The organism is Flavobacterium luminosum, assembly GCF_023635005.1.
In the GTDB taxonomy this organism is placed as follows: Bacteria; Bacteroidota; Bacteroidia; order Flavobacteriales; family Flavobacteriaceae; genus Flavobacterium; species Flavobacterium luminosum.
Window position 1 is genome coordinate 288,358 of sequence record NZ_JAMLJM010000001.1, and the last position, 57,671, is coordinate 346,028.

The window sequence follows — 57,671 nt, forward strand, 5'->3', positions numbered from 1 at the left end:
TCCTAACTGAATCTTATTAGGTACGGCACTATTTTGTAATGCTTGAGAATCGGTATTACAAACAATAAAATCTACCCCTTTGATTCCTTGTTTAAACATGTGGTTGATCGCGTTGCTTCCGCCGCCACCAACGCCAATAACTTTAATCACATTCGATTGGCTTTTAGGCAAGTCGAATGCTATGTTTCCAAATTCTGAGTTGCTTTCCATACTATTTGGTTTTTTAGTTTTTTTTCAAATCTTAAAAGACGTGAATATTATCTTATTATTGTGTTACTATCGACAATTTAGATTTACTCTGCATTGTCTAAAAAATCTTTAATTTTATCTATATACTTATCAAAAAACGATTTTCGAATGGTCTTTTCAGTCGATTTCGATTCTTCATTTTTGGCTTCTTCAATAGCCTTTTGTGCTTCTTGATCTATTAATTCTTGCTCTTCTACAGATGGCTTTTGAACTAAAACCGGTTCCGGAATGTAATCTTCTTTAGGAATAGCACTAACAGTATTATTTCGAACACTATTCATTACTAATCCAACTGCGGTAGCATATAGCGGACTTGAAATTTCTTCGTTAGAATTTCCTGCCAAATGCTCATTCGGATAACCAATACGAGTATCCATACCCGTAATATATTCTACCAATTGCTTGATATGTTTTAGTTGCGCACCTCCACCTGTCAGCACAATTCCGGCTATGAGTTTCTTACGAGGATCCTCATGTCCGTAAGCTTTAATTTCGGTATAAACTTGTTCGATAATTTCGACCACACGAGCATGAATAATTTTAGATAAATTTTTCAGTGAAATCTCTTTAGGATCTCTACCTCGTAAACCAGGAATAGAAACAATTTCATTGTCTTTATTCTCCCCTGGCCAAGCAGAACCAAACTTAGTTTTAAGTAATTCTGCCTGTTTCTCTATAATAGAACAACCTTCCTTAATATCTTCTGTAATTACATTTCCACCAAAAGGTACTACCGCCGTGTGACGAATAATTCCGTCTTTGAAAATTGCCAAATCTGTTGTACCTCCACCTATATCAATCAAGGCAACCCCAGCTTCTTTTTCTTCTTGACTCAACACGGCATCTGCAGAAGCTAATGGCTCTAAAGTCAATCCTGACAAATCTAAGCCTGCACTTTTTATACATCTTCCTACATTTCGGATGGAAGAAGCTTGTCCCACTACAACATGAAAACTCGCTTCTAATCTAGCACCATACATCCCAATTGGTTCTTTAATTTCGGATTGCCCATCGATTTTGAATTCTTGTGGCAATACGTGAATAATTTCTTCGCCGGGTAACATGGCTAATTTTTGAACCTGATTGATCAGTATATCGATATCTTTTTCGCTAATCACCTCTTCGGGATTAGGTCTTGAAATATAATCGCTATGTTGAATGCTACGGATATGCTGTCCTGCAATTCCCACTACAACATCTTTGATTTTAAAACCAGAATCTTCTTCTGCTAAATTAATTGCTTCCTGAATGGACTGAATAGTTTGTGTGATATTGTTTACCACACCTCGAGCCACGCCAAGACTTTTAGACTTACCCATGCCTAAAATCTCCAGCTTTCCATACTCATTTTTCTTACCGATCATTGCTACGATTTTTGTCGTACCTAGATCAAGCCCCACTGCTATTCTTTCTCTTTCCATACCGTATTATTTTGTACAAATTACTTGTGTCGTAAATTTCAAATTAATGGCTTTATACGAGTTGATTAAAGTATCTTGTACTGCTTTTTGAAAAAACGCCTTATAGTTATTAAACTTTCTTTCCATATGGATTGTTCGTCCAAAAACTATATCATAGCTATAATTTCTATTTTTCATAACAACACTACCATCCTCCAAAAGCTTCATTCCGATGATATTTTTTCTCAAAAAATCATCAGAATAAATCATTTTTAACAGAGCTACAAATTGTTTGTCTTTGACAGTTTCCACTTTACCATAAACTAGCGGTACTCTGGCACTAAAATTATTTGAAAGCGGCATAGCATCTCCTTTATAATCAATATAAAAGGATGTGTTGTTATTGAAAACTCTTGCGATTGGGGTCTTCTGCGTAACTAATGTTTTCAATCTACCATCAATACCCACATATACCTCAGATTTTTCGATGAGGCTATGCTGATTGAGAGTTTGCTCCAATTTCTTCAAATCTAAATTTTCTTTTTTAATGCTCGTAGCTCCCCCTAAATTTTCTATCAACAAGTTATTAACCATCTCATGGGTTACAAAAGGACTTTCAGCATTTACAAATTCGATCTCCGGTTTAGAAATTTTTCTTAGTTCGTTTTTCTTTGCTGTAAACGAATACAAGAAAATCACCAATCCGAAAATGACAAGTAACTGAATATTTTGCAACCAATTTTTACGCATCTAACGCATTTTTAATTTCCGGCACCATTTCCCCTACATCTCCTGCCCCAATGGTTACAATAACCGGAGCATCGGAGGCTGTTAAACAATCTATTAATTCTGCTTTTTGCACTAATTTTTTATTTGGATTCTCTATTTTATCCAACAGCCATTGAGAAGTAACTCCTTCAATAGGCAATTCACGTGCTGGATAAATCTCCATTAACAAAACTTCATCAAATTGCGATAAGCTTTTAGCAAAATCATCTGCAAAATCACGAGTTCTGCTGAACAAGTGCGGTTGAAAAACAGCCAACACTTTTTTTCCGGGATACAACTCACGAACTGCTTGATGTACCGCATTTATTTCTGTTGGATGATGTGCATAATCATCGATATACACAAAATCCGGCTTTCTGATTTGGAATGAAAAACGACGTTTTACTCCTTTAAAAGTTACTAGTGCTTTAGCAATAGCCTCTATGGGAGTCCCGTAAGTTGAGGCCATAGCCAAGGCCAATAACGCATTGGTTAAATTGTGTTTTCCTGGCAATCCAAATTTTAAATCTTTTATTTCTTCGGTTGGCGTCTTCACATCAAACACATACCAACCGTCTATAATTCTTATGTTATGAGCTACAAATTTTGAATCATCATTTACCCCTACCGTAACACCTTCGAGCGGTAAACCATTGATTACAAAAAGGTTGCTTTTATCTTCGACTTTATTAGCAAATTCCTGAAATGAAGCTTTTATTGAAGCATCATCACCGTAAATATCTAAATGATCCGCATCCATTGACGTGATGCAGGCTAAATCGGGGTGCAAATGTAAAAAAGATCTATCAAATTCATCGGCTTCTACGACAGTAATTGTTTTACCATTACCAATTAAATTTGAATTGTAGTTTTCTACAATACCACCTAAAAAGGCTGTTACATCGGCACCACTTTCGTACAAAATATGACCTAAAATACTGGAAGTCGTTGTTTTACCATGAGTCCCTGCTACCGCAAAACAGAATGTATCTTTAGTAATTATCCCTAAAACTTCTGCTCGTTTTTTAACAACAAAATTATTCTCTAAAAAATAATTCCATTCCGAGTGAGACTTAGGAACTGCTGGAGTAACTATTACCAAAGTATTTTCCGTGTTGAAATCGGCTGGAATCTGACGAACATCGTCTTCAAAATGAATTGCAATTCCACTGGCTATTAACTCGGAAGTCAACATAGTTGGTGTTTTGTCGTAACCAATTACATTCTTTCCGATAAATTTAAAATAACGAGCCAAGGCACTCATTCCGATGCCGCCAATTCCTATGAAATAGACATTATGTATTTGGTTTAGATTCATTTTCTTTAATTTCAACGTTTCCAATTTTCAAAAGCCATTTTTAATGGATGACTTTTTAACTTTTGACTAATTTTATTATTTCGTCTACAATTTGTTTCGTGGCATTAGGCAAGGCTAAAGCTTTTATATTTTCGCTTAAACTTTGCTGCTGTTGCTTGTCATTCAATAAATTTTGAAATACCCCTTCAAATTGTTCGTCTAATTCTTTCTCTTTCAAAAGAACAGCTCCTTGTTTATTTACAATAGCTTGCGCATTTTTCGTCTGATGATCTTCTGCCACATTAGGCGAAGGAATAAAAATAACGGGTTTCCCTACAATAGCCAATTCTGACACTGAAGAAGCTCCAGATCTAGATATCACAATATCTGCTGCTGCATAAGCAAAATCCATTCTTTCTACAAAATCCAACACCTGCACTCCCTCTTTGTTGTTGAAATGTTTATATTCCTCAAAATATAATTTCCCACACTGCCAGAGAATTTGGATGTTCTGACCCAGCAACCAGTCAATTTCTTTAGCAATTAACTGATTGATTCGTTTGGCTCCAAGACTCCCTCCTAAAACCAACAAGGTTTGTTTGGAAGTATCCAATTTAAAATAATCTAATGCTTCAGATCTTTTATCATTTACTGAAAGTAAATCCTGACGCACCGGATTTCCGGTTATTATCATATTTTCCTTTGGAAAAAATCGTTCCAAATTTTCGTAAGCCACACAAATTTTATTCGCTTTTTTAGCCAACAACTTATTTGTGATTCCCGGAAATGAATTTTGTTCTTGAATCACTGTCGGAATCCCAAGCATAGAAGCGACTTTTAAAACCGCACCACTAGCAAAACCTCCTGTTCCAATTACCACATCGGGTTTAAAACTTTTAAGAATCCCAAAAGAGGTAAGCAAACTAGAGGCCAACTTTAATGGGAACAATGCATTTTGCAAAGTCAATTTGCGCTGGATTCCTGCAATCCACAAACCCTTAATAGGATAGCCTGCTTGAGGCACTTTTTGCATTTCCATTTTATCACTGGCTCCCACAAAAAGTATCTCCGCTTTAGGAAAACGTGATTTTAGTTCGTTTGCAATAGCAATGGCAGGATAAATATGTCCTCCTGTACCACCACCACTGATTATAAATTTTGGATTCTCTTTCATTTTTACTTCGTTAACTACAAATACTGTTACTTATCCATAACAGCAGTCATCGGATTTACTTTTTCTTCTATCGAATAATCACTATCAATCTCCTCTTCTATTCGATTTTGTTCCTCTAGCTCTCTATCAATAAGACGTTGCAAGGCTTCTTCCCTCTGTTGCTTTTCTATATTCTCCTGAGCAATTTCCTCTTCTTTTTTGGTCACATTTAAAATAATTCCCAAAGCCGCACAAGTCATCCAAATTGAAGTACCTCCACTACTAATTAAAGGTAAGGTTTGCCCTGTAGTGGGTAATAATTCCACAGCAACTCCCATATTAATAAACGCTTGAAATATGATTGGAAAACCGAGTCCGACGACGACTAACTTTCCAAAAATAGTTGGTGCTTTATACGAAGCGATTACAAATCGAATAAACAAAATCAAGTAAATTATCATGATGAAAAATGCTCCTGCAAGCCCTAACTCTTCCACAATAATGGCAAAAATGAAATCGGAAGAGGATTGCGGTAAGAAATTTTTCTGCACACTTTTACCTGGTCCCAGACCATACACGCCTCCTGAGGCAATAGCTGTTTTTGCTTTTTCGATTTGGTAATCATCATCGTCCATTTCTTCCTTATCAGAAGTAAAATTTTCTATACGACTAATCCAAGTATCTACACGATTGGGGAAAGCATCCGGAAAAGCTTTGGCTAACAATACAAAAAATGCGAAAGCAAGCACTCCCATCGCTACAATAACAGCACTGTTTCTAATAGGGTAATTCCCCACAAAAGTGAGCATTAACACCATACTAAAAATTAGTGCGGTAGTTGAAAAGTTTGCAGGTAAAATTAAAGCCAGAGTGATGAACACTGGTATCCAAAGTTCTATGAATGACTTTTGAAACGTCATGTCTTCCACCTCTGTTTTAGATAAATACCGTCCTACAAACAAATACAAAATAATAGCAGCAAAAGCTGATGGCTGAAAAGTAATCCCTACAAAGGGTACTGATATCCATCTGCTAGCATTGGCGCCATCAATTACTGTTCCTTTAAACATGGTATAAGCCAACAATACCCATGCAATAGGCAACATTACTCTTGAAATACTCCTAAAATAATGATAGGGTATTCTTTGCACTTGAAACATAATCCAAATACCAGCCGAAATATGAATCAAATGCTTAATTAAGTACACCAATGTATTTCCCGTTCCGTGTTTCTGGTACGCCAAATTACTGCTTGCACTATACACTGGTATAAAAGAGATTAAGGCCAATAGTGCTACCATTGCCCAGATTACTTTATCTCCTTTTAAATTTTGAACCAGCGATTTCATTTAATCTAAAAAATTAAGCTAATTATAAATTTTGCACCGCTTGCTTAAACTGACGACCTCTGTCTTCGTAACTTTCAAACAAATCGAAACTAGCACAAGCTGGCGATAATAATACTGTATCCCCTTTTTCAGCAATTTTATTCGCTTGTTTTACAGCTTCGGTCATGGAAGACGCTTCAACAAGAAGATCTACTACACCACCAAAAGCATCAATAATTTTTTTATTGTCGACACCCAAACAAATAATTGCTTTTACTTTTTCATTCACTAGAGGCATTAACTCTGCATAATCATTCCCTTTGTCAACCCCACCAACAATCCAAACCGTTGGAGTTGTCATACTATCTAAGGCAAAGAATGTAGCGTTAACATTAGTAGCTTTAGAATCATTGATGTATTGTACATTTTGAATTTTAAGCACTTTTTCTAAGCGATGTTCTACTCCCTGAAAATCGGATAAACTTTCGCGAATAGTATCTTTTCTTATTTTTAATAATTGAGCTACTGTTGCTGCAGCCATGGCGTTTTTAACATTGTGTTTTCCTTCTAATGATAATTGATTTGTTGGCATAACAAAATTTTCGTTTGTGGTATTGATATTAATATTGTTTTCTTCTAAAAAAGCTCCAAAATCTAATGGTTGCGTTATCGAAAACGGAACTAACTTAGCTCTCGTTTGATGGTTTTCTAACCAATTTTTAATGGCTTCATCATCGGCATCATAAATCAAGAAATCTTCTTCTGTTTGATTCATGGTAATTCTAAATTTCGAAGCGATATAATTTTCATATTTATAGTCGTATCGGTCTAAATGATCCGGACTGATGTTCGTAATAATGGCAATGTGTGGTTTGTACGTTTCAATTCCATCCAACTGAAAACTACTCAGTTCCAACACATAAGTATCATATTTTCCTTCAGCTACTTGCCAAGCGTAACTCTTACCGATATTCCCCGCCAAACCCACATTCAACCCACCTTGTTTCAAAAGATGATATGTTAACATCGTAGTCGTGGTTTTACCATTACTACCTGTTATTCCTATGGTAACCGCATCTGTAAATTGATTGGTAAACTCAATCTCAGAAAGTATAGGAATATTTTTCTCTTTTAATTTTTTTACAATCGGAGCCTTATCCGGAATACCGGGACTTTTCATGACTACGTCAGTATTGAGAATCAATTCTTCAGTATGTTTCTCATCTTCAAATTTTATTTTATGAAGCGATAAGACCTCCTTGTAATTGTCTTTGATTTTTCCAAAATCAGAAACAAAAACCTCATATCCTTTTTTCTTTCCAAGAATAGCAGTACCTACACCGCTTTCTCCACCGCCTAAAACTACTAATCGCATATATTATCTTAATTTTAGGGTTACAATTGAAACAATAGCTAAGAGAATACCCACAATCCAGAATCGAGTTACGATTTTACTTTCATGGTATCCTTTTTTCTGATAATGATGATGAAGTGGAGACATTAGGAAAATGCGTCGTCCTTCTCCATATTTTTTCTTTGTATATTTAAAATAGGCTACTTGCAAAACCACCGATAGATTTTCAGCTAGGAAAATTCCACAGATTACTGGAATTAACATCTCCTTACGAACAGCAATAGCCAAAACCGCAATTACTCCTCCGATAGTTAAACTTCCTGTATCACCCATAAAAACTGCTGCTGGATAACTATTGTACCATAAAAATCCGACCAAAGCTCCTACGAAAGCTGCAATAAAGACAGTCATTTCTCCCGAGTTAGGAATAAACATGATGTTCAGATAATTTGAAAATATAATATTCCCCGAAACGAAAGTGAACACTCCCAGAGCAACAACCGAAATAGCGGAAGTCCCAGCGGCCAAGCCATCGATACCATCTGTAAGATTTGCTCCGTTAGAAACGGCTGTGATAATGAAAATGACAATTGGAATAAATACCAACCATGCCCAATTTTCATATCCTTGACCTGTCCAAGCTAGCAGTTCAGCATAATCGAATTCATTGTTCTTAAAAAACGGAATGGTTGTAGCTGTCGATTTTTCTTCTAGAGAAATCGGATTGATCGTGTTCTGAGTAACTCCAACTTCTATTTTAGTAGGTATTTTAGTTTCTTTACGAACAGTTACGTCTGGGTGGAAATACAAAGTAACTCCCACGATTACACCTAAACCTACTTGACCAATAACTTTAAAAATCCCTTTTAAACCTTCTTTGTCTTTTTTGAATACTTTGATATAATCATCTAAAAAACCAATAAGTCCCATCCATAACATGGATACAATTAGGAGTATAATATAAATGTTATTCAATTTTGCCAACAAAAAAACTGGAATCAGCGTAGAAAAAATAATAATGATTCCTCCCATAGTTGGGGTTCCCGCTTTTTGAGTCTGACCTTCTAAACCAAGTTCACGAACCGTTTCTCCAATTTGCTGACGGCGCAAAAAACCAATTACCCTTTTACCATAAATAGTCGACAACAACAAAGACATAATAATAGCCAATGCAGATCGGAACGTAATATATTGGAAAACACCAGTTCCAGGGACATCCAGTGCTTTGTCTAAGTATTCGAAGAAGTAATACAACATAGTTTTTTATTTATTTAGTTGGTCTAAGATTTCTTTTACAATTTTCATATCATCAAAATCATGGCGTACTCCATTGATTTCTTGATACGTCTCATGTCCTTTTCCAGCAATGACAATAATATCATTAGGTTCTGCTAATTGGCAAGCCGTTTTGATTGCTTGTTTTCTGTCCAGAATAGACACGTATTTTTTAAAATTTTCAGGAGAAATTCCCGCTTCCATTTCATTAATAATCACTTGAGGATCTTCTGTTCGTGGATTATCGGAAGTTAAGATAACGTGATCGCTGTTCTCTGTTGCGATTTTAGCCATTATAGGTCTTTTCGTTTTATCGCGGTCACCACCACAGCCTACCACGGTTATGAGTTTTTCGTTTTTGGTTCGAATATCATTAATGGTGTTTAACACGTTTTCCAAAGCATCCGGCGTATGAGCGTAATCTACGACCGCCGTAATTTTATGATTGGAAACAATATATTGAAACCTTCCTGATACACTTTCTAATTCAGATAGTAAGCGAAGTGCTTCTAATTTTTCGATTCCCAACTCTACGGCAACCGCATAAATGGCTAATAAATTATAGGCATTAAAATTACCGATTAAGCGAGTCCAAACCTCTTGTTCGTTTATTTTCAACTGAAGACCAGACAATTGATTTTCGAGAATAATTGCTTTATAATCCGCATAAGATTTTAGGGCATAGGTCAATTTTTTAGCCTGTGTATTTTGAAGCATAACAGTGCCATTCTTATCATCGATGTTCGTGATGGCAAAAGCCGTTTTGGGCAAATGATCAAAAAAAGCTTTCTTAACATCGCGGTATTCTGCGAATGAAGCATGGTAATCCAAGTGATCGTGCGACAAATTCGTGAATACACCTCCTGCAAAATACAAACCTTCAGTTCGTTTTTGATGGATACCGTGTGAACTCACTTCCATAAAACAATACTTGCAGCCTGCTTCGATCATTTGATTCAAGTAATAATTGATGGTCAATGAATCTGGAGTAGTATGAGTGGCTTTGTATTCTGTTTCGTCTACCATGATTTTCACAGTAGAAAGCAATCCTACTTTATGGCCCGCTTTCTTAAACATCTGGTACAACAAAGAAGCAATAGTCGTTTTACCATTCGTTCCGGTAACTCCAACCAATTGTAATTTTTGTGAAGGATTATCATAATAGTTTGCCGCCATGAAAGCCAAAGCTTCGCTAGTATTCTTCACTTTTATATAGGTGATTTGCGATAAAATAGAAGTCGGCAATTCCTCGCACACAATTATGCTTGCTCCCAAAGAAATGGCTTTATCTATGAAGGCATGCCCGTCTGACACGGTACCTTTAATAGCTACAAAGACATCGTTTTCAGCAATTTTACGAGAATCGAAATGAATCGCATTCACAGGTACATCTGTAGATCCGTGAACGGCCTCAATACTAACTTTGTATAATATATCTTTTAACTTTTGCATTATGATAATTCCAATATTATAGTGTTGTTTTTCAGAATTGGTTGTCCTGGTAAAATCGATTGTTTTTTTACTTTACCAATTCCGATTGCTTTTACTTTCATTCCTAAATTTTCCAACAAAGCTACTGCGTCCATACCCGGCATTCCTTTCAGATTCGGTATCACTGCTGGTTTTTTATTCAGTTTTTCATTGTACGTCAAGTAATTACTCTCTTGGTTTTTAAATTTTCTTTTAAGGTCTTTTACCTCATTTGTTGAAGGCACATCAGTAAACACCTTTTGTGCAATACGTTTAAAAACCGGACCTGCTACATCTGCTCCGTAATATCCTGCAGAGGCATTAGGCCTGTGCACCACAACAATGCAAGAATATTTTGGCTTATCCGCAGGAAAATAACCTACGAAAGAAGACGCGTAATACATATTACTATCTCCTTTATGATAATCTACCTGCACAGTTCCTGTTTTTCCTGCCATTGAAAAATCTTTAGAATACAATTTATTTCCTGTACCTCTTTTCACCACATTTTCCAGTACTGCTTTTACCTTTTTGATGGTAGCATCTGAACAAATCTTAGGATTGATGACTTCTTTATCAAACTTTTTAATGGTTTTGTTCCACTCTTTGACTTCCTGAACGAAAACTGGTTTTACCATTTCCCCGTTATTGGCCACCGCATTATATAATGTCAATGTTTGCAATGGTGTCATCGATACTCCATACCCAAACGCCATCCAAGGAAGAGAGATCCCACTCCAGCCATTCTGACCAGGTTGTGGTATTCTGGGAATACCCTCTCCTTTAAATGGTAAACCAAGCGGCTTATTGAGCCCCATATTATTAATACGGTCTACAAACTGCTTTGGGTTGGTTTTATAATGATCGTATACCGCTTGTACTAAAACGGTATTTGAAGACAATTCGAAACCACGGGCAAGTGAAATTTTACCATATCCACCTTTTTTTGAATCACGTACATGTCGGCCACGATAAACAATATCTCCACCTTTGGAATCAAAAACTTCGCTAGTATCAATTTTTTTATCATCTAACAAAGCAATCAGATCTACTAGTTTAAAGGTAGAACCCGGTTCATGCGATTCACCAACAGCGTAATTTACCGTTTCATAATAAGAGCCATCATCATCTCTTCCTAAATTAGAAATTGCTCTTACCGCACCGGTTTTCGTTTCCATAACCACAACACATCCATGATCTGCTTCATAATATTCTAATTGTTTTAACAAAGCATGATGAGCAATATCCTGAACATAAACATCGATGGTAGAAACAATATCATAACCATCTCTAGGTTCTATTTCATTATTGTCATGTATAGGCTTCCATTGTCCTTTGGCTATCTTTTGTTTCAATATTCTTCCGTCAGTTCCGTTCAAATAACGACTAAAAGCGCCTTCAATACCTACTGGCAACAATCTTCCTTTTTCATCAAAACGCTCGTAACCAATAGTTCTCTTAGCGATTTTACCAATTGGATGTTCACGGACTGTTTTTTGTTCTACAATGATTCCCCCTTTATATCCTCCTAGATTGAATAAAGGAAAACCTTTGATAGTCATATACTGTGTGTAGCTTAATTTTTTAGCTACTAAAAAATATCTGTTTTTGTTGGCACGAGCTTTTCGAAAATCATTCAGAATAGCAGAAGAAGATCTTCCTAAAAACTCACCAAGAGAATCCGACAAGGACTTAACATGTTTGTCGAAATTTTCTTTAGAAGGTGCCAGCGCATCGAAACGAATGGTATATTCTGGAATAGATGTCGCTAACAAACTACCATCGGAAGAATATACATTACCTCTGTTGGCGGGAATAACAAAATTTTTTACAGTACGTTCCTTAGCCAATTTGCGATAATACTCCCCTTCGACCCATTGAATATTTGTAAGCTTGATACCAATAGCCAAAACCATCATTAAAATAATGAAGGCCACAATATAAACACGATTCAATATGTTTCTAGTTTCTACTGCCATAGCTTTTCCCAAGCTGTTTTTTCTTTTGCTACTTTTATTTTTTTAGGTGGAACCGAAGAAGGAAAAATTTGTTTTTCTTCCATTTTTTGAGCCACCGTCGATTCCATTTTTATTTTCATGAGCTCCGAACGTCTATCCACAAATTCGGAACGCAACTCTTTCACTTCATTATTCAATTCGGCTATTTGAAATACTTTTTTTTCATAACTATGCGTATTCGCAATCATAACAATAGCTAAGAAGATCAAGAAAATAATAAACCTCCAGTTTTTTACTGCATCTTCGTTAACTAGAAATCTTGCTTTTAATAAATTGAATAACTTCCCTTTCATTACAATTTTTCCGCAATTCTTAATTTAGCACTTCTCGCTCTGTTGTTAATCGCAATTTCCTCATCCGAAGGAACAATTAACTTTCCGATTGACTTAAAAGGCACTTCAAATCGACCAAACATATCGCGTTCCGGCTCTCCTTCAAACATTCCATTTTTAATGAAACGTTTTACCAATCGATCTTCCAACGAATGATACGATATAACACTTAATCTCCCTCCTTTGTCTAAAACTTCTAGTGTTTGTTCCAGAAATTCCTTAAGCACTTCCATCTCCTGATTCACCTCTATACGAATAGCTTGATAAATCTGAGCTAGAATTTTATTTGCTTTATGACCCGGCAAAAAACGACTCAGAACTTGTTTTAAATCTTCTGTGTTAACTATATTCTCTTTTTCGCGAGCTTCAATAATAGTTCTAGCCAAAGCCGCCGCATTCTTTAGTTCACCATATTCTAAAAAAATACGACGTAAATTTTTTTCGTCGTATTCGTTTACCACTTGATAGGCGCTTAGTTCATTTTTTTTACTCATGCGCATATCCAGTCCGGCATCGAATCGCGTTGAAAATCCTCGTTCAGGAACATCGAACTGGTGGGACGAAACTCCGAGATCTCCTAAAATCCCATCCACTTTTTTAATCCCATGAAATCGAAGAAATCTTTTGATATATCTGAAATTTTCTTTTATCAAAGTAAATCGATCGTCAGGAATCTCATTAGCCCAAGCATCTTCATCCTGATCGAAAGCAAACAATTTTCCATTAGGACCCAAACGAGACAAAATTTCTCTCGAGTGTCCACCTCCACCAAAGGTCACATCAACATAAACCCCATCAGGCTTAATATTTAAACCATCAACCGTTTCCTTCAACAATACTGGATTATGATATTCCATTTAAATCATTATTTATATTCCCCATTACCTCTTGTGCCAACTCTGCAAAATCAAATTCAGAATCATCAATTGCTTTTTCATACAATTCTTTATCCCAGATTTCAATTATATTTCCTGCGGATGACAATACTACATTGCCTGTTATAGCAGCAAAAACAGCTAAATCTTTCGGTACTAGTAAACGCCCAGTCGAATCAATTTCAACCCTCCGAACTCCCACCGTAAATCGACGAATAAAATCATTATGTTTTTTATTGAAACGATTCAATCCATTGATTTTTTGCATCATTAAATCCCACTCAGCCATAGTATACAACTCCAAACATTGCTGAAAAACCGATCGTTTTAAAACGAAGCCTTCCTGCAATGATGAAGCCAACTGATTCTTTAAAGCTACAGGTAGCATTAACCTGCCTTTCGAATCCGCCTTACATTCGTATGTTCCTATTATGGCATTCAATGAGTTACACTTTTTGTATGATACTGTACAAATGTAGAAAATTATTTACCACATTTTACCACAAATTACCACTTTGTTGATAAGTTTTAACATTTTAGAGCCAAAAAAAATCGAAACAATTTGATTTTATTAGGCTTCTGAAAGTTCAAGGAAAAAGACTCCACATTACGTTTATCAACATTTAATCGTTAAATATTTAAAAAAAACACTAGTACAAAGCAGTAATTTTTTAATTATCAACACTTTAAAACATCTAAAACCATATAATCCCTTTAGCGCCTACAATTTGTGTCAAAAAATTATATATTTGTGAATTCATAATAAACACTCAAGAAAGTTGTGAAGAACTTGATAAAAGACGGTAAATACGAATATTTTGAAGCAGGAGAAGGTACTCCGATTATTATATTGCATGGATTAATGGGAGGATTGAGCAACTTTGATGGAGTAGCCAATTATTTCCCACAAAAAGGATATAAAGTTGTTATCCCTCAAATGCCCCTTTACACCCAAAACATTTTAAAAACCAACGTGAAATCTTTTGCTGTTTATGTGAAAAATTTCATGAATCATAAAGGTTTTGAAAGGGCTATTTTACTAGGAAATTCTTTAGGAGGACACGTTGCTCTATATTTTACCAAAATGTATCCGGAAAGAGTACGCGGTTTAGTAATAACAGGAAGTTCAGGGCTTTATGAAAGCGCTATGGGAGACAGTTATCCTAAGCGTGGTGATTACGAATACATCAAGAAAAAAGCAGAAGATGTTTTTTATGATCCTGCGATAGCTACTAAAGAAATTATAGACGATGTTTTTGCTACTGTAAACGACAGAATCAAATTAATTAAAACTTTAACCATTGCTAAAAGCGCCATTCGTCATAATATGGCCAAGGATCTTCCGAAAATGCATGTTCCTACAGCCATTATTTGGGGAAAACAAGACAAGGTTACTCCTCCGGATGTTGCAGAAGAATTTCACAAATTATTACCCAATTCAACCTTATATTGGATTGACAAATGTGGTCATGCAGCTATGATGGAGCATCCTGATGAATTCAATAGAATTTTAGAAGAATGGTTAAATACCAAAGCAGAACACAAATAAAAACTTTCACCCCTCTTCGTGAGGGGAATTTATTTTTTAAAAACAATGAAAATTAATACCGCCGAGTTTATTATAAGTAATTCGATTGTTAGCAAGTGCCCTACCGATCGAATCCCTGAATATGCCTTCATTGGTCGATCGAACGTGGGAAAATCTTCCCTGATTAACATGCTGACCAATCATAAGAATTTAGCAAAGACTTCCGGCAAACCAGGGAAAACACAATTAATCAACCATTTTAAAATTAACAATAATTGGTTTTTAGTTGACTTACCCGGTTACGGATATGCTAGGGTTTCCAAAAAAACCAAAGAAACCTTCCAGAAATTTATAACTGATTATTTCGAAAAGCGAGAACAGTTGGTTTGCGCCTTTGTACTGATTGACATTCGCCACGAGGCTCAAAAAATAGATTTAGAATTTATTACCTATTTAGGGGAAACCGATGTTCCTTTCTGTCTTATTTTTACGAAAGCTGATAAAATAAGCAAAGGCAAAGCAGAACAACATGTGGCAGCGTACCGTAAAGCACTATTAGCGAATAACTGGGAAGAAATGCCACAATATTTTATCACATCTTCCTTAGATTCAACCGGTAGAGATGCTGTCTTAGAATATATAGACAGTGTTAATCAGGAAATTTTTAAAAACAGTGAAAACTTCATATAAAAAATGTTCGCCAAGGCGAACATTTTTTTATTTCTTCAATTCTAACTTTTCTGCAAAATACTCACAAAAATCGCGCATGGTAGCACTCATTTTTTCATCAGCGGTGGCACGCTGAAAAGTATCGGCCATTGCTACCAATGTTTGATGAAAAAAAATCTTCATTTCATCAACCGGCATATCTTTTGTCCACAAATCGATACGCATGGTTTCTTTCGCATTGCTATCCCAAATGTTCAACATGAATGCTTTTGCCTCTTCATTTTCTATGCCACCGTCAGCTGCCGTCCATTGTAATTTTTCTGGAACATTATTTTCATCTAAGGCGATTTTAAATTCTATGTTGGATGTTTTAACTATTGCCATTATTTAGTAGGTTTAAATTTAGATTTTTGAAATATTTCTTTAGCGTCCATCAGCATTAATTTCTGAACCGGAACATTATTATTTTCCATAAAAGAACGTACGATTTGCCAACCAAACCACACACCTATTCTAGCCGGAGTATCTTTATCATTATCCATCCCAAACTTAGAGAAAGGTCCTGGTGCAATGAAATTTTGAGTCAATTTTGAACTTGTACTATACAACATATTCTCTTCTACAAAATACTTCCACACTTCTACATCATTGTCATCACACCATTTCAGTTCCTCAGTTGTGTAACAGATTTTATCTTCCTCTGAAGTTTCAGGCAACAACACGTCTTTTAAATACATTTGCTTGCCCGCATACACCATTTGCGACAAAAAATCACGCTCTGAAGGCGGTTTCACAATGTAATGTGAAAAACTTTCTACGATATCCGGTAGCATTTGAGTAGGCTCGAAAGTTTTTTTCTGGTAGTTTGGATATTCATAAAATTTATGGTCTTTACCCAAATAAAGCTCCAAAGAAATAATTAGTACATTCTTATCTCGGGAGTAAATCACTTTATAATCCGGATCCATATCCTGTATCACAGTAATCACTTTAGGTGTTTTAGTTTCAGGATAGTAATACTTAATGTACTTAAATAATTTTTCTATGTCAGTTTTTTGAGCATCGAAATTACTGTATCGCTTTTCAACCTCTTGGTACAATTGACGCCACATCGGATGCACCATCTTTTCGGCCAAATATTTTTCATCTATTCCCGACGGAAAAAAATCAGGATATTTCGCTTTTAGCTTGGGTAAATCCTGAGGTTTCGATTCGAAGAAGGCTTTGTCGTATCGGTCTACTTCTATGGTTAAAGGAATTTCTTCGGCATCCTTCACTATTTTATCATTTTTTTTACATGAAACCACCAACATGGAAACACATAAAAAACACAAGAATTTCTTCATTAAATTACTATTTAACATCTCAAACGAAATGAACTTAAAATTATTATTTTTGCAAATATACATTCGTTTTTAATACTATCCTCGTTATGCAACAAAATAGCACTATCAATACTGAAAAAGTAAATGAACACATCGTTAATTGGTTAAAAACTTATGCCGAAAAAGCACGAGTGAATGGTTTTATTATTGGTATCTCAGGCGGTATTGATTCGGCGCTGACTTCTACTTTGTGTGCACAAACAGGATTACATACTTTATGTGTGGAAATGCCCATTCATCAAGCTGAAAGTCATGTAAGCAGAGCACAAGAACACATTGCGCAATTAAAAAAACGTTTCCCTAATGTTTTTGAAACTCGAGTAGACTTGACTCCCGTTTTTGAAAGTTTAAAAAACGAAATTCCAAGCACTGACGATCAAAAAAAACTAGAACTTTCGCTGGCTAATACTCGTTCACGCTTACGAATGACTACTTTATACTATTTGGCAGGGATTAACGGTTTATTGGTGGCTGGCACCGGAAATAAAGTGGAAGATTTCGGTGTTGGTTTTTTTACTAAATATGGAGATGGTGGTGTGGACGTAAGTCCGATTGCGGATTTACTAAAAACGGATGTCAAAGCCTTAGCTGCTTATTTGAACGTACCGCAATCTATTTTGAATGCGAAACCCACCGATGGTTTATTTGGAGATGACAGAAGCGATGAAGACCAATTAGGCGCTAGTTATCCAGAATTAGAGTGGGCTATGGAACAATTGAACTCGGGTAAAAAGGCCGAAGATTTTGAAGGTCGTCAAAGAGAGGTCTTCGAAATTTACAAACGTTTGAATACTGTTAACCAACACAAAATGAATCCAATACCCGTTTGCTTAATTCCTGAAAATTACAAATAAAAAAAGTAGATTCAACAAATTTCATAAAAATTTTCCGTAACTTTATCGTCCCCAATTTGTTCAATTAAAAATGTTAAAGTTATGGTTAAGATAGGACTTGCCGACAACCACCCCGTTGTTCATTATGGCATAAAATCGTATTTTAAAGAGCATTCAGACATTTCCTTAGTAGGAATTGTTGACAATTTCGAAATGGTCGAAGAGATGCTCAAACGAAAAGAAGTTGATGTCCTAGTAATGGACCTAGAATTAGAAGGACTTTCAAGCATTAATTTAATTAAAGCACTACTAAAAACCCACCCTAAATTAAAGATTGTATTATTTTCTAATTTAAACGAGCAAGTGTATGCTCCAAATGCGATAAAAGCAGGAGTTTCATCGTTTGTTCAAAAATCGGAAAAGCTTGATGTGCTAGCTTCTACGATCATTAAAGTAAATCGTGGTGCTATTATTTTTAGCGAAGCTGTGAAACGCAACATGGCATTGATTTCTAAACAAGCTAAATCCGAGCGTTTGTATAGAAAATTATCGTCTAGAGAAGTTGAAGTTTTACGCTACTTGTCTAAAGGAAAGAAAAACAAAGAAGTCGCTGAAGCTTTGAATTTAAACGAAAAAACCATCAGTACTTATAAATTAAGATTGTTGGCAAAGCTAAATGTTACGAATCTAGTTGATTTGGTTAACAAGGCCAAAACACTTGAAATTGTTTAATACCTAGACATTACCCTACCTAATTTGCTAGAAAAATTACTTATCAATTTAGAATAATCCATCACTAAGGAAAGATTCTCAGAATTATCAGCATCCATTTCTCTTGAAATGGATGTTTTTATTTCTTCGATAATACGATTGACCAAATACCAACGCAATGTCAAAATGGTTTCCGTTACATACTGGCTAATTGTTTGCTCTTTTTGCTTAACAAAAATTTGTTGAGCTTCCCAGTTATGCAACGTTGCTTTTTCGTCGTTCATTAAAATCGTAGTTACTTCCTGCGCTAATTCCGGCGAAAGCATCATAAGGTAATGTTCGACCTCAAATTTCTCTGCCGTATTAAAATGATTGATTATTGTGTTATAAATCTCTCTAAAGACAGGATTAGCTAATTCTACCTCATCTTCTTGTAAGCTTAGATAAATACGCTGATAAACTTTATATCGATTAATCTCTTTTTCTTCTTTTAGCTCACCTTCAGGAGTAGCTTTGAACACATAATCTTCAAAATCTTCTTCTACGTTTCCATACAATAGTAAAATTTCGATGATTTTTCGTTCTAACTCATAGAGTACATCAACCTTGGTTTTTACACCAATCTCTTCTGTTTTGTGTACCTCAAAAGCTTTCTGCTCTTGTTTATTTTTTTTAAGCGCTTCTGAAATATCTTTCTGTAATAGCTGCGCCAAAGTGTTAAAAAGAACCTCTTCAGAAATATCCATAATTCTGGAACATTCCTGAATGTATATCTCACGCTTGATTCGATCTGGAATTTTAGAAATACTCGAAACCATATCTCGAATCAAATCGGCCTTTTTTATAGGATCGTTTTTAGCTTCTTTCATCAATAAAGAAGCTTTAAACTGAATGAAATCCATTGCATTTTCATTCAAGTAACGCAACAATTCGTCATAAGGTGTTTTTCTGGCAAAACTATCGGGATCTTCACCGTCAGGGAAAGTACAAACTTTTACATTCATTCCTTCCTCCAGAATCAAATCTATTCCTCGTATTGAGGCGCGCAATCCGGCAGCATCACCATCAAAAAGAACCGTTATATTTTTGGTTAATCGATTAATTAAACGAATTTGGTCTGTAGTTAAAGCCGTTCCAGAAGAAGAAACTACGCTTTCAATACCGGCCTGATGCATTTGAATCACATCTGTGTAACCTTCACACAAATAACAATTATCTTGCTTGGCAATGGCTTGTTTGGCATGATAAATACCATACAACACTTTACTCTTATGATAAATATCGCTTTCTGGGGAATTAAGATATTTTGCGGCCTTTTTTTCATTAGTTAAAATACGTCCCCCAAAACCTAAAACACGTCCGGACATACTCTGAATGGGAAACATAACACGTCCTTTAAAACGATCTAAATGCCCTCCATCTTCTCGAACAATAGTGAGTCCGACTTTTTCGAGATATTCTAATTTATACCCTTGATCTAGCGCTTCTTTAGTTAAAGCATCCCAAGTTTCCGGAGAGTAGCCTAACCCAAATTTTTTGATGGTTTCTTGGCTAAAACCTCTTTCTTTGAAATAGGACAATCCAATAGCTTTACCTTCGTCAGTGTTAAGTAAAGTGGACTGGAAAAATTTTTGAGCAAACTCAGAAACCAGATACATACTTTCCTTTTCATTGGCTTGTGCGATATCTTCGTTTGTCTGTACGGTTTCTTCAATTTCTATATTGTATTTTTTTGCCAAATAACGAATCGCCTCTGGAAACGAAAAATGTTCGTGTTCCATAACGAAAGTTACTGCGTTCCCTCCTTTTCCAGAACTAAAATCCTTCCAGATTTGTTTCACCGGCGAGACCATAAATGAGGGTGATTTTTCATCAGAGAAAGGACTTAATCCTTTCAAATTACTCCCTGCTCTTTTAAGTTGCACGAAATCACCAATTACCTCCTCAACACGGGCGGTTTCAAAAACAGTATCTATAGTATTCTGGGAAATCATTTGAAAAAACTAAAATAGGATTCAAATATACGACTTAAAGGCATTTGATACTAAAAGAAAAGTGCTTCGTTGGAGAAGCACTTTATTGAAAAACAATTTTATTTCATTCTAAAATCTGGTTTCTTGTTTACGTTATTGCTGTAAAACAAGTTTAAAATACCTTCATTACTAATTCGATTTAACTTATCACTTTGTAAAAACCAGTTAGAAGGAGCTTCAGCTTTAAACAAGGCTTCGTTTGAAATTACAGAAGTACAACTATCGATGATTGAATTATAAATTTTAATTTTTTGATACTCTTTCATATCTAAATACTTATCGTCTAATGCTAGAAAACTTTCAAAACCTACCACTAAACATCTTTCCATTTCTAGATAAGAATCTGATTTTAAGGAAATGGCCTCTTTAACCAATCCCATAGTATTTTCCTCATTGTTTACCATAGTTACATTTTTTAATTTAACTACAGTTCTCTTTTTCGTAGGATCAAAATTTTCTAGTTTATCATAGGAATCAATTTCAAAACAACGCGAGCGAGTATTGTCGGAAATAAATGGATTCCTGATAATCACAGAATTTGAAACCTGACTTTGAGCGCCCATAGAATAATCGATATCATCATCCGCATTTCTGAATGAAATAATATTATTCATATCTATATTTCCGCCTACTACTTCAATAGCGTCGTCTTTTGCAAAACTGATCTGAACATACTCTATTTTGGTTTTTTTACCTACAGCACCTAGAGTCAGTCCATTTAGCATGATATTATCGTTGATTTTTTTTCCGGCAAATTCTATACGAACATATTTTAATATTCCAGCATCGCTATCTTCATTGTTCCCTCCAAAAAGATTGTATTTTGGATTAGAATCATAAATAGATGAAATTACACCTCCTAATCTGTTCAACGGAGCATCACCATATAAAATGACACCTCCCCAATCACCAGCCTTTCTCTCTTCACTTGCTTTACTAGAAGTAAAAACAATTGGATTTGTTTCTGTCCCTTCTGCAATCAATTTAGAACCTCTAGTAACCACTAAAGTTCCATTGGTATTAAAATCACCTCTTAAAACTGCACCAGGCTCTATCGTTAATGTAGCATTATTTGCTACATAAACTGTACCCATAATTAAATAAGTAGTTCTTTTAAGAGTTGTGTTTTCGGAAATTACTCCTGTTAATATCTGGGTTGCTTGATTGTATTCTGCTTGCTTGGGTCTGAAATTAGTCCAACCATTAAACCAATTCGAGTCGCCATATATTCCGTGTGTATTTTGTGCTGTTGCTACAGAAAAAAAAGCCAATAAAAAAAGTAAAAGTTGATTTCTCATGCTGTTTGTTTTTGAGGTTATTTTGTTTTCGATGGAATCGCAAAAATACTAACTTGATTTGTAATACTAAAAATCAGAGAGTTAAATTATGTTAAACATTTAACAAATACTATACCATAATTAATAAATAAAAAAGTGCTCCTGTAATAGAAACACTTTTTAGCATGATAATGTATGAAACTCTTACTATTAGTTTAAATCGAAGCGTACCCCTAGAGAAATGTTATTTTGTTTTTCTTGGTTATCCTCAAATAAAGGGTTCAAATCATATTTCAGGTAAAGACTCGTCTCCTTGTAACCAATATAAGCTCCAAGACCGTAAATGAAATCATTAACATTGAAATCTCCTTTTGTTTTTTGGGTTACACGATCGCCATTAGCGTCGTTATATTTTAAAATTTGCTTTGTTTTTAAATTTGCTCCTGCGAAACCTCCAAATCCAAATCGAAATCCTTCTTGAATTTTATAAACATCCTTATTATTTTTAACTTGTTTAGGCTGTGTATCAAACTCTAGATATAATGGCATAACCAAATTCACATTTCGTAATCTTGAATCTTTTAGATTAATGGCTGAAGTTTCTAAAAGAGTTTGTGGTCCGTGAACCGCGAAATATCGATTGTCTGTTGGTCGCAGATTGTTGTATTGAAGAGACAAACCGTATTTGAAATGCAACAAATTATCATTTTTAAAAATTCGGGTATTGTACGTCCAACCCAATTCGTAAAAATGAGAACCCCAATAACGATAATTAGAATTGGCCACTGATTGATTGGTCACTAGATTATTCACCCCAAGAGCAAAAACAAGTTGTGAGGTTGTACGTTTCTCACGGTACTGAATTGTATCTTTTCCTCCTATTACAACCTTAAGACCTTTACCGTAGGACTTTCCGTATTTCTTTACCGTATCCAAAGAAGCAATTCTTCCTTCAACTTTTTGTTGAACCAATAACGTCAGTTTTTCTTCTTGAGCTTCAACTCTTTTTTCTATATTGTCCGCAGTAGCTTCAGCCAATTTTATTTTTTCTTCATTAGCCTGCTCTCGACTAATGATTCCTTGCTCCATCTTACTGTTTACTTGTTCGACCAATTCTTTCAAATGTGCTTTTTCTTCCTTAGTAATTCTTTCTATCTCCTGAGAAATCACTTTCACTTGTTCTTCAAATGTTTCCTGACTGTACAATTTTGCAATACTTGAGACTATAAACACTGCCAGATAAATAATAAAATTTTTCATAATAATTTTCGTTTTTTGATTAATGATTTGATGATGATTCTTGATTACGCGTAGCAATAGCTACTTTTGTTTCCTGATAATTCTTTTTTATAGTTCGTATAACCTTTTGTCGGAAAGTTAATTCTATCTCTCCGTCTACCTGTGAAAGCAACTCTTTTGGATTGATTTTCACTTTTGCTTTTGGCTCCATTTTTGGTTTTTCTACCTCAGCCAACAGTAATTCCTCTGTTTTGTCTTCTTTTTGCTGTTGTATTTGATGATCCGCGACTACCGGAAGATTGTTTAAATTTTCATTTCCTTGATTAATGGCTATTAAGTTAGAATCTGAATTGCTTTTTTTACTAAAAGAGTTGGACATTTTCACTTTTTTTTGCTCAGAAACTTGATGGCTTACTAGCGCTTCATTTTTTAAAATTTCAATTTCTGTATTAATACCAGAATCTTCTGAATCAATATAATTGTTATTATTTTGTCTATTATTAAAATCTTGTTCAACTACTGAAGGGGTTTCTTGAAGATTAACTTGTTGCTCCTTATCTACTAGCAAAAGAGCAATCGTCATTAACACCAAAAAACTAGCGGCAATTGGTACCCAAAAAAATCTTCTTTTGGTTTTCTTCTCTTCTTGAATCGAAAGCATGGCTTCTAAACGTTCCCATGATTGTGAAGAAGGCGAAATCTCTCTCGCATCCAAAGCTTCTTTTATGTGTTTTTCAAAATTATTCTGTTCCATTACACGTTCTTTTTGATTGGGTGATTTGATTTGCCAATATTCTTCTGGCGTGTGATAATTGAGACTTAGAAGTACCTTCACTTATCTGTAACATTTCGGCTATTTCCTGATGTTTATACCCTTCGATTACATACAAATTGAAAACCATGCGATACCCCTCAGATAAATTATCAATTAGAAATTGAATTTCATCGACAGACAATTGGCTTTCAATGGTATTATCCGATTCTTCTAAATACGTTTCGTCTTCAATAAAACGGACTTGTTTTTGTACTCGCAAATGCGAAATACACTCGTTTACCATAATTCTTCGAATCCATCCTTCAAAACTCCCTTTGTGTTCAAAATTTTGAAGACTGGAAAAAACCTTCATGAAAGCCATAATCATTACATCTTCTGCCTGATGCAAATCTTTGATGTATTGACGACAAACCCCTAACATTTTGGCAGAAAACCGCGAATAGATTTGCTGTTGCGCCTGGCGGTTATTACCGACAGCTAGCTCAATCATTTTCTTTTCTTCCTGATGTAAACGAATGACTTTCAAAACAAATTTATACTGTTATTCTTTAATTAACTTGAGAATAATTGCATTATTATTTACCCTCTATTACCATAGACGAGTAAAATGAGAAAAAGGTTGCATGAGGTTGAAAAAAAATTATTTTTTTCTTTCAATCACATAATTAACCATTAAAACTAAGGCTTCTTTGTAGGGAGAGTTAGGGAATGATTCTATAAGTTGTAGTGCTTCTTTCTGAAACTGAATCATTTTTTGTTCGGCATAAGCCAAACCGTTATTGTTTTTTACAAAAGCAATGACTTCTTTGACACGCTTTTTGTCTTTATTGTGGTTTTTTACAGAATTAATTAACCACCTTTTGTCTTTTTCCGAACAATGATTCAGAACATGAATCAATGGCAATGTCATCTTTTGTTCTTTAATATCGATTCCGGTTGGTTTACCAATAGCTTCTTCGGAATAATCGAATAAATCGTCTTTGATTTGAAAAGCCATACCAATAAGCTCTCCAAATTTACGCATGCGCTCTATAAGTTCCGCATCTTCCGGTTTTACGGAGCAAGCTGCTAACGAGCAACAAGCCGCAATTAAGGTTGCCGTTTTTTGTCGGATAATTTCATAATATACTTCTTCGGTGATATCCAGACGACGGGCTTTTTCAATTTGGAGCAACTCACCTTCACTCATTTCTCGAACTGCTACAGAGATAATTCGCAACAAATCAAAATCACCGTGATCTATAGAAAGTAACAATCCTTTTGAAAGCAAATAATCTCCAACCAAAACGGCTATTTTGTTTTTCCAAAGCGCATTTAAAGAAAAAAAGCCTCTACGACGGTTACTGTCGTCTACTACATCATCATGCACCAAAGTAGCAGTATGGATTAACTCAATGACTAATGCTCCGCGATAGGTTCGTTCTAATACTTCTCCTCCAGAAATCATTTTAGCAGTAAGAAAAACAAACATAGGTCTCATCTGTTTCCCCTTACGGTTTACAATGTAGTAAGTAATCCGATTAAGAAGCGCCACCTTGGAAGACATAGAGTTATGAAACTTTTTTTCAAAGAGTTCCATCTCTTCAATGATTGGCTTTTTTATTTTAGAAGTAATATCCATTGAGATCCCAAAGATATAATATTTCTTCGGAATCAAAAATGGTTAAAATCTAATTCTGTGTTAAACCTCTAATCCAACACCAGAAAGAATCATCAATACTAATTTATTGTAAAATTAACTGTTGAATATATGAATAAACAGCAAAGTATTGGACATTATGCTTCTTTATTGGCCAATTGACCACAAGCTGCATCAATATCTTTTCCTCGGCTTCGACGTACTTTTACAACAATATCGTGCTGTTCTAATGCTTTAATATAAGCGTCAATCGCTTGCGAAGACGCTTGCTGAAACATTCCATCATCTATAGGATTGTACTCGATAAGATTCACTTTACAAGGAACATATTTACAAAATTTCACTAAGGCGTCTATCGATTTTTTGTCGTCATTAATCCCCTTCCAGACCACATATTCATAGGTCACTTTGCTTTTGGTTTTTTTATACCAATATTCCAATGCCTCACGTAAATCTGTCAGCGGAAAGTTTTTAGTAAAAGGCATGATTTCGTTGCGAATTTCTTCGATAGCCGAATGCAATGAAACGGCCAACTTAAATTTCACTTCATCATCAGCCATTTTTTTTATCATCTTGGATATGCCCGAAGTAGAAACGGTGATACGCTTCGGCGACATCCCCAAGCCTTCCGGCGAAGTTATTTTTTCGATAGCCTTCATCACATTAGGATAATTCATTAAAGGCTCACCCATTCCCATAAAAACAATATTGGAAAGAGGACGATTATAATACAAACGACTTTCAGCATTGATAGCGGCTACTTGATCGTATATTTCATCGGGATTCAGGTTACGCATTCGCTTTAGTCGTGCTGTAGCACAAAAATTACAATCTAAACTGCATCCCACTTGACTTGACACACAAGCTGTTGTTCTTGTTTCTGTTGGAATAAGAACCGATTCAACCACCAAATCATCATGCAATCGAACCGCATTTTTCACTGTTCCATCACTACTTCGTTGCATTGTATCGACTTTGATGTGGTTTATCACAAAATTAGCTTCCAACATGGCTCGAGTTTCCTTCGAAATATTAGTCATATCCTCGAAGGTATGTGCATTTTTTTGCCACAACCATTCATAGACTTGATTTCCTCTGAAGGCTTTGTCGTTGTTAGCTACAAAAAAATTGCGTAATTCTTCTTTGGTTAACGCTCGTATATCTTTCTTTTCCATTTGCATAGTGCAAAGATAGTAAGTATTTCAGCAATACATAATTTTAACAATTACGTTTTACCACTTAATATGCATGCATAGTATTTTTTAGTATATTTGAAAAAAATAGATCTATGGAAAAACAGAATCTTACCGACCTACTTGGCATTAAACATCCCATTATAATGGCTCCGATGTTTTTAGTATCTAATACGGCTATGGTAATTGAAGGAATGAAAGCTGGTGTAGCTGGTTGTATTCCCGCTTTAAATTACAGAACTATAGAAGAGTTAAAGGCTGCGATAAATGAACTAAAAGCTGCAAAAGTAGAAGGCGGAAGTTTTGGTTTCAATCTTATTGTTAACAAATCCAATATTAAATATAGAGAACAACTCAAAACCCTATGCGAGGAAAAAGTAGATTTCATCATCACCTCTTTGGGTAGCCCAGAAGAAACTATTCGCGAAGCTCACAAAGCCGGTATTAAAGTTTTTTGTGATGTAACCGATTTAAGTTTTGCCAAAAAAGTAGAAAGTCTGAAAGCCGATGCTTTAATCGCGGTAAACAATCAAGCCGGAGGGCACCGTGGCAACATAGCACCGGAGGAACTGATCCGATTGCTGAACGAACAAACCACACTTCCTGTAATTTCAGCAGGTGGTGTAGGTTGTAAAGCAGATATCGATACAATGATGAGTTATGGAGCAATAGGTGTTTCTGTTGGTAGTTTATTTATTCCTTCTGTAGAATCAAATGTTTCTCAGGAATACAAACAAGCTTGTGTAGACTATGGAGGCAATGACATTGTGATGACTGAGAAAATTTCAGGAACGCCTTGTACCGTTATTAATACTCCGTATGTTAAAAAAATTGGCACCAAGTTAAGTTGGTTTGAAAAACTGATCAATAAAAACAAAAAATTAAAAAAATGGGCTAAACTTATCCGATTCATGATTGGTAACAATGCCGTGACAAAAGCAGCTACCGAAGCAACCTATAAAACCGTTTGGGTTGCCGGACCTTCAATAGAATATTCCAAAGCGATTTTGCCTGTAAAAAACATCATAGACAACTTAATCCATTAATTTTTTAAAAGAGCGAAAAGTAAAGATTTCGCTCTTTTTTATAGAAGTTTAGCGGTAATTTGTAACTTCGCAGGACTAATTTTTGTTTTATGCATTTCATTTCTGAAGAACTAGAGAACTACGTGGCGCAACACAGTGAAAACGAACCCGATTTATTAGCTCGTTTAAACAAAGAAACCCATCAAAAAATCTTGCAACCTCGTATGTTAAGTGGTCATTTTCAGGGAAGAGTGTTGAGTATGCTCTCAAAATTAGTTCGACCAAACCATATCCTCGAAATTGGCACTTATACAGGATATGCAGCGCTTTGCCTAGCGGAAGGTTTATCCGAAAACGGAACATTAGACACGATTGACAACAACGAAGAATTATTCGATTTCCAGAAAAAATATTTCGATCAATCTCCTTGGGCCAATCAAATTCATCAACATTTAGGCAATGCCCTTGAAATTATTCCTACACTAAATAAAAAATTCGACCTAGTTTTTATTGATGCTGATAAAGAAAATTACATCAATTATTTCCAGATGATTGTTCCTATGATGAATAAAGGAGGGATCATTCTTTCTGATAATGTATTGTGGAGCGGAAAAGTATTAGAAACCGTGAAAGCCAACGACAAAAGCACCAAAATCTTACTGGAATACAACCAACTCCTGAAAGACGATCCAAGAGTTGAAACGGTCTTATTACCTATAAGAGACGGGTTAACCGTTAGTCGAGTTTTGTAATTAAAACTTTAACATTTATTACGGTTTTCCCTCATATTCACTTACAATTTTTCTTATAATTTTGTCGTCATCAATTAGATTTTTCTATTTGTAAAAGTTCATGAACAAACTAAAAGTATTAATTAAAAAAACAACTTTAAAATAAAAAAAATGATTTTTACAGCTATTGCATTAGTAGCTTTTGCAGGAACTAGTATGGGAAATACAGTCGAAGAAACTCAATCAGAATCTATAGTTATTGAAACTACAAAAACCGACGAAAGCGATGATTGTACTGAGCATGCAGCAGCTCTTTATGAAACCTTGATAGATGCGGATTGTGGTAGTCCAACATGTGGAGGAGATGACATAGGATTATTGAATGATTTAATGGCTCTTTGCTCTTTATAAAACCACATAAGAGTCATCATTTTTTGATGACTCTTAAAATAGAAATAAAATGATTAAAATAAAATTACTTCTAGTCTTATTTATCACATTGACAACTCCGATTTTCTCGCAAAGCGGAACCATAACCTACAGTGTCAACATAAGTACTAATGACAAAGCAATTAAAGAAGATATAAAGGAAACCTATAACAAGTTAATAGAAATAGCAAGAACACAAGAATTCATTCTAGTGTTCAACAGAACGGCTTCATATTTCAATATTCAGAATAAATTAACTGACAAAAACGAATACGAAGCAAAAATGTACAAAATTTCAAGATCTGCTTTTACCGCCAGAAACGAAGTTTTCACTAACATCTCTGAGAAGGAAACTATTGAAAGAACTTATGAAGATATTCTAATAAAAAAGAAAAATGATTCTTACGCATGGAAAATCACTAACGAATCGAAAAAAATTGACAATTATTTGTGTTATAAAGCTACTTTTGAAGAGTTCTTTCCAAGAAGAGATGGAACACAAGGAAGCAGAACAATTACAGCATGGTTTGCACCATCTCTACCTTATAATTTTGGGCCATTAACTTATTACGGTTTACCGGGACTGATATTAGAACTTACAAGAAACAGCACCACATTTCTAGCTTCTAAAATAGAAATATCAGAAAAACAAATTCCTATTGATTTCCCCAAAGGAAAGACCATTACTCATGAAGAATACGACAACAAGCTAAAAAATCAAATGGGGATGTAATGCGTATTATTTTATTGTTTTTTTTATTTTCGGTTTACAGTTTCTCACAAACCACAACCATAACCGGCATTGTTAGCGACACTCTAAACAAACCTTTAGAAAATGCCAACATTATTGCCAATCCTTTCGATACAAAAGTCCAACTTAAATTTGCCATTGCCGACAACAAAGGGCGTTACCGTTTAGAATTAGAAAAAGAAGTAAAGTATAAAGTTACTGTTTCTTATATCGGATATAAGGAAGAAAGTCTTGTTATTGAACCCAACTCGAGCCTTACTTCACACAATTTTGTCTTAAAAAGCACAGGACAGCAACTCAAGGAAATTGTCATAAAACACGAGTACAAACCCGTTGTCATCAAAAAAGACACTATGACTTTTACGATCAAAAGTTTCGCTAATGGAAACGAACGTAAAATGAAAGAAATCCTAGAAAAATTGCCCGGTGTTGAAGTCGATAAAAAAGGAACAGTTACTGTACAAGGCAAAAAAGTTACCAAGATGTTAGTCGAAGGTAAATCATTCTTTGGTGGTGGGAGTAAACTTGCCGTAGAAAACATCCCTGCCGATGCTTTAGATAAAATTGAAGTCATAGATCACTTTAACGAAGTGGGTTTCATGAAAAAAGTATCGGATAGTGAAGACCTTGCAATGAACGTCAAGTTAAAAGCAGATAAAAAGAATTTCATTTTTGGCGATGTAGAAGCCGGAGCCGAAATTGCCAATGATAACGGATTTTATTTAGCCCATACCGGACTGTTTTACTATAGTCCAAAAACCAACTTGAGTTTTATTGGCGACAGCAACAATATTGGTAAAAGCACTTTTACCTTTGATGATTTGATGCGTTTTGATGGTGGTTTTAGTAGTTTTTTATCAGGACGAAAACCATTAACCAATCTTATGCTTTTTTCAACAGACAATACGGATGTTCTAGAAAACAAATCTAACTTTTCGGCAATAAATTCTAGTTTTGAACTCTCTAAAAAACTATCCATCAATAGTTATGGTATTTTTTCAAAAGGGATAACCAAAAAAATTATTGAAAATAACAATCAATATATTCTGAATGACAATAGTATTTTTGAAATCAGTAATCATCAGAGAAATAATCGATCAACTCTAGGGATTATCAATACAAAACTAGATTACTCACCTTCAAAAAATGAAAAGTGGTTTTATAATTTTCAATGGCAAGCGAATAATAACAAAGGAAATAGTCAATTAAGTTCAATAACCAACAACAATAGCTCGTTATTTGAAACCATCAATAAAGCCGATAATACTTCGATAAAACAGTATATAGAATGGCACAAAAGCATCAATAACTCACATACCACTACCCTTGTTGTGAATAATTCGTTTGAAAAAAGTACTCCATCAACACAATGGAATACCAATCAACAATTTTTAGCGGGTTTTATTCCGTTAGAAAATGATAGTTTTTATAAAGTATTGCAGAATAAAAAAGTAGAAAACCATACCGTTGACGCTCTGTTCAAACATTATTGGCTCTTTAATAATTTCAATCATCTATATACTGTTTTAGGGAACAACTTTGGCAAAGCAAAACTTCGAACTCATGAAGAACAACTTCTAACGGATGGTACTATTAATGATTTCAGTAACAAAGGTTTTGGCAATGCAATTACTTACCTACTTAACGATTCGTATTTGGGATTAGAATATAAATTTAAAATCGGGAAATGGACAAACAAACCGGGTATTTATTTTCATCAATACCATTTGAAAACGGAGCAAAATGAAACGAATTCTATCGACACATTCTTAATACAACCTCAGTTTAATAGTGATTACGAATTCAGCCAAGCAGAAAACGTAAGCTTTAATTACAAGTTGAATAATTCATTTGCGGAGGTTTCTCAATATGCTAATCAATATACGTTACAAAACTATAATTTGGTTTTTAAAGGAAATGCTTTGTTGAAAAACGAACAATTTCACAATGCTGGCCTGAGGTATGTAAAATCGAATATGTATAGAGGAATTATGCTGAATGCATTTGTAAACTATTCGAAAAAAACGAAAACCATCAGAAATCAAGTTCAATTGGCAGGGATTAATCAATTCATTACTCCCGTAGTAACCAATAATCCAGAAACTACTTGGCGAATAGTCGGTTCTCTTTCTAAAAAAATATATCGCTTTACCTTGAAATTCACTCCTAATTTCAATTGGTTCGAATACATTCAAACAGTCAATAATATTACAGAAACCGTTGAACGCAACAATCAAAATTTAGGTTTTTCAGCGAAAACAAGTTATAAAAAATGGCCTGACTTTGAAGTAGGCTACAAAAAAGGATTTAATCAATTTAAAAGTCAAACCCATTCTTCATTTCAAACCGATGAGTTTAATGCACAGGTTGTAATTCCATTCCAAAAATCGTTTGTATTTAAATTTGAATATGAAAAGTTCAAAAATTCGAGTTCAAACCAGAAGAATTATTTTGATCTCGCGAACACTTCATTAAGTTATCAAAAGAAAAATAGTCCCTTACGAATTGAAATATTCGCCAACAACTTATTTAACACAAAAATCAAAGTAAATAATTCATTCTCGGATTACTTAATTAGTAATCAACGAACTTTTATTTTACCGCGTTTGATTATGTTGAATTTAAGTTATAAATTATAATTGAGGGAAATATTTACGTTTCACCAAAATGTAGATTTTATAAAAAGCAAAACCGGTCAGTGCACCAAACACATATCCTGAAAGAATATCTGCTGGGAAATGCAGTCCTAGGTAAATACGGCTATAAGCAAAAATCAAAGGAAATAAAAACAGTAAATAAGCATGTCGGTAATATTGACGAAGTATCGCAAAAATCAGCACGGTACTTGCCATAGAATTGGAAGCATGTCCTGAAAAATAGCTAAAAGACTTACTACTTTTTACCACACGTATTAATCCTTTCAACTCTTCATCGTTACACGGACGTAGTCGTTGAACACTGTTCTTCATTAAATTAGTCATTTGATCCGTAAAAGTGATCATCAATGCTAATAATACCACAACAATTCCGAAGTTTTTCCAACCAATTTTCTTTTGCAGAAGATAAAACACAAATAAGAAAAAGGGTGTCCAATGTAGCTGTTTGGTAATAAACAACCATAGACTATCAAAAGGTTCAGAACCTAGATTATTTAAAAATATAAAAAGCTCTTTGTCTAATTGAATAATTTGTTCCAAAATTACATTTGTCTTTTAATGGGTCCGGTTAAGTCTTCAATGTTTTGTTTTGCTTCATTTATTTCTGAAGTTACATCGAAAGGATTTAGGTTTTCTCCCGTTATTTTTTGGGTTTCCTGATCTACCATGGCATTGAAACCACTTTTAACTTCTTCTACTTCACGATTAAAATCACGAGTCAATGAGTTTAACTCTTGGTGATCAGCACTACGCTGAATCTCCGATTTAATTTCGTTTGTCGCATTTTTCAACTGTGCCATACCTTTCCCTAAAGTACGAGCAATATCAGGAATCTTTTCAGATCCAAATAACATTAAACCAATTAATATGATTAAAATTAATTCTCCGCCTCCTATTCCAAACATAATTATAGATTTTCTGTATAATTGCGACAAATTTAGCAAGAATTTGTCGTGTAAAATATTTTTTATAAAAAACTTAACCTCTTTAGTATTAAAAAAGGCACAGGAGTGATTACTCTGTGCCTTTTATTAATTATCTCAATCCAAACTGTTATTCAAATTTCGATTTCACCTCTTCTTTAGGCCAAACATTGTTGGACACATCGATATCTGCAGTTTCTTCTTTTGGATCTACTGTGATTTTTTTAATTTCTTTTTGAGTAGCAAAAACTCTCGAAACTTCTTTTTCATTTTTCAACCAGATTTGCGCTGGGAATTTATGATTTTCAGTAGTTCCATCTTCATACGTAATCTCTACGATTAAAGGCATTACTAAACCTCCTGGTTTATTAAAGCTTACTTGATAAAAATATTTAGGAGCTTGTAACTTTGCTCTCTCCGCTTCGCTAAAGTTTGTATTCAAATATTCGTTCAAGGTTTTAACCTCTTTAACATCCAAAGCTTTTTTGCTGTTAGATTTTAAATCAGTGCTACTTCCCTCAATTAAATACACTAACGGTCCTGCATTTCTGAATCGGTTTCTGCGATTAGTTTCTTGCGCTTTAAAATTAGCTGGAGCGTCGTTAGAAACATAAAACTGTTTTACTTCTTTTATTCCAATATCAGTGTAATCTGTTGTATAGAACCAACCTCTCCAGAACCAATCTAAGTCTACGCCCGAAGCATCTTCCATCGTTCTGAAGAAATCTTCAGGTGTTGGATGTTTAAATTTCCATCGGTTTGCATATGTTTTGAAAGCATAATCAAACAACTCACGTCCCATGATTGTTTCACGCAAAATATTTAATCCTGCAGCCGGTTTTCCGTAAGCATTATTACCAAACTGTTTAATTACTTCTGAATTAGACATGATTGGCTCTAACCAATTTTGATCGCCTCTCATATAAGGTACAATTGTTTTCGCTGGACCTCTATCTACAGGGAAATTAGGATCAAATTCTATTTCTGCTAAATATTCTAGGAAGGTATTTAATCCCTCATCCATCCATGTCCACTGACGCTCATCTGAATTTACAATCATTGGAAAGAAATTATGACCCACCTCGTGAATAATAACTCCTAACATTCCATATTTCACGCGATCAGAAGTAACTCCTTTTTCATCAGGACGTCCAAAATTCCAACAAATCATAGGATATTCCATTCCTTGATCCTGAGCATTTACAGACACTGCTTTAGGATAAGGATAGTCAAAAGTTTTTTCTGAATAACTTTTTAAAGTATGCGCCACAGCTCTTGTTGAGTATTCTTCCCACAAAGGGTTTCCTTCTTTAGGATACACAGAAGTAGCCATTACGGTTTTTTCTCCCAATTTGACAGCCATTGCATCCCAGATGAATTTTCTTGAAGTTGAAATACCAAAATCACGAACATTTTCTGCTTTAAATCTCCATGTTTTTTTAGCATTTGACCATGATTTTTCTCTCTCAATTGCCTCTGCTTGTGTAGCGATAATCACTGGCTTATCAAATGTTTTTTCGGCCAATAAGTATCGTTGTAATTGTGCAGGAGAAATAACCTCAGCTCTGTTTTGTAAAGAACCTGTTGCTTCCATGATATGATCTGCCGGCACGGTAATATTCACCTCATAATCTCCAAAAGGCAATGCAAATTCACCTTGCCCCCAGAATTGCATGTTTTGCCAACCCTCTACATCATTGTACACTGCCATTCTTGGAAAGAACTGAGCTAAAACATACAAACGATTTCCGTCTTTGAATTGTTCGTATCCAGAACGTCCACCATCTACCATGTAATTTCCGATGTTGTACCACCACTTAATTGAAAACACAAATTTTTGACCTTTTGCCAATGGTGTTTTAAGGTTGATGCGCATCATCGTTTCATTTATGGTGTAAGAAACAGGATTTCCTGAGGCATCTTTTACATATTCTATTTTAAAACCACCATCAAACTTTTCTTCAATATATGTTCTAGAAAATGCCGCAGCGCTGATTGCTGGATCCATTTTTTCGCTACGAACTAATGGTGATTTTGAAGTTTTAGCAAATAAATTCTGGTCTAACTGTACCCATAAATATTCCAAAGATTCTTTGGCATTGTTAGTATACGTGATTGTTTCTACACCATACAAACGAGCATTTTTGTCATCCAATTCAATGTCCATTTTATAATCGGCTCTTTGCTGATAATATTCTGGACCTGGAGCTCCTGAAGCCGTACGGTACATGTTAGGTGTTGCCATCAAATCATACATTTGACGGAATTTACTGGTGTCAGTATGTCCTTCTTGTTTCGGTTGATTTTGAACCTGCGCCATCATCATACCGGAGAAAGACAATACTAATGCTAAAAATTTAAAATTTTTCATCACAGAAATACAATTTTGATTGCTAAAAATAGCTATTTTTTTAAATTCACAAAGAATTAACTATGGTTTTAACAAAGCTTTTGCATTTCCCGGTGTTAATAGGAAACTTTGCTTTTTACCATAAAGGTTAGTGTGTATTATATTTTGTTGATCTCCTGCAAAATCATGCAGTACAGAATTTTGAATTTCAAGGGTTTTTATTTTTGAAATATCTTTCACATTGTAGTAACAAATTAAAACATTGCCTTCCATTTCTTTGTTGGCTAAATTCACTGTTTTGGTTTGTCCGTTGACTCTAATGCTAAAATTCTCCGAAAGGTATTTTTTCAGTAAAACAATATCGTTTGGCGACTCATTAGGCTCTCCTAAATTGGTAGTTTGATTGTACTTTATTTTGAGAATCGTATTGAGATCATCTACAAAAATTCTTGAGGTAATTTGTAGCATTTTTTTCTCTTGTGCATAATCGATCTGATAAATAGATACATAAAATTTATGAATCGAAAATGACGACAAAACCATCAACAAAGAACAAAAAAGGGTTGTTTTCCAAAAAAATTTCATCTAATGTAATTATTTATTTTCATTAATAATGAGCGTTTTAAACTCGGTTGCAATATCTCCTATCAAAAAGGTGACCAAAGTTTTATTTTTACTTTGTAATGCCTGTACAAACTTAACATTATCTAAAGCATAAATCTGAAATCCTTTGATATAATCTTGAGGTATTTCGAGAGTTTCTACATAAAACTGTTCAGTATACATTTCATTGAAATCGGAGAGTAATCTTTCTTTTTGCTCTACAGCCAATTCTTTTTTTAGTTGCGAAGTTCTTCCGCTTAATTGATTGATTAATCCATCAACACTCATTCCTCCTATCGGAATCAGTAATGGACTGTACCATTTTAATTTCCCGGCTGTTTTCAGTCTTCGTTCAGCGGGAGTATATTCTTTTACATTTTGAGAAACTATTCCAGTCGATTTTGCAGTTATGGATTTCACTTTTATTTCATCCAATTCATTCACCTTCGGCTTTACTAGAATATTCAGAATATCTTTTTTAAAAGAATGCGAATCCAATCGGATCTGAACTCCTTTTATATGTTTTGCTGCAAGGACCAAAACATCTCCCGGAGCTGCTGCAATAGTAAAGAAACCCCCATCTGATGTAATTGTAGAGGCTTTGCTGGTAAAATTAACTACCAATATCCCATCAGGATTCACTTCTGAAATTACCTTTCCTTTCAAATCCGATTGAGAAAACACACTTTGAAATAAAAACAAAGTAAAGATTATTAGGTAATTATTCCTTTGCATTAATTATTTCTAAATAGTTCATCACTTTTTCTTTGAGTAAATTTTCGACTAATTTAGTCTTTTTTGTATTTAATAAGGCTACAATATCCTTATCATCCAATGCGTAAATCGTAAAACCTTTGATATATTCCAAAGGAAGACGAAGGACTTTGGTGTAAAATTCCTCTGAAAACATTTGTTGTAGTCTTCCTTGAAGTTTTTCTTTTTTTTCTACTTCAACTATTTTTTCCAACATTGCTGTTCTTCCAGAAATCGCATTAAATAAAGGGTCTATGCCTATAGAACCTCCTGTAGTACCATCGGTATTCCCTAGAACAGAAGATTCACTAGCTACTTTTAACCTACGTTCGGCAGGAGTATATTTTTTGGTTTTGCCAGAGACAATTCCTAAATCGACTGCATTAATTCTTGGAAAATTCTGAACCACAACCTCATCTAACACATAGGGCTGGGATTTTAATTTTACAAAAAACAAATCAGCAGAAAAATCGGTGGGCTTCAAAACAATCTGTATTCCTTTTATATTCACTCCCGAAATAACAAGGGTATCATGAGGTTGGGCTACAATTTTAAAAAATCCTTGGTTGTCTGCAACGGTTTCTTTTTTAGCAGAAAAATTAACAATGTAAATTTTTTCCAAAGTCGGTGTTTCCAAAACAACCTTACCGCTCAAAAAATTCTGAGAAACCATCGAAGCACTGCATAGCAGAAAAAAGAAAATTGATTTCATAACCAAAGATTAAGTGGTAAAAGTAAAAGTATTGAGTCCCAATTTATTATTAAGGACTTGGTAAAAATTTGTTAATTGTAAACAACTTTGATAGCATAAAATCGTAAATTCACCACTTAAAACCACAACAAACACCATGAGTAAAAAAGTTATACTTGCAAGTACTTCAACACTATATAACGGAGGTTATCTAGAATACTTGTTGCCTGTTTTAAAGCAACATTTTGAAAATGTAAAAACACTACTTTTCATCCCTTATGCCAGACCCGGTGGAATTTCTCACGAAGAATACACTCATAAAGTTGGCAATGCCTTTAGCCCAATAAACATAACTGTAAAAGGATTGCATGAATTTGAAAACGCTAAAGAAGCGATCCAAAAAGCCGAAGCTATTTTTACAGGTGGAGGAAATACTTTTTTGTTAGTTTCTCATCTCTACGAATTGGATTTAATAGATACTTTGAAAGCTACTATTGAATCCGGAACACCTTACTTGGGAACTAGTGCTGGTAGCAATATTGCTGGTCTTACAATAAACAACACCAACGACATGCCTATAGTACTTCCAAAAAGCTTCACTACTTTGGGAATAATCAACTTTAATTTAAATCCACATTATTTAGATCCAATTGAAGGCTTAGCACATATGGGAGAGACGCGAGAAACACGCATAAACGAATTTCACACAGTAAGCAAAATTCCTGTTCTAGGATTACGAGAAGGAAGCTGGTTAGAAGTTTATGGAGAAGATGTTTTTCTTCGCGGTCCGTTAACAGCAAGACTTTTTAGGTCTGGAGAATTTGCTGTAGAAATGGCGCCAGGAGAAAATTTAAACTTTTTATAAAAACAAAAAACCTCACATTGATTGTGAGGTTTTTTTATGAGCGGAAGACGAGGCTCGAACTCGCGACAACCAGCTTGGAAGGCTGGAGCTCTACCAACTGAGCTACTTCCGCAGGTGTAATTTTTGAAACTTTTCTTGTTTTGGAGCGGAAGACGAGGCTCGAACTCGCGACAACCAGCTTGGAAGGCTGGAGCTCTACCAACTGAGCTACTTCCGCAGGTGTAATTTTTAAAACTTTTCTTGTTTTAGAGCGGAAGACGAGGCTCGAACTCGCGACAACCAGCTTGGAAGGCTGGAGCTCTACCAACTGAGCTACTTCCGCAATTGAATCACAATCTTACTAACTTGAGCAACTTTGTGTTATTCTTTTGAGGTTGCAAATATAAATAATAAGTTTGTTTTTGCACAAATTTTTTAGAAAAAAATTAAACATTAGTTATTATGCTATTTCACACAAAAGCAACTGACTAATAATTAAAGTTTTAGAATTAATTTTATTTTTGTAAATTATGATTGAAATAAAAAAAATAACCGCTACAGAAACCTATGCAGTACGTCAACCCGTGTTAAGACCGGGGAAACCTATTGAAAGTTGTCAATTTGAAGGTGATGATCTGAAAACCACCACCCATTTTGGACTATTTAAAGAACAAACTCTTATAGGAGTAGTTTCTGTTTTCGAAGTTACGCATAAGGACTTCGAAGCGAAAAAACAATTTCAGGTACGAGGTATGGCAATTCTGGAAAACGAACAAAATAAAGGATATGGTAATTTGCTGATTACAGAAGTAGAAAAACTAGCACATAAAAATAAAATAGAAATCATTTGGTTTAACGCTCGAGAAAAAGCAGTTAATTTTTATCAAAAAATGGGATATACCATTTTGGGTACACTATTTGATATTCCAAATGTAGGACCACACTATGTTATGTGGAAACAATTATAATGTTATGAGATACACTTTTACTATATTATTATTCGGTATTTTTTTGTACATCGGTTGTGGTAACAACTCTTCTCCTCGCATCATTACAACAGAGGAACATATTGCCAATGCCATACAAAATGAAGAAATACAAAAAGGCTGGGACAACAAAGAAAACAGAACAGCATTGCTTATCGCTATCAAGGAAGCCGATAAAGAAGGTCTTTTTCCAGAAGATTATCAATATAGTAAACTAGCAGACTACGAAAACAACCTCATCCTTCTTCCTCATACCAAAGAAAAATATTTTGAGTTACTTACGACGGCCTACATTAAATACCTTTCTGATCTAAAGAACGGAAAAGTCAATCCGCTTGAAATGTACAGCGATTGGGACATTAAACCGAAGAAAATTCAACCAGACACTATTCTATCAATTGCTTTGTACAAAAACAAAATAGACAGCACTCTTGAAAGTCACAAACCCAAACATGCTGTCTATCTTAACCTAAAAAAAGCTTTAGCAAAAATAAATAGTATGCCAGAGGACAATTGGACTACTATTGTTACCAAAGAAAAATTTAAACTGGACTACGAGAGTGAAACTGTAGCCAAAATAAAGGAACGATTGCGTTATTGGGGCGATTTAGAGGCTTCAGATACCGTGGCTAACACCAAATACGATAAAAATTTGGAAACTGCCGTGCTTAAATTTCAATCCAGACACGGACTAGAGACTGATGGTGTCGTTGGACCCGGAACTCTTAAAGCTTTAAACTTTAGTAAAGAAGAAAGACGACAACAAATTATAGCCAACTTAGAACGATGGAGATGGTTTCCTGAAGATTTAGGAAGCAATTTTATAAGCATTAATATTCCTGCTTTCAAGTTTTATATGGTTGAAAACAACGATACGATTACTAGTCGTCGCGTCATCGTAGGAAGACCTGCTAGAAAAACACCTATCCTTTCATCGGTTGCCAATAATATCATTTTCAATCCTACTTGGACCGTCCCTCCCACAATCATTAGAGAAGATTTAACTCCAGATGCTACTAGAGATAGAGGATATTTTCATAAAACCAGAATCACAATATTCGATCATAAAGGCAATAAAGTTGCGGTAAGAAATTGGAGACCAAAAGATGCCAAAAAATACACCTATGTTCAACAACCCGGTGAAAACAATTCCCTTGGTGTTGTGAAAATTAATTTCCCTAACAGCCATTTGGTTTATATGCACGATACCAATCATAAAGAACTCTTCAATCTAAATTCCCGTGCTTTAAGTTCGGGGTGTGTTCGTGTGGAAAAACCACTTCCAATTGCCGAGTTTTTACTTAAATCAAAAACATACAAAAAAAAACAAGAAAACGGCGATTTAATAGAAAAACCAATCTATTCGCTGAGCAAAATAGACACCATCATTAAAAGTAAAAAAACAAAAACTGTAAAATTAGAACAGAACTTCAAGGTTCATTTGCTCTACTTTACAGCTTGGTATGATACTAAAGAATTACAATTTAGAAATGATATCTACAATTATGATTCTGAGTTGTATTCAAAATTAAGAAACTAGTTTACTTACAATATCGTAGCTTTTAGCAGGATGATAAATAAAAAGGCAAGATTTTCCTTTTATTGTATTGATGATCTCACTTTTTAAATCTTCTGGAATCGCAGGACATCCTTGACTTCTACCTAGGTATCCTTGGTTTTTTAAGATGGAAGGATTAGCATAGCTCGCACCGTGAATTACCACCGCTCTAGCTCTTGCATTGTCATTAATTCCTTTTTCCTGACCATCTAATTTTAGAGACAAACCGTGTTTCCCGAAGTACGTCTCGCCAGTAGTGTAAAAACCTAAGCTACTTTTATAAGAATTACTTTGGTTTGAGAAACTAGTAGCGTATTCTAAACCTGAATTTCTACCGTGGGAAACTACTGTGTTGTATAAGATTTTGTTAGAAACCAAATCTATAATCCACATTCTTTTCTTTGTGGAAGACATGCTAAAATCTATAACTGTTAAGATATCTTTTTCTATGACTCCCTTTTGTTTTAAGGCATAGAAACCAGTCATAGCCCGTTTAAAACATTCCACTTGAGGCAATGCAAAACTATTTGCATCTAAAGAATTGTAAATCATTTCAATTCTCACAGCCAAATTAGCCGATTTAGTATTGGCCAACAATTTCGGATCTGTATTATTCGTAGACTTTGGGGCAAAAGACACAAAAAATAACAATAACAAAGGTAAAAACTTGTAAATCATTGATATTCTTTCAATTATAATTCAACTTAAACATTACAAATATGGTTAAAAAAAAAGTTGATTGCAAATTTATCATGCATTTTATCGATGTTTTAACATAGTTCATCGATATTTTTATACCGTAAGATCATTATAAAAAAAACTCAAATCCCTTTATTTAAAAGGAATTTCACGTCTTCTGAGACTAATTTCAATTGGCCTTAAAAAGAATAAAAAAATTCATTTGCAATACGATTTTTCATACATATTATTCCAAATAACAACATAAAACATATTCATAAACAACGAATTACAAAAAATATTATATAAAAATTCTACTTTTAGCCCTAAATATCCAAACTAGCCTTAATACTTTACAATCCTTCTTTATTTCTGAGCTCTCTAAAATCCTCTTTTCTGCAAACTATCTCTTTTCTAGTTTGTTCGAGCTATTTTAAACAAGAACGGAATTAAAAATGGATTTAATTTTTTAATTTTGGAGCTATTTCCCGCTGTTCATTATATCTTTTTTTTAGCAAAAAAAGGATGTCATTGCCATCGGGGCTAAAATTGTATCTCATGAACAAAAAAGTAATTTTAATGATTCTTGATGGTTGGGGAAAATCACCTGATCCTAAAGTATCAGCTATCGATAATGCCAACGTACCCTTCATAAAAAGTTTATATACAAAATATCCCAATGCTCAATTGCGTACCGACGGTCTAAACGTAGGTCTTCCCGAAGGGCAAATGGGAAATTCTGAAGTAGGCCACATGAATTTGGGTGCAGGACGAATTGTCTACCAAGATTTAGCAAAAATTAACTTGGCCGTTGAACACAAAACCTTAAATCAGGAAAGAGTTTTACACGATGCTTTCACTTATGCCAAAGAGAACAACAAACCTATTCATTTTTTAGGTTTAGTTTCAGATGGCGGAGTACACTCACACACCAATCACCTTAAAGGCTTATTAGACGCTGCTCATGATTTTGGTCTTGACAAAGTATTTATCCATGCTTTTACCGATGGTCGCGATGTTGATCCTAAATCGGGAGCTAAATACATCGAAGATTTAAACGAATACACTAAAAAATCATCCGCAAAAATAGCTTCTATCATCGGACGCTACTATGCTATGGACAGAGACAAACGTTGGGAACGTGTAAAAAAAGCATACAATCTGTTGGTAAACGGAATAGGAACTCCTTCTAAAAATGCGACATCGAGTATTCTAGAAAGTTACGCTAAAGACGTTACCGATGAATTCATCGATCCGATTGTCATGATAGACGAAAATAACCAGCCACTAGCTACCATAAAAGATGGCGACGTGGTTATTTTCTTCAATTTCAGAACCGACAGAGGTAGAGAATTAACCGAAGTTCTTTCGCAAAAAGACCTGCATGAGGAAAACATGCACAAACTCAATTTGTATTATGTTACCATGACCAATTACGATGATACTTACAACAATGTACACGTAATTTATGACAAAGACAATATCACAGAAACTCTTGGTGAAGTCTTAGCAAAACACCATAAAAAACAAATCCGTATTGCCGAAACAGAAAAATACCCACACGTAACGTTTTTCTTTTCTGGTGGTCGTGAAGAACCTTTTGATGGTGAGAGTCGTATTCTTTGTCCTTCGCCAAAAGTGGCTACTTACGACTTAAAACCAGAAATGAGCGCATACGAATTAACCAAAGCTTTAGTCCCAGAACTTAAGAAAGGAGAAGTAGATTTTGTATGCCTTAACTTTGCCAATGGCGATATGGTGGGACATACAGGAGTTATGGAAGCGGCGATTAAAGCTTGTGAAGCAGTAGATCATTGTGTAAAAGAAGTGATAGAAACCGCTATAGAAAATCATTACACAACACTAGTCATTGCCGATCATGGAAATTGCGAAACGATGATTAACCCTGATGGGAGTCCAAACACGGCGCATACTACCAATCCAGTTCCATTCATTCTGATAGACAACGATGTAAAACATGTTTCAGATGGTGTTTTAGGCGATATTGCTCCTACGATATTGGAGTTGATGGGAGTTCCTAAACCAGAAGTCATGACTAGACATTCTTTACTCAGATAAACAATAAATCATCTAAACCGTTTTAATCCTAAAAATAAATAAAAGCTCCATTTGGAGCTTTTATTATATAGTTTTAAAGTAATCGAAATATTCTTTATCTATTTGTTCTTGATGATCAGGATGTGCAATTTTAATCATTTCTGCAGCGCGTTGTTTTAAAGTTTTACCGTATAAATTCGCAATCCCATTTTCGGTTATCACATAATGCACATGAGCCCTCGTAGTCACCACTCCTGCACCACGTTTTAAGAACGGAACAATGCGACTTTCACCTTTTTTAGTAATCGAAGGCAGTGCAATAATAGCCTTCCCTCCTTCGCTCAAAGAAGCACCTCGAATAAAATCCATTTGCCCTCCGACACCAGAATACATTCTTGAACCTATCGAATCGGCACAAACCTGCCCTGTTAAATCAACCTCAATAGCAGAATTGATAGCTACCATCTTTGGATTTTGACGAATAATTGCTGTATCATTAACATACGAAGATTCTTTCATTTCAATAAACGGATTATTATCCACAAAATCATATAGTCGCTGCGATCCCACTAAAAAAGTAGCCAATGTCCTTCCGCGCTCGACTCCTTTATAATTACAGTTAATCACGTTACGTTCAATCAAATCGATTACCCCATCACTAAACATTTCGGTATGCAATCCCAAATCTTTGTGGTTCTTCAGTTTTTCTAAAACCGCATTGGGTATAGAACCAATCCCCATTTGAAGAGTACTTCGATCTTCTATTAAACTCGCTACTAAATCCCCTATTTTTTCTTCTTCGGGAGATATTCCTCCTTTTCCATGCGTCGGTATAGGCATGTCTACTTCTACCAGATAATTAATCTCCGAAACATGTAAAATACCATCACCAAAAGTTCTGGGCATTCTGGGATTTACTTGAGCCACCACAATTTTGGCATTTTCTATAGCTGCCAAAGTGGCCTCTACAGATATTCCAAGAGAACAATACCCATGATTATCGGGAGGAGAAACATGAATAAAAACCACATCTAAGGGAACCACTTTGTTGCGAAATAACAAAGGTAATTCACTCAAAAAAACAGGAGTATAAGATCCGTTACCCGCTAATAACGTATGCCGAACATTTGCGCCAATAAAAAAAGAGTTGACATGAAAACTTTCGGCCAATTCCGGATTTGCATAAGGAGCCTCTCCTTCGGTATGCAAATGACATATTTCTACATTTTTCAATTCTGAAGCCCTATCTGTTAAAGCTTTAGTTAAAATCGACGGTGCTGCTGAAGCAGCCTGAACGTATACCCTATCGCCAGATTTAACTACTTTGACAGCTTCCGCCGCCGTTACATATTTCCCCATAATTAGTCTTTAAACAAATTTATAAAACATTTTCTCTAAAATAGGGGTTCCTCTTGTGTATTACACGTCATTAAATAAATGTTAAAAAGATTATTTTTAAAAGCAATACTATTAGTTTTGTATAAAATACTATCATAATGAATATATTTATCTCGAATTTAAAATTCAATATCAGTAGTAAAGTTTACGTAAAAGACCCTGAAACTTCCGATTTAGGGAAAAGAATTCTTAAAGAAAGTATTTTGCTATTAGATGAAATAGGTTTTGAGGAGTTTAACTTCAAGAAATTAGGTCTCCGAATAGGTTCTAACGAGAGTTCTATTTACCGTTATTTTGAAAACAAACATAAACTATTGGTTTACTTATCCAGTTGGTACTGGAGCTGGATTGAATACAAATTAGTTTTTGCCACAACCAATATTGAAAACAAAATGACAAGGTTAAAAAAAGCAATTACGATAGTAACCGAAAAAGTTGAAGATGATGAAACCACAAGCTATATCAACGAAGCTGTTCTGAATAAAATCATCATTAAAGAATTCACCAAAACGCTACAAACCAAAGAAGTGGATCATGAAAACAAAGAAGGTTATTTCCTGATTTACAAAAGAGTTATCAATAGGATCATAGCGATGGTCGAAGATATAAATCCCGATTATCCTTTCAGCAAAAGCTTAATATCCGGTATTGTAGAAGGAGCATTGCATCAGCATTTTTTAAAAGATCATTTAAAAACAATCACCAACTGCAATGAGGAAACTAGTCCCTCTGATTTTTATATCCATTTAATCGAAAATCTTTTAAAAAAATAAATCATGACACCGTTAAAAAGATTCATAAATCTATTGCGATTAGATCGAAAAGATGTGATTCAGATCCTATTCTATGCTGTTTTTGCCGGTATAGTAAGTCTGTCTTTGCCTTTAGGAATACAAGCCATTATCAATTTTATACAAGCCGGCAGAATCAGTGTCTCCTGGATAATTTTAATATTTTTAGTAGTCCTTGGAGTAGTCTTTGTAGGCATATTATCATTAATGCAATTGCGAATTACTGAAAATCTTCAACAAAAAATTTTTATTAGATCTTCTTTTGAATTTGCGTATCGCATTCCAAAATTCAAATTCGAAGAAATCTATGGTAAATATACTCCTGAGCTTGCCAATCGCTTTTTTGACACTCTTTCCATTCAAAAAGGAACTTCAAAATTATTAATCGATTTTTCTGCAGCCGTATTACAAATTACCTTCGGATTAATTCTACTCTCCTTATATCATCCATTTTTTATTGTTTTTGGGATTTTACTGATGTTTTTATTGTACTTCATCTTTAAATTTTCGTACACTCCAGGATTACAAAGCAGTTTAAAAGAGTCGAAATATAAATATAAAGTAGCTAGTTGGTTGCAGGAATTGGCCCGAAATTCAAATAGTTTCAAAAGAGAGAACCATCATGAATTTGCTTTAGGCAAAACAGATCATTTGGTACAAGATTATTTAAATTACAGGGAAAAACACTTTGGTATAATCAGAAAACAATTCATCCAATTAATCTCATTCAAAGTAATTATAACCGCTAGCTTGCTATTAATAGGCGGATTTTTGGTTCTAAATGAGCAGATGAATATTGGACAATTTGTGGCGGCTGAAATCATCATCTTATTAGTAATAAATTCTGTTGAAAAAATCATATTGGGTTTAGAAACGTTTTATGATGTATTGACTTCAATAGAAAAAATAGGTCAAATTACAGACCTGGAAATTGAAAAAGAGACCTATATCAGTCAAAACGACTGTTACAATTCCATTTCATTAGAAGCAGATAACATTCGTTTTCATTTCCCTGACTCGAATGAAAATGTATTGGAAAACATTAATATAACTATCGAACAAGGAGAAAAAATATGTATTGATGGAGATAATGGTTCGGGAAAAACTACTTTGATTCGACTTTTAGCCGGAATTATTCAACCCACTTATGGTGCTTTGTATATCAATGACGACACCTTCAGAAAAATCAATTTAGCGCAATACAGAGCCCATATTGCCTGCTTAACTCAAGGTGAAACTTTATTTGAAGGGAGCATTTTTCAAAATTTAACTTTTGGACAAACGGTAAGTAATGAAGAAATTAAAACCGCATTAGATGCTGTGCTTTTGACTTCATTTATTAAAACTTTACCGGAAGGACTGGATACCAAAATTCATCCGGAAGGCAAACAACTCTCTTCTTCCAATGCTCAAAAAATACTACTGGCAAGATGTATTATTAGTAAACCTAGAATTCTATTCTTAGAAAACCCAACCGATAAGATGGACGAAGAAACTTCTACTAAAATTATTGAATATTTAACCGACTCAAAACGCCATTGGACCTTAGTGGTTGCCTCTAAAAACCCAAAATGGAAAAAACCAGGCACACGCGTTATTATGATGGAACACGGAAAAATAAGTTCAGACTCAAAAATATAAAGCTATGCTAAACTTATCTAAAAATAACAAACCCAATTACACTCGTTTAGAGCAATACTCAACGATTCAATCTCTCGTCTCTAGACCTCATTACAAAGTTTTGAACAAAATACTTATTGGCTTTTTAATTGTTGTTGTGTTGTTTCTATTTTTACCTTGGACACAAAATATTACTGGTCAAGGCAATGTAACTACATTAATGCCTAATCAAAGACCACAAACCATTCAATCATTAATTTCCGGAAGAATAGAGAAATGGTATGTTCGTGAAGGTGATTTTGTGAAAAAGGGAGATACCATTTTATTTATTTCCGAGATCAAAGAGGATTATCTAGATCCAAATCTAGTAGAAAATACAAAGGCACAACTTACTGCCAAACAACAATCGGTAGAATCTTATGGCGGAAAAGTAAATTCATTATCAGAACAAATTGGCGCTATTGAAAGGGAACGTAGACTGAAATTTGAACAAGCTAAAAACAAAGTAAAACAATCGTACTTAAAAATTACGAGCGATAGTATGGATTTAGCTGCCGTTGAAACCCAATTAAAAATTGCAAAAACACAGTTTAATCGTACGGTTCAATTAAATAAGGAAGGGTTAAAACCGCTTACAGACGTAGAAGAAAAAAGATTAAAACTACAAGAAGTGGAGGCTAAAATCATTACACAAGAAAATAAATTATTAGCCAGTAAAAACGAATTAATTAATTCCAAAGTTGAACTGAACCGAATTAATGCTGAATATACAGAAAAAGTATCAAAAGCTCGCAGTGATCAATTTACAGCCTTGAGTAGCCAATATGATACAGAAGCACAAGTAAATAAACTAAAAAATCAATACACTAATTACAAAATTAGGAATGGGATGTATTATATCACGGCGCCTCAAGATGGCTATGTGAACCGTGCACTGCAATCTGGTATTGGAGAAAACATTAAGGAAGGAACCGCCATTGTAAGCATTATGCCTTCAAAATATCAATTGGCCGTTGAAACTTATGTATCTCCCATGGATTTCCCGTTGATTCAAAAAGGGGAACGCGTTCGTGTTTGGTTTGATGGATGGCCAACAATCGTTTTTTCAGGCTGGCCAGGCTTATCTTACGGAACGTATGGTGGTAAAATTGTAGCCATTGAAAATTTCATTAGCGACAATGGTAAGTATCGTGTTTTAATTGCCCCAGATGAAAAGGAAGAAAATTGGCCAAAACAATTAAGTATTGGTTCAGGAGCACAAACCATAGCCTTATTAGAAAATGTTCCTATTTGGTATGAAATATGGCGAACCTTAAATGGTTTCCCTCCTAATTATTATCAATCAAAAACAGAGAAAAATGCTACAAAGGAGAAAAAATAACAACCTATTCAAAATGGTTATTCTACTGTGCTTTTTCAGTTTCAATTTAGAGGCACAAAATAATGAATTTACCTATGCAGAATATTTGGGTTTTGTTAAACGATTCCACCCTATTGCCAAAATGGCCGACTTAGAAATAAGTCAAGCGCAAGCCAATTTATTACAAGCCAGAGGTGCTTTCGATCCAAAAATTGAAGCCGATTTTAGCAAAAAAGAATATCAGAACAAAGAATATTTTTCAGTATTTAATGGAAGTTTTAAGATTCCTACTTGGTATGGAATCGAATTAAAAGCTGCTTTTGAAAATAACGAAGGCTATTATTTAAATCCGCAAAACACGGTCCCTTCTAATGGACTAACAGCTGTAGGCATATCAATTCCTGTTTTACAAGGATTAGTGATCAACCAACGTATGGCCGATCTTAGAAAAGCAAAATCACAAATTAAGTTGAGTCAAGCCGAACGAAGATTACAAGCGGTGCAAATTATGTATGATGCTTCCATAGCTTATTTTAATTGGAAAAAAAACTATGAGGAAGTACGTTTGTATGAAAATTATGTTGCCAATGCTTCCATCCGTTTAAAGGGAATTCAAACCTTAATTGAACAAGGAGACAAACCCGCTATTGACAGTATTGAAGCAGGAATTACATTGAAAAACAGGCAACTCAGCTTGGAAGAATCGCGCTTTAAATTACTGAAAGCTAAATTAGAACTTTCTAATTTTTTGTGGACGAATGATAATTTACCGCTAGAATTGGAAGACAATTTAATTCCAGAAGAAAATTTAGAGCAATCCATAGGGTTGACACTGAAAACCAATATCTTACAAACTGAAACATTTTCTGTCGCAACACACCCAAAAATAAATGCGCTAGAAACTAAAATTGAAATGCTAAATATTGATCGAAAATTAAAAGCCAATATGCTACTACCTAAGCTTGATGTGGGGTATTCCTATATTTCAGAACCGGATGCTTTTTCAAATTATCGGTTTGAAGATTATAAATTTGGCATCAATGCGTATTTCCCCATTTTCTTAAGAAAAGAACGGGGCGCTTTGAAATTAGCACAACAAAAAATAAAAGTTCAAGAGCTGACTTTAGAGCTAGAAAAAAAACAATTGAAAAATAAAGTTACAGCCCAACAAAATGAAATCCAAACTATTTCGAAGCAAAAGGGCATCATAACAAGCTTAGTCAATGACAATGAAAAGCTAGTACAAGCCGAAGAGCGATTATTTGGCGCTGGGGAAAGTTCACTTTTTTTAATTAATACCCGTGAGAATAATTTGGTTAGCGCCAAACTTTCTCGCATAAACATAGATAATCGATTTTATCTTTCCCATGCCGAACTCTTTAAAACAATTGCAAATCCTGAATAATACAACGCTCCTGTTTCTCCTGAAACGGGAGTTTTATTTTGATTCAACATTTTTCGTACTTTTGCAGCAGAAATTTCGGTTATGATTATAATTAAAACAAGAGAAGAAATTGAATTAATGCGTGAAAGCGCGTTGGTTGTTTCTAAAACATTAGGAATGCTTGCTTCAGAAGTAAAACCAGGCGTAACTACCTTATATTTAGACAAATTAGCAGAAGAATTCATAAGAGACCACGGTGCTGAACCTGCTTTTTTAGGAATGTATGGCTTTCCTAATTCTCTGTGCATGAGTCCTAATTCTCAAGTAGTTCATGGAATACCTAATGATAAACCATTAGAAAGTGGAGATATTATTTCTGTAGATTGTGGAGCTCTTAAAAATGGTTACTACGGAGACCATGCCTACACGTTTGAAGTAGGAGAAGTAAACGAAGCTACTAAAAAACTTCTAAAAGTTACCAAAGAATCCTTATATGTGGGAATCCGAGAATTAAAAGCCGGAAACCGCACAGAAGATGTAGGATATGCTATTCAAAAATACTGTGAAGGACATGGTTACGGAGTAGTACGTGAACTAGTTGGACACGGAATCGGAACCAAAATGCATGAAGCACCAGAAATGCCTAATTACGGAAAAAGAGGCCGAGGCAAATTACTTCAGGAAGGAATGGTTGTGGCTATAGAACCTATGATTAATTTGGGTACTAAAAATATCAAGCAACATAAAGATGGCTGGACTATCACCACTGCCGACGGAAAACCTTCGGCGCACTTTGAGCATGATGTAGCAATCATAGACGGAAAGCCAGAATTGTTATCGACGTTCGCATATATTTATAAAGCTTTAGGCATTACTTCTAACGAAGAGGATGAATTTAGAAAACAACCTTTAGTACTGTAATGAAGTCATTGTTTAAATTCGTATTAAATACCATACCGCGTCCAATACTGATTCGTTTGAGTATTGTGGTTCGTCCCATATTAGCTATTGTCTTAAAAGGGAACCGATTTACAGATCCTATTGACGGGAAAAGTTTTCGGATGTTTTTACCTTATGGTTACGGAAACCAAAGAAACAATGTTTTATCCCCAAGCACACTATCCTTGGAGAGACACCGTCTGCTTTGGTTGTACCTTCAAAATGAAACCGACTTTTTTACCTCATCAACAAAAAAGAAAGTCCTTCATTTTGCTCCAGAACAAGAATTTTACAAACGTTTTAAGAAACAAACAAATCTCGAGTATACAACTACCGATTTACTGTCTCCTTTAGCGGATGTAAAAGCAGATATATGTAATTTGCCTTTTGAAGACAATTCGTATGACATCATATTGTGCAATCATGTTTTAGAGCATATTCCTGATGACACCAAAGCAATGCAAGAATTGTATCGTGTTTTAAAACCGGGTGGTTGGGGTATTTTCCAAATTCCGCAAGATTTAAACCGAGCTACTACCTTTACAGATGACAGTATTACCGATCCTAAAGAACGCGCCAAAATTTTTGGTCAATATGATCACGTTCGAGTTTACGGAAGAGATTATTTTGACAAATTAAGAAGCATAGGATTTAGAGTTGTAGAAGAAGATTATACACGTAAAATCTCGGCAGAATTAGTTACAAAATATTGTTTGGCTCCGGGTGAAATTATACCGGTTTGTTACAAATAAACCACAAAAAAACTCCTGATTTCTCAGGAGTTTTTTTTATGAATTTAACTTTACTATTTTGACCCTTCTTCAGGCATCAACATTGCAATAATCTTATCCTTAGTTAAATATTTTTTAGCAACTTCTTGAATCTCTTTTGCTGTTAAAGCATTCACCTTAGCTTCAAAAGCTAACACTTCTTCTGCTTTTGCATTATTCATATAAGCTCTTGTAAAGTTACTTAACCAGAATTTGTTTTCTTTAGATTCTTTCTTAAAGTCAAGGATCTCTCCTTCTTTAAATTTCACTAAATCTTTTTCTTCAGGACCGTTATCAATTAGTTTTTGTAATTCCGCTAAGGCAGAAGCCGTCAACTTTTCTGCATTTTCTGGACCACAAGGGAAAGAAATACTGAAATTATACGAACCGTAAGGCACTTTATTCATACTTCCTCTAGCACCAACACCATAAACTCCACTCTCATTTTCACGAAGCTGCTCAATCAATTTAATCGTCAACACTTCACCGGCCGCTTGAAGAGCCAATGCTTCTTTAGGAGAATACGTTGCATCACCGTAAAACAAAATATTTACAGTACTTTTTGGATCTTTACCTTTATTAACAACTTTTTTGTGTGATCCTTTAATACTTCTATAACCTAAATCTTTAAATGTTTCTTTTTTTGATTGCGATGGTAATGAAGCAATGTATTTAACTGCAAGTTCTTCCATTACTTTTTCATCAACATTACCTACGAAGAAAAATTCAAAATCACCTGCATTAGCAAAACGCTCTTTGAATTTGTCATAAGCTAGTTTGTAATCGGTTTCAGACCAAGTTTTTTCAGTTGGAATAATACCGTTAAATCTAGGATTTTCTTTAGCTAAGAACGATTGTAGTTCTTGTTGAAAATAAAAGGCAGGTTGCGATGTTAAATTTTTATAGAAAGAGGTCTGTTTCTGTTTGAAAGCTTCAAAAGATTCCTGATCAAAGTTTAATGCGGTAAAATAAGCATGTGTCATTTGGAACAAATACTCTAAATCTTTTGGCGTAGCACTTCCTCTTAATCCTTCAGAGGCATTGCTAATATAAGGATTTACAGATGCCATTTTACCTGTCATGAATTTATTAATGTCATTCAATTTTAATCCAGAAAATCCTGCTTCCGTTAATGCGCCATTAGCAAATTGTACTTTTTTGAAATCTGCATCAGAATACAAGTTACTACCACCAAAACTCAATGCTTCAAAAACAATTTCATCATTTTTAAAATCGGTTTTCTTGAAAGTAACCTTTGCTCCATTAGACAAGATTAATGTAGTTGCACCTAACTTCTCATTTCGCTCTTTTTTGGCTACTTTTCCTGGAGTTGGAATCGTTTTTAAGAGTCCTTTTGCTACTACTTTATCTTCATAGGCTTTAATGTTAGCATCAACTTTAATTGCTTCTAACACTTCAGCTTCTGTAGGTTTTTTCAATCCTTCTTTTTCCGGACCGGTAAGAAGAATAACTCGGTTTTCTTCTTTAATAAAATCTTTCATAAAAGCATTTACCTCTTCTAATGTAATCGTAGGCAATACTTTTTTAACCGTCTGATAGGTCCACTCGATGCCAGGAGCCGGTTCGTTCTCTAAGAAATGTGACTGGTATTCTCCCACAAATCTGTCGGAATTCGTCTTATTTCTATCGTTGTACATTTTTTCTACATTGGCTAAAAACTCAGTTTTTGCACGGTCTAATTCTGATGAAGTAAAACCAAACTTACGAGCTCTTTCATTTTCTGTAGCCAACACTTTTAACCCTTGTAATTGCTTGTCCTCTTGAGTCATAGCAACCGACTGGAATGCTTCTTTATATCTTGACCAAGTAGAACCATGGTAAGAATATCCATAAGTAAATGGCGGCGTTGCTGAATTCGTTAACTCTTCAAAACGAGCATTAATCATTGAGGTAAAAAGATTATCGATAAGATATTCTTTAAAATCAGCTACTTTTTTCATGACTTTTGGAGTATCCAAATCTTTGTACATTAATTGTACTTGTGTAGAAGTGGCTTCTTTATCACTTTCGATAGCTACAAAAGTTTCTTTGTGATTAGGTACCTCATAAATTTTTCTCTCTCTTTCATTAGTAGGATTCGAATAACCGGAAAAATGATTTATAATTTTTTTCTCCATTTCTTCCACATCGATATCACCTACCACAATCACGCTCATTAAATTAGGACGATACCAATCTTTATAAAAACGAATTAATGCTTCGTGTTTGAATTTTTCTAAAATTTCTTTCTGACCAATAGGCAAACGGTTAGCATAATGAGAATTATGCATTACCTTAGGTAAAAATCTTCCCATCATTCTCTTCTGAGCTCCCAATCCTAAACGGTACTCTTCTAAAACTACCCCTCTTTCTTTGTCAATTTCTTCAGGAGTCAGAACTGCATTAAAAGCCCAATCTTCTAAGATTTGGAACCCTTTTTCTAGTTTTTCAGGATTATCCGATGGAATAGGCAAGAAATAAACCGTTTCATCAAAACTAGTATAGGCGTTCAAGTGTTGACCAAATTTCACCCCAATACTTTGTAAATAATCAATCAACTGATTTTTTGGAAAGTTTTTAGTTCCGTTGAAACACATGTGCTCCATGAAGTGAGCCAATCCTTGCTGATCGTCATCTTCAAGAATTGAACCTGCGTTTACTACCAAACGTAAATCTACTTTTTTCTCTGGTTTGGCATTTTTCTTGATGTAATAGGTTAAGCCATTTTTTAATTTTCCTGTTTTTACGGAGGCATCAAAAGGAATGTCTTGTGACAAATCGACTTCCTGTGCAAAAGCAAAACCGGAAAACAATAAAAACCCTAAGGTGATTGTTTTAAAGTTATTCATATCGTTTATTTAATTTTTGTAAAACTATAAACTAAAGTATATTTGATAAAGTTTTTTTTAAGAAATTTAACACGAAAATTTAAAAATGTTAGGTTTAGAGAAAAAACAACCTTTTTTAATTCCGTTTTTTTACACTCAATAAGATGATCTCAAAGAAATATATAGTGTTTTTTCTGTTCCTAATCCCTTTTTTAGTGAAGGGACAAGCTGTCGAAGAAACCGCTCCACCCTTTAATATCAAAACGGTGACTTTCACCCAAAACGGAACCAATGCATTTCCTTTTTTTAAATTAGGAGACTCCTTCCAATTGAGTTTTGATGATTTATATGGAAATGAGGAAGATTATTTTTTCTCCATCACTCATCACAATTACAATTGGGAACCCTCAGAATTATCTAAAGCCGAATACCTTTCGGGAACTGACAATCAAAGAGTTCAAGATTACGAGAATTCATTTAACACACTACAATTGTATTCTCATTACCGATTACAATTTCCAAACAATTTTTTCAGAATCATCAAAAGCGGCAATTACCTTGTTTCGGTATACAACGATAAAGGAGTAGTTTTTTCAAAGAAATTTATTATCTACGAGGATCTAACGGAAGTGCCGGTACAAATAAAACGTTCAAGAAATGTTTCTGATATTAAGGAAAAACAAAATGTAGATTTCGCAGTAAAATCGCAGCAGATTCTTTTCCAAAATCCCAACCAAAATGTTAAAGTAGTTTTATTTCAGAATGGAAAATGGAACAACCGTATTGCAGATATCAAACCACAGTATAACATTGGAAATGATCTGATTTATAAGTATAACAGCGAAACACAATTTTTTGCTGGAAATGAATACTTAAATTTTGACAACAAAGAAATTCGAGTACCTACCAATACCATTCTAAGAGTAGATGCCAGCAATGGTTTATATAGTGCTTATTTGTATACTGACTCTGCCAGAAAAAACAAAGGATATACATTTTTTCCAGACATTAATGGTGGATTTATAAATCGAAATCTGATTGCCCAAAATAGCCAAGTCGAAGCCGATTATGCATGGGTTTATTTTAGTCTTTTTGCTCCGGAATATCCTGCAAAAGCAAACATTTATGTTACCGGAATGTTCAACAATTATCTGTTAACGGACGATAATAAAATGGACTACAACAAAGAAAAAGGTGTTTTTGAAAAAGCTATCTTGATTAAACAAGGATTTAACAATTACTGCTACACTTTATTGGACAATCAAAATAAATTAGACGAGAAAAACGCCATCGACGGCAATTATTTTGAAACCGAAAACATTTATAATGTCTTGGTATATTACCGAGCCAATGGAGAACGTTACGATAGAGTTATTGGCAAAGGAGAAGCTTCTTCCGTTAATATTATCAATTAAAATTTAACAACTTTATAAAACTTTCGTCTTTATAATTTTTCTAACTTTGTAGAAAGATACAGCTATTTAAAAGTATGGTAACTCAAATTACACAAGGTATAAAAATTTCTGTCATGACAACTTTTGAAGGAACTTACTTCAAGAATCACGCCATGCATTTTGCCTTCAGTTATCATATCACTATTGAAAATCACAGTAAAGATTCAGTACAACTGATGGCACGTCACTGGGAAATTTTCGATGCTTTAAATGATCTTGAAACAGTAGATGGTGAAGGAGTAGTTGGTAAAAAACCTGTTTTAAAACCTGGTGAAATCTACACCTACAGTTCTGGTTGTTTACTAAGAGCCCCTTTTGGCACAATGCAAGGTTATTTTACTATGATCAATTTCACTTCAACTAAATCTTTCGAGGTGATTATCCCTCCTTTTAAATTAAGTGCTCCATTTGCATTAAATTAAAAATTTAGTTTAACAACACGCCGTCCACCTATATTTACAAAAGATTTTTCTGATTGTTTTTTGCCTCAAATTTGATTAAAATTTCGATTGAGAAAAGCTTTCTTTTTCACTCTAATCTTATAGAAAAAACTTCGTACTTTTGTAACTAACTTTTTAAAGCGTAGTCTAACTAATTAACAAAAATAAAGATGCTAAAAGGATTTTTTAATGTACCTAAAGCAGTTAATGAACCGGTGAAATCATATGCCCCGGGTTCTCCAGAAAGAGAAGCAGTAGCTGCAACTTATAAACAAATGTGGAATTCTCAAATTGAAGTTCCTCTATACATTGGTAACGAAGAAATTAAAACGGGTGATACAAAAAAAATGTCAGCACCACACGACCACCAACACGTGGTAGGTGTATATCACCAAGCGGATCAAAAATTAATTCAAAAAACCATTGACACAGCTTTAGAAGCTCGTAAAAAATGGGCTGCTCTTTCTTGGGAAAACAGAGCTGCAATCTTTTTGAAAGCTGCTGAATTGCTTGCTGGACCTTACAGAGCAAAAATCAACGCTGCTACCATGATCGCGCAATCGAAAACTATTCACCAAGCCGAAATAGATTCAGCATGTGAACTAATTGACTTCTTACGTTATAACGTAGAATTCATGACTCAGATTTATGCGGATCAACCGAAATCGGATTCTAGCATGTGGAACCGTGTAGAATATCGTCCGCTTGAAGGATTTGTGTATGCCATTACTCCTTTCAACTTTACCGCTATTTCAGGAAACTTACCTTCAAGTGCTGCACTTATGGGGAATGTTGTAATTTGGAAACCGGCAGCAACACAAGTATATTCTGCAAATGTAATCATGCAAG

53 protein-coding genes and 3 tRNA genes (2 of these 56 only partly in view) are annotated in these 57,671 nt (G+C 34.6%); 22 read left to right on the top strand and 34 right to left on the bottom strand.

Features of this window, described 5'->3' with window-relative positions:
- The 13 genes from ftsZ to NAT50_RS01360 all read right to left on the bottom strand — a co-directional run.
- Nucleotides 1-210: the start of a cell division protein FtsZ gene (gene ftsZ, locus NAT50_RS01300; RefSeq protein ID WP_250590702.1), read on the bottom strand. Its footprint begins 1,755 nt before the window's first position; only the first 210 of its 1,965 coding nucleotides appear in the window; its start codon is at nucleotides 208-210; the stop codon falls past the left edge of the window.
- Between the two features lie 83 nt (nucleotides 211-293).
- The gene (gene ftsA, locus NAT50_RS01305; RefSeq protein WP_250590704.1) at nucleotides 294-1,670 is read right to left on the bottom strand and encodes a cell division protein FtsA; all 1,377 of its coding nucleotides are present in this window, start codon (nucleotides 1,668-1,670) and stop codon (nucleotides 294-296) included.
- Nucleotides 1,671-1,676: 6 nt separating this feature from the next.
- On the bottom strand, nucleotides 1,677-2,399 hold the full coding sequence (locus NAT50_RS01310) for a cell division protein FtsQ/DivIB (protein ID WP_250590706.1): 723 nt from the start codon (nucleotides 2,397-2,399) through the stop codon (nucleotides 1,677-1,679).
- A complete protein-coding gene (gene murC / locus NAT50_RS01315) occupies nucleotides 2,392-3,735 on the bottom strand; it encodes a UDP-N-acetylmuramate--L-alanine ligase (RefSeq protein WP_250590708.1) in 1,344 nt (447 codons plus the stop codon). The genes NAT50_RS01310 and murC overlap by 8 nt, the downstream gene beginning before the upstream one ends.
- A gap of 55 nt (nucleotides 3,736-3,790) precedes the next feature.
- Entirely contained in the window at nucleotides 3,791-4,888 is a 1,098-nt protein-coding gene (gene murG / locus NAT50_RS01320) for an undecaprenyldiphospho-muramoylpentapeptide beta-N-acetylglucosaminyltransferase (RefSeq protein WP_250590710.1), read from the bottom strand.
- Nucleotides 4,889-4,914: 26 nt separating this feature from the next.
- Nucleotides 4,915-6,216 (bottom strand): FtsW/RodA/SpoVE family cell cycle protein, encoded by a 1,302-nt coding sequence (locus NAT50_RS01325; RefSeq protein WP_250590712.1) that lies wholly within the window; start codon nucleotides 6,214-6,216, stop codon nucleotides 4,915-4,917.
- A gap of 22 nt (nucleotides 6,217-6,238) precedes the next feature.
- Entirely contained in the window at nucleotides 6,239-7,570 is a 1,332-nt protein-coding gene (gene murD / locus NAT50_RS01330) for a UDP-N-acetylmuramoyl-L-alanine--D-glutamate ligase (protein ID WP_250590714.1), read from the bottom strand.
- A 3-nt stretch (nucleotides 7,571-7,573) separates the two neighbouring features.
- Nucleotides 7,574-8,806, bottom strand: a complete 1,233-nt coding sequence (gene mraY, locus NAT50_RS01335; RefSeq protein WP_250590716.1) for a phospho-N-acetylmuramoyl-pentapeptide-transferase — start codon at nucleotides 8,804-8,806, stop codon at nucleotides 7,574-7,576.
- Between the two features lie 6 nt (nucleotides 8,807-8,812).
- Nucleotides 8,813-10,276, bottom strand: coding sequence for a UDP-N-acetylmuramoyl-L-alanyl-D-glutamate--2,6-diaminopimelate ligase (locus NAT50_RS01340; protein WP_250590718.1), 1,464 nt, complete (start codon nucleotides 10,274-10,276; stop codon nucleotides 8,813-8,815).
- Complete coding sequence (locus tag NAT50_RS01345; protein ID WP_250590720.1) at nucleotides 10,276-12,273, bottom strand: penicillin-binding protein; 1,998 nt, start codon at nucleotides 12,271-12,273, stop codon at nucleotides 10,276-10,278. Before NAT50_RS01345 ends, NAT50_RS01340 begins: the two co-directional genes overlap by 1 nt.
- Entirely contained in the window at nucleotides 12,264-12,605 is a 342-nt protein-coding gene (locus NAT50_RS01350; protein WP_250590722.1) for an FtsL-like putative cell division protein, read from the bottom strand. The genes NAT50_RS01345 and NAT50_RS01350 overlap by 10 nt, the downstream gene beginning before the upstream one ends.
- Nucleotides 12,605-13,501 (bottom strand): 16S rRNA (cytosine(1402)-N(4))-methyltransferase RsmH, encoded by an 897-nt coding sequence (gene rsmH, locus NAT50_RS01355; RefSeq protein ID WP_250590724.1) that lies wholly within the window; start codon nucleotides 13,499-13,501, stop codon nucleotides 12,605-12,607. The genes NAT50_RS01350 and rsmH overlap by 1 nt, the downstream gene beginning before the upstream one ends.
- Nucleotides 13,488-13,961, bottom strand: a complete 474-nt coding sequence (locus NAT50_RS01360) for a division/cell wall cluster transcriptional repressor MraZ (protein ID WP_250590727.1) — start codon at nucleotides 13,959-13,961, stop codon at nucleotides 13,488-13,490. The genes rsmH and NAT50_RS01360 overlap by 14 nt, the downstream gene beginning before the upstream one ends.
- A gap of 339 nt (nucleotides 13,962-14,300) precedes the next feature.
- On the opposite strand from NAT50_RS01360, the gene NAT50_RS01365 reads away from it, so the two are divergent.
- Together NAT50_RS01365 and yihA are read left to right on the top strand one after the other, a co-directional pair.
- Complete coding sequence (locus NAT50_RS01365; RefSeq protein ID WP_250590729.1) at nucleotides 14,301-15,068, top strand: alpha/beta fold hydrolase; 768 nt, start codon at nucleotides 14,301-14,303, stop codon at nucleotides 15,066-15,068.
- 45 nt (nucleotides 15,069-15,113) lie between these two features.
- Nucleotides 15,114-15,737 (top strand): ribosome biogenesis GTP-binding protein YihA/YsxC, encoded by a 624-nt coding sequence (gene yihA / locus NAT50_RS01370; RefSeq protein ID WP_250590731.1) that lies wholly within the window; start codon nucleotides 15,114-15,116, stop codon nucleotides 15,735-15,737.
- Between the two features lie 27 nt (nucleotides 15,738-15,764).
- Here the strand turns inward: yihA and gldC are convergent, their stop codons facing one another.
- A complete protein-coding gene (gldC, locus tag NAT50_RS01375) occupies nucleotides 15,765-16,100 on the bottom strand; it encodes a gliding motility protein GldC (RefSeq protein ID WP_250590733.1) in 336 nt (111 codons plus the stop codon).
- Nucleotides 16,100-17,062: a gliding motility lipoprotein GldB gene (gene gldB, locus NAT50_RS01380; protein ID WP_250590735.1), complete on the bottom strand. Its 963-nt coding sequence runs from the start codon at nucleotides 17,060-17,062 to the stop codon at nucleotides 16,100-16,102. Before gldB ends, gldC begins: the two co-directional genes overlap by 1 nt.
- An 86-nt stretch (nucleotides 17,063-17,148) precedes the next feature.
- Between gldB and nadE the strand changes: the two genes are divergently transcribed.
- Together nadE and NAT50_RS01390 are read left to right on the top strand one after the other, a co-directional pair.
- Nucleotides 17,149-17,955: an NAD(+) synthase gene (gene nadE, locus NAT50_RS01385; RefSeq protein WP_250590737.1), complete on the top strand. Its 807-nt coding sequence runs from the start codon at nucleotides 17,149-17,151 to the stop codon at nucleotides 17,953-17,955.
- A gap of 81 nt (nucleotides 17,956-18,036) precedes the next feature.
- The gene (locus NAT50_RS01390) at nucleotides 18,037-18,666 is read left to right on the top strand and encodes a response regulator transcription factor (protein ID WP_250590739.1); all 630 of its coding nucleotides are present in this window, start codon (nucleotides 18,037-18,039) and stop codon (nucleotides 18,664-18,666) included.
- Here the strand turns inward: NAT50_RS01390 and dnaG are convergent.
- From dnaG to rlmN, 7 genes are all read right to left on the bottom strand, one after another.
- Entirely contained in the window at nucleotides 18,663-20,639 is a 1,977-nt protein-coding gene (gene dnaG / locus NAT50_RS01395; protein ID WP_250590741.1) for a DNA primase, read from the bottom strand. The two genes, NAT50_RS01390 and dnaG, sit on opposite strands and share 4 nt — an antisense overlap.
- 98 nt (nucleotides 20,640-20,737) lie before the next feature.
- Nucleotides 20,738-21,976 carry a hypothetical protein gene (locus NAT50_RS01400; RefSeq protein ID WP_250590743.1) on the bottom strand — a complete coding sequence of 413 codons (1,239 nt, stop codon included), beginning with the start codon at nucleotides 21,974-21,976 and terminating at the stop codon, nucleotides 20,738-20,740.
- A gap of 189 nt (nucleotides 21,977-22,165) precedes the next feature.
- Nucleotides 22,166-23,215, bottom strand: coding sequence for a hypothetical protein (locus NAT50_RS01405; protein ID WP_250590745.1), 1,050 nt, complete (start codon nucleotides 23,213-23,215; stop codon nucleotides 22,166-22,168).
- A 19-nt stretch (nucleotides 23,216-23,234) separates the two neighbouring features.
- Entirely contained in the window at nucleotides 23,235-23,948 is a 714-nt protein-coding gene (locus NAT50_RS01410) for a hypothetical protein (RefSeq protein ID WP_250590747.1), read from the bottom strand.
- Entirely contained in the window at nucleotides 23,935-24,495 is a 561-nt protein-coding gene (locus NAT50_RS01415; RefSeq protein ID WP_250590749.1) for an RNA polymerase sigma factor, read from the bottom strand. The genes NAT50_RS01410 and NAT50_RS01415 overlap by 14 nt, the downstream gene beginning before the upstream one ends.
- Before the next feature lie 114 nt (nucleotides 24,496-24,609).
- Nucleotides 24,610-25,590, bottom strand: a complete 981-nt coding sequence (locus NAT50_RS01420; protein WP_250590751.1) for a polyprenyl synthetase family protein — start codon at nucleotides 25,588-25,590, stop codon at nucleotides 24,610-24,612.
- A 155-nt stretch (nucleotides 25,591-25,745) separates the two neighbouring features.
- Nucleotides 25,746-26,789, bottom strand: coding sequence for a 23S rRNA (adenine(2503)-C(2))-methyltransferase RlmN (gene rlmN, locus NAT50_RS01425; protein ID WP_250590753.1), 1,044 nt, complete (start codon nucleotides 26,787-26,789; stop codon nucleotides 25,746-25,748).
- 107 nt (nucleotides 26,790-26,896) lie between these two features.
- Between rlmN and NAT50_RS01430 the strand changes: the two genes are divergently transcribed.
- From NAT50_RS01430 to NAT50_RS01450, 5 genes are all read left to right on the top strand, one after another.
- A complete protein-coding gene (locus NAT50_RS01430) occupies nucleotides 26,897-27,847 on the top strand; it encodes an NAD(P)H-dependent flavin oxidoreductase (protein ID WP_250590755.1) in 951 nt (316 codons plus the stop codon).
- Nucleotides 27,848-27,936: 89 nt separating this feature from the next.
- Nucleotides 27,937-28,578, top strand: a complete 642-nt coding sequence (locus tag NAT50_RS01435) for an O-methyltransferase (protein ID WP_250590757.1) — start codon at nucleotides 27,937-27,939, stop codon at nucleotides 28,576-28,578.
- Between the two features lie 150 nt (nucleotides 28,579-28,728).
- Nucleotides 28,729-28,968 (top strand): hypothetical protein, encoded by a 240-nt coding sequence (locus tag NAT50_RS01440; RefSeq protein WP_250590759.1) that lies wholly within the window; start codon nucleotides 28,729-28,731, stop codon nucleotides 28,966-28,968.
- Between the two features lie 49 nt (nucleotides 28,969-29,017).
- Nucleotides 29,018-29,719, top strand: coding sequence for a GLPGLI family protein (locus NAT50_RS01445; protein WP_250590761.1), 702 nt, complete (start codon nucleotides 29,018-29,020; stop codon nucleotides 29,717-29,719).
- On the top strand, nucleotides 29,719-32,376 hold the full coding sequence (locus tag NAT50_RS01450; RefSeq protein WP_250590763.1) for a TonB-dependent receptor: 2,658 nt from the start codon (nucleotides 29,719-29,721) through the stop codon (nucleotides 32,374-32,376). The genes NAT50_RS01445 and NAT50_RS01450 overlap by 1 nt, the downstream gene beginning before the upstream one ends.
- Here NAT50_RS01450 and NAT50_RS01455 read toward each other — a convergent pair.
- The 6 genes from NAT50_RS01455 to NAT50_RS01480 all read right to left on the bottom strand — a co-directional run bounded on the left by NAT50_RS01455 (nucleotide 32,371) and on the right by NAT50_RS01480 (nucleotide 37,735).
- Complete coding sequence (locus tag NAT50_RS01455; protein ID WP_250591402.1) at nucleotides 32,371-32,937, bottom strand: phosphatase PAP2 family protein; 567 nt, start codon at nucleotides 32,935-32,937, stop codon at nucleotides 32,371-32,373. The genes NAT50_RS01450 and NAT50_RS01455 overlap by 6 nt on opposite strands.
- Nucleotides 32,937-33,299 carry a twin-arginine translocase TatA/TatE family subunit gene (locus NAT50_RS01460; protein WP_250590765.1) on the bottom strand — a complete coding sequence of 121 codons (363 nt, stop codon included), beginning with the start codon at nucleotides 33,297-33,299 and terminating at the stop codon, nucleotides 32,937-32,939. The genes NAT50_RS01455 and NAT50_RS01460 overlap by 1 nt, the downstream gene beginning before the upstream one ends.
- Nucleotides 33,300-33,447: 148 nt before the next feature.
- Entirely contained in the window at nucleotides 33,448-35,688 is a 2,241-nt protein-coding gene (locus NAT50_RS01465; RefSeq protein ID WP_250590767.1) for a M1 family metallopeptidase, read from the bottom strand.
- A 60-nt stretch (nucleotides 35,689-35,748) separates the two neighbouring features.
- Complete coding sequence (locus tag NAT50_RS01470) at nucleotides 35,749-36,252, bottom strand: DUF6702 family protein (RefSeq protein WP_250590769.1); 504 nt, start codon at nucleotides 36,250-36,252, stop codon at nucleotides 35,749-35,751.
- Between the two features lie 9 nt (nucleotides 36,253-36,261).
- Nucleotides 36,262-37,005 carry a hypothetical protein gene (locus tag NAT50_RS01475; RefSeq protein WP_250590771.1) on the bottom strand — a complete coding sequence of 248 codons (744 nt, stop codon included), beginning with the start codon at nucleotides 37,003-37,005 and terminating at the stop codon, nucleotides 36,262-36,264.
- Nucleotides 36,992-37,735: a hypothetical protein gene (locus NAT50_RS01480; RefSeq protein WP_250590773.1), complete on the bottom strand. Its 744-nt coding sequence runs from the start codon at nucleotides 37,733-37,735 to the stop codon at nucleotides 36,992-36,994. Before NAT50_RS01480 ends, NAT50_RS01475 begins: the two co-directional genes overlap by 14 nt.
- A gap of 136 nt (nucleotides 37,736-37,871) precedes the next feature.
- Here NAT50_RS01480 and pepE point away from each other — a divergent pair, with 136 nt between their 5' ends.
- On the top strand, nucleotides 37,872-38,579 hold the full coding sequence (pepE, locus tag NAT50_RS01485) for a dipeptidase PepE (protein ID WP_250590775.1): 708 nt from the start codon (nucleotides 37,872-37,874) through the stop codon (nucleotides 38,577-38,579).
- Nucleotides 38,580-38,618: 39 nt separating this feature from the next.
- Here pepE and NAT50_RS01490 read toward each other — a convergent pair.
- The 3 genes from NAT50_RS01490 to NAT50_RS01500 form a co-directional block, all read right to left on the bottom strand.
- A tRNA-Gly gene (locus NAT50_RS01490) sits at nucleotides 38,619-38,691 on the bottom strand.
- 29 nt (nucleotides 38,692-38,720) lie between these two features.
- Nucleotides 38,721-38,796 (bottom strand) — tRNA-Gly (locus NAT50_RS01495).
- A gap of 32 nt (nucleotides 38,797-38,828) precedes the next feature.
- A tRNA-Gly gene (locus NAT50_RS01500) sits at nucleotides 38,829-38,901 on the bottom strand.
- Nucleotides 38,902-39,088: 187 nt separating this feature from the next.
- Between NAT50_RS01500 and NAT50_RS01505 the strand changes: the two genes are divergently transcribed.
- Both NAT50_RS01505 and NAT50_RS01510 read left to right on the top strand, forming a co-directional pair.
- Nucleotides 39,089-39,526, top strand: a complete 438-nt coding sequence (locus tag NAT50_RS01505) for a GNAT family N-acetyltransferase (protein ID WP_250590777.1) — start codon at nucleotides 39,089-39,091, stop codon at nucleotides 39,524-39,526.
- 4 nt (nucleotides 39,527-39,530) lie between these two features.
- Complete coding sequence (locus NAT50_RS01510; RefSeq protein ID WP_250590779.1) at nucleotides 39,531-41,084, top strand: L,D-transpeptidase family protein; 1,554 nt, start codon at nucleotides 39,531-39,533, stop codon at nucleotides 41,082-41,084.
- Here the strand turns inward: NAT50_RS01510 and NAT50_RS01515 are convergent.
- Entirely contained in the window at nucleotides 41,073-41,780 is a 708-nt protein-coding gene (locus tag NAT50_RS01515; RefSeq protein ID WP_250590781.1) for a murein L,D-transpeptidase catalytic domain family protein, read from the bottom strand. The genes NAT50_RS01510 and NAT50_RS01515 overlap by 12 nt on opposite strands.
- 558 nt (nucleotides 41,781-42,338) lie before the next feature.
- Here NAT50_RS01515 and gpmI point away from each other — a divergent pair.
- The gene (gene gpmI, locus NAT50_RS01520) at nucleotides 42,339-43,859 is read left to right on the top strand and encodes a 2,3-bisphosphoglycerate-independent phosphoglycerate mutase (protein WP_250590783.1); all 1,521 of its coding nucleotides are present in this window, start codon (nucleotides 42,339-42,341) and stop codon (nucleotides 43,857-43,859) included.
- Between the two features lie 63 nt (nucleotides 43,860-43,922).
- On the opposite strand, the gene NAT50_RS01525 is transcribed toward gpmI, so the two are convergent.
- Nucleotides 43,923-45,197 (bottom strand): acetyl-CoA hydrolase/transferase family protein, encoded by a 1,275-nt coding sequence (locus NAT50_RS01525; protein ID WP_250590785.1) that lies wholly within the window; start codon nucleotides 45,195-45,197, stop codon nucleotides 43,923-43,925.
- Between the two features lie 137 nt (nucleotides 45,198-45,334).
- On the opposite strand from NAT50_RS01525, the gene NAT50_RS01530 reads away from it, so the two are divergent.
- The 6 genes from NAT50_RS01530 to NAT50_RS01555 all read left to right on the top strand — a co-directional run bounded on the left by NAT50_RS01530 (nucleotide 45,335) and on the right by NAT50_RS01555 (nucleotide 52,082).
- Nucleotides 45,335-46,009: a TetR/AcrR family transcriptional regulator gene (locus tag NAT50_RS01530; RefSeq protein WP_250590787.1), complete on the top strand. Its 675-nt coding sequence runs from the start codon at nucleotides 45,335-45,337 to the stop codon at nucleotides 46,007-46,009.
- A 3-nt stretch (nucleotides 46,010-46,012) separates the two neighbouring features.
- Complete coding sequence (locus NAT50_RS01535) at nucleotides 46,013-47,668, top strand: peptidase domain-containing ABC transporter (protein WP_250590789.1); 1,656 nt, start codon at nucleotides 46,013-46,015, stop codon at nucleotides 47,666-47,668.
- A gap of 4 nt (nucleotides 47,669-47,672) precedes the next feature.
- Entirely contained in the window at nucleotides 47,673-49,028 is a 1,356-nt protein-coding gene (locus NAT50_RS01540) for an HlyD family secretion protein (RefSeq protein WP_250590791.1), read from the top strand.
- Complete coding sequence (locus NAT50_RS01545) at nucleotides 49,006-50,412, top strand: TolC family protein (RefSeq protein WP_250590793.1); 1,407 nt, start codon at nucleotides 49,006-49,008, stop codon at nucleotides 50,410-50,412. Before NAT50_RS01540 ends, NAT50_RS01545 begins: the two co-directional genes overlap by 23 nt.
- A gap of 81 nt (nucleotides 50,413-50,493) precedes the next feature.
- On the top strand, nucleotides 50,494-51,312 hold the full coding sequence (gene map, locus NAT50_RS01550) for a type I methionyl aminopeptidase (protein ID WP_250590795.1): 819 nt from the start codon (nucleotides 50,494-50,496) through the stop codon (nucleotides 51,310-51,312).
- Complete coding sequence (locus tag NAT50_RS01555; RefSeq protein WP_250590797.1) at nucleotides 51,312-52,082, top strand: class I SAM-dependent methyltransferase; 771 nt, start codon at nucleotides 51,312-51,314, stop codon at nucleotides 52,080-52,082. Before map ends, NAT50_RS01555 begins: the two co-directional genes overlap by 1 nt.
- 53 nt (nucleotides 52,083-52,135) lie before the next feature.
- Here NAT50_RS01555 and NAT50_RS01560 read toward each other — a convergent pair whose 3' ends face one another.
- Nucleotides 52,136-54,949, bottom strand: a complete 2,814-nt coding sequence (locus NAT50_RS01560) for a M16 family metallopeptidase (RefSeq protein ID WP_250590799.1) — start codon at nucleotides 54,947-54,949, stop codon at nucleotides 52,136-52,138.
- A gap of 143 nt (nucleotides 54,950-55,092) precedes the next feature.
- On the opposite strand from NAT50_RS01560, the gene NAT50_RS01565 reads away from it, so the two are divergent.
- The 3 genes from NAT50_RS01565 to pruA all read left to right on the top strand — a co-directional run.
- On the top strand, nucleotides 55,093-56,343 hold the full coding sequence (locus tag NAT50_RS01565; protein ID WP_250590801.1) for a type IX secretion system plug protein: 1,251 nt from the start codon (nucleotides 55,093-55,095) through the stop codon (nucleotides 56,341-56,343).
- 74 nt (nucleotides 56,344-56,417) lie between these two features.
- Nucleotides 56,418-56,804, top strand: coding sequence for a Co2+/Mg2+ efflux protein ApaG (gene apaG, locus NAT50_RS01570; RefSeq protein WP_250590803.1), 387 nt, complete (start codon nucleotides 56,418-56,420; stop codon nucleotides 56,802-56,804).
- Nucleotides 56,805-56,992: 188 nt separating this feature from the next.
- Nucleotides 56,993-57,671 carry the 5' end (the start) of an L-glutamate gamma-semialdehyde dehydrogenase gene (pruA, locus tag NAT50_RS01575; protein WP_250590805.1) on the top strand. It continues 947 nt past the right edge of the window, so 679 of the gene's 1,626 nt are visible here — the first part of the coding sequence; its start codon is at nucleotides 56,993-56,995; its stop codon lies beyond the right edge, outside the window.

Bases quoted from the DNA above. Each gene is read 5' to 3' on its own strand.
- ftsA (WP_250590704.1), bottom strand. From the start codon at position 1,670: ATGGAAAGAGAAAGAATAGCAGTGGGGCTTGATCTAGGTACGACAAAA.
- NAT50_RS01310 (WP_250590706.1), bottom strand. From the start codon at position 2,399: ATGCGTAAAAATTGGTTGCAAAATATTCAGTTACTTGTCATTTTCGGA.
- murC (WP_250590708.1), bottom strand. From the start codon at position 3,735: ATGAATCTAAACCAAATACATAATGTCTATTTCATAGGAATTGGCGGC.
- murG (WP_250590710.1), bottom strand. From the start codon at position 4,888: ATGAAAGAGAATCCAAAATTTATAATCAGTGGTGGTGGTACAGGAGGA.
- NAT50_RS01325 (WP_250590712.1), bottom strand. From the start codon at position 6,216: ATGAAATCGCTGGTTCAAAATTTAAAAGGAGATAAAGTAATCTGGGCA.
- murD (WP_250590714.1), bottom strand. From the start codon at position 7,570: ATGCGATTAGTAGTTTTAGGCGGTGGAGAAAGCGGTGTAGGTACTGCT.
- mraY (WP_250590716.1), bottom strand. From the start codon at position 8,806: ATGTTGTATTACTTCTTCGAATACTTAGACAAAGCACTGGATGTCCCT.
- NAT50_RS01340 (WP_250590718.1), bottom strand. From the start codon at position 10,276: ATGCAAAAGTTAAAAGATATATTATACAAAGTTAGTATTGAGGCCGTT.
- NAT50_RS01345 (WP_250590720.1), bottom strand. From the start codon at position 12,273: ATGGCAGTAGAAACTAGAAACATATTGAATCGTGTTTATATTGTGGCC.
- NAT50_RS01350 (WP_250590722.1), bottom strand. From the start codon at position 12,605: ATGAAAGGGAAGTTATTCAATTTATTAAAAGCAAGATTTCTAGTTAAC.
- rsmH (WP_250590724.1), bottom strand. From the start codon at position 13,501: ATGGAATATCATAATCCAGTATTGTTGAAGGAAACGGTTGATGGTTTA.
- yihA (WP_250590731.1), top strand. From the start codon at position 15,114: ATGAAAATTAATACCGCCGAGTTTATTATAAGTAATTCGATTGTTAGC.
- gldC (WP_250590733.1), bottom strand. From the start codon at position 16,100: ATGGCAATAGTTAAAACATCCAACATAGAATTTAAAATCGCCTTAGAT.
- gldB (WP_250590735.1), bottom strand. From the start codon at position 17,062: ATGAAGAAATTCTTGTGTTTTTTATGTGTTTCCATGTTGGTGGTTTCA.
- nadE (WP_250590737.1), top strand. From the start codon at position 17,149: ATGCAACAAAATAGCACTATCAATACTGAAAAAGTAAATGAACACATC.
- NAT50_RS01390 (WP_250590739.1), top strand. From the start codon at position 18,037: ATGGTTAAGATAGGACTTGCCGACAACCACCCCGTTGTTCATTATGGC.
- dnaG (WP_250590741.1), bottom strand. From the start codon at position 20,639: ATGATTTCCCAGAATACTATAGATACTGTTTTTGAAACCGCCCGTGTT.
- NAT50_RS01400 (WP_250590743.1), bottom strand. From the start codon at position 21,976: ATGAGAAATCAACTTTTACTTTTTTTATTGGCTTTTTTTTCTGTAGCA.
- NAT50_RS01405 (WP_250590745.1), bottom strand. From the start codon at position 23,215: ATGAAAAATTTTATTATTTATCTGGCAGTGTTTATAGTCTCAAGTATT.
- NAT50_RS01410 (WP_250590747.1), bottom strand. From the start codon at position 23,948: ATGGAACAGAATAATTTTGAAAAACACATAAAAGAAGCTTTGGATGCG.
- NAT50_RS01420 (WP_250590751.1), bottom strand. From the start codon at position 25,590: ATGGATATTACTTCTAAAATAAAAAAGCCAATCATTGAAGAGATGGAA.
- rlmN (WP_250590753.1), bottom strand. From the start codon at position 26,789: ATGCAAATGGAAAAGAAAGATATACGAGCGTTAACCAAAGAAGAATTA.
- NAT50_RS01430 (WP_250590755.1), top strand. From the start codon at position 26,897: ATGGAAAAACAGAATCTTACCGACCTACTTGGCATTAAACATCCCATT.
- NAT50_RS01435 (WP_250590757.1), top strand. From the start codon at position 27,937: ATGCATTTCATTTCTGAAGAACTAGAGAACTACGTGGCGCAACACAGT.
- NAT50_RS01440 (WP_250590759.1), top strand. From the start codon at position 28,729: ATGATTTTTACAGCTATTGCATTAGTAGCTTTTGCAGGAACTAGTATG.
- NAT50_RS01445 (WP_250590761.1), top strand. From the start codon at position 29,018: ATGATTAAAATAAAATTACTTCTAGTCTTATTTATCACATTGACAACT.
- NAT50_RS01450 (WP_250590763.1), top strand. From the start codon at position 29,719: ATGCGTATTATTTTATTGTTTTTTTTATTTTCGGTTTACAGTTTCTCA.
- NAT50_RS01460 (WP_250590765.1), bottom strand. From the start codon at position 33,299: ATGTTTGGAATAGGAGGCGGAGAATTAATTTTAATCATATTAATTGGT.
- NAT50_RS01465 (WP_250590767.1), bottom strand. From the start codon at position 35,688: ATGAAAAATTTTAAATTTTTAGCATTAGTATTGTCTTTCTCCGGTATG.
- NAT50_RS01470 (WP_250590769.1), bottom strand. From the start codon at position 36,252: ATGAAATTTTTTTGGAAAACAACCCTTTTTTGTTCTTTGTTGATGGTT.
- NAT50_RS01475 (WP_250590771.1), bottom strand. From the start codon at position 37,005: ATGCAAAGGAATAATTACCTAATAATCTTTACTTTGTTTTTATTTCAA.
- NAT50_RS01480 (WP_250590773.1), bottom strand. From the start codon at position 37,735: ATGAAATCAATTTTCTTTTTTCTGCTATGCAGTGCTTCGATGGTTTCT.
- pepE (WP_250590775.1), top strand. From the start codon at position 37,872: ATGAGTAAAAAAGTTATACTTGCAAGTACTTCAACACTATATAACGGA.
- NAT50_RS01505 (WP_250590777.1), top strand. From the start codon at position 39,089: ATGATTGAAATAAAAAAAATAACCGCTACAGAAACCTATGCAGTACGT.
- NAT50_RS01510 (WP_250590779.1), top strand. From the start codon at position 39,531: ATGAGATACACTTTTACTATATTATTATTCGGTATTTTTTTGTACATC.
- NAT50_RS01515 (WP_250590781.1), bottom strand. From the start codon at position 41,780: ATGATTTACAAGTTTTTACCTTTGTTATTGTTATTTTTTGTGTCTTTT.
- gpmI (WP_250590783.1), top strand. From the start codon at position 42,339: ATGAACAAAAAAGTAATTTTAATGATTCTTGATGGTTGGGGAAAATCA.
- NAT50_RS01525 (WP_250590785.1), bottom strand. From the start codon at position 45,197: ATGGGGAAATATGTAACGGCGGCGGAAGCTGTCAAAGTAGTTAAATCT.
- NAT50_RS01530 (WP_250590787.1), top strand. From the start codon at position 45,335: ATGAATATATTTATCTCGAATTTAAAATTCAATATCAGTAGTAAAGTT.
- NAT50_RS01535 (WP_250590789.1), top strand. From the start codon at position 46,013: ATGACACCGTTAAAAAGATTCATAAATCTATTGCGATTAGATCGAAAA.
- NAT50_RS01540 (WP_250590791.1), top strand. From the start codon at position 47,673: ATGCTAAACTTATCTAAAAATAACAAACCCAATTACACTCGTTTAGAG.
- NAT50_RS01545 (WP_250590793.1), top strand. From the start codon at position 49,006: ATGCTACAAAGGAGAAAAAATAACAACCTATTCAAAATGGTTATTCTA.
- map (WP_250590795.1), top strand. From the start codon at position 50,494: ATGATTATAATTAAAACAAGAGAAGAAATTGAATTAATGCGTGAAAGC.
- NAT50_RS01555 (WP_250590797.1), top strand. From the start codon at position 51,312: ATGAAGTCATTGTTTAAATTCGTATTAAATACCATACCGCGTCCAATA.
- NAT50_RS01560 (WP_250590799.1), bottom strand. From the start codon at position 54,949: ATGAATAACTTTAAAACAATCACCTTAGGGTTTTTATTGTTTTCCGGT.
- NAT50_RS01565 (WP_250590801.1), top strand. From the start codon at position 55,093: ATGATCTCAAAGAAATATATAGTGTTTTTTCTGTTCCTAATCCCTTTT.
- apaG (WP_250590803.1), top strand. From the start codon at position 56,418: ATGGTAACTCAAATTACACAAGGTATAAAAATTTCTGTCATGACAACT.